General features: G+C 63.9%; 59 protein-coding genes, 2 tRNA genes and 1 pseudogene (2 of these 62 running past the window's edge). 27 read left to right on the top strand and 35 right to left on the bottom strand.

The annotated features are described in order from the left end of the window. The 4 genes from tatA to ybaK all read left to right on the top strand — a co-directional run. Positions 1-710, top strand: partial view of a tyrosine aminotransferase gene (gene tatA / locus SS05631_RS19130; protein WP_037421002.1) — the 3' portion only. Its footprint begins 460 nt before the window's first position; only the last 710 of its 1170 coding nucleotides appear in the window; its start codon lies beyond the left edge, outside the window; it ends in the stop codon at positions 708-710. A gap of 13 nt (positions 711-723) precedes the next feature. Next, positions 724-1353: a YitT family protein gene (locus tag SS05631_RS19125; protein WP_037421004.1), complete on the top strand. Its 630-nt coding sequence runs from the start codon at positions 724-726 to the stop codon at positions 1351-1353. A gap of 78 nt (positions 1354-1431) precedes the next feature. After that, positions 1432-1782, top strand: coding sequence for an ArsC family reductase (locus SS05631_RS19120; RefSeq protein WP_037421007.1), 351 nt, complete (start codon positions 1432-1434; stop codon positions 1780-1782). A 5-nt stretch (positions 1783-1787) separates the two neighbouring features. Continuing rightward, complete coding sequence (gene ybaK, locus SS05631_RS19115; RefSeq protein WP_037421010.1) at positions 1788-2261, top strand: Cys-tRNA(Pro) deacylase; 474 nt, start codon at positions 1788-1790, stop codon at positions 2259-2261. Between the two features lie 5 nt (positions 2262-2266). On the opposite strand, the gene SS05631_RS19110 is transcribed toward ybaK, so the two are convergent. After that, positions 2267-2707, bottom strand: a complete 441-nt coding sequence (locus tag SS05631_RS19110; RefSeq protein ID WP_037421012.1) for a helix-turn-helix domain-containing protein — start codon at positions 2705-2707, stop codon at positions 2267-2269. 84 nt (positions 2708-2791) lie between these two features. Here SS05631_RS19110 and SS05631_RS19105 point away from each other — a divergent pair, with 84 nt between their 5' ends. Together SS05631_RS19105 and SS05631_RS19100 are read left to right on the top strand one after the other, a co-directional pair. Then, positions 2792-3478 (top strand): glutathione S-transferase family protein, encoded by a 687-nt coding sequence (locus tag SS05631_RS19105; RefSeq protein WP_037421014.1) that lies wholly within the window; start codon positions 2792-2794, stop codon positions 3476-3478. Positions 3479-3560: 82 nt separating this feature from the next. Then, positions 3561-4817 carry an aminopeptidase gene (locus SS05631_RS19100; protein WP_037421016.1) on the top strand — a complete coding sequence of 419 codons (1257 nt, stop codon included), beginning with the start codon at positions 3561-3563 and terminating at the stop codon, positions 4815-4817. Positions 4818-4962: 145 nt separating this feature from the next. Here the strand turns inward: SS05631_RS19100 and SS05631_RS19095 are convergent, their stop codons facing one another. Continuing rightward, positions 4963-5838, bottom strand: coding sequence for an EamA family transporter (locus SS05631_RS19095; protein ID WP_162109128.1), 876 nt, complete (start codon positions 5836-5838; stop codon positions 4963-4965). 124 nt (positions 5839-5962) lie between these two features. On the opposite strand from SS05631_RS19095, the gene SS05631_RS19090 reads away from it, so the two are divergent. Then, positions 5963-6460, top strand: a complete 498-nt coding sequence (locus SS05631_RS19090; RefSeq protein ID WP_037421021.1) for a MarR family transcriptional regulator — start codon at positions 5963-5965, stop codon at positions 6458-6460. Positions 6461-6465: 5 nt separating this feature from the next. On the opposite strand, the gene SS05631_RS19085 is transcribed toward SS05631_RS19090, so the two are convergent. Genes SS05631_RS19085 through SS05631_RS19075 form a run of 3 tightly spaced genes read right to left on the bottom strand, consistent with a single transcriptional unit; the run spans position 6466 to position 9497 of the window. Continuing rightward, positions 6466-7056 carry an NAD(P)H-dependent oxidoreductase gene (locus tag SS05631_RS19085; protein ID WP_037421024.1) on the bottom strand — a complete coding sequence of 197 codons (591 nt, stop codon included), beginning with the start codon at positions 7054-7056 and terminating at the stop codon, positions 6466-6468. 10 nt (positions 7057-7066) lie between these two features. Beyond that, positions 7067-8650, bottom strand: coding sequence for an exodeoxyribonuclease VII large subunit (gene xseA, locus SS05631_RS19080; RefSeq protein ID WP_037421027.1), 1584 nt, complete (start codon positions 8648-8650; stop codon positions 7067-7069). 52 nt (positions 8651-8702) lie between these two features. Next, complete coding sequence (locus SS05631_RS19075; RefSeq protein WP_037421031.1) at positions 8703-9497, bottom strand: helix-turn-helix domain-containing protein; 795 nt, start codon at positions 9495-9497, stop codon at positions 8703-8705. Between the two features lie 125 nt (positions 9498-9622). On the opposite strand from SS05631_RS19075, the gene SS05631_RS19070 reads away from it, so the two are divergent. Continuing rightward, positions 9623-10033: a hypothetical protein gene (locus SS05631_RS19070; protein WP_037421034.1), complete on the top strand. Its 411-nt coding sequence runs from the start codon at positions 9623-9625 to the stop codon at positions 10031-10033. A 56-nt stretch (positions 10034-10089) separates the two neighbouring features. Here SS05631_RS19070 and SS05631_RS19065 read toward each other — a convergent pair whose 3' ends face one another. After that, the gene (locus tag SS05631_RS19065) at positions 10090-11076 is read right to left on the bottom strand and encodes a Gfo/Idh/MocA family oxidoreductase (RefSeq protein ID WP_037421037.1); all 987 of its coding nucleotides are present in this window, start codon (positions 11074-11076) and stop codon (positions 10090-10092) included. Between the two features lie 192 nt (positions 11077-11268). Between SS05631_RS19065 and SS05631_RS19060 the strand changes: the two genes are divergently transcribed. Further along, on the top strand, positions 11269-12183 hold the full coding sequence (locus SS05631_RS19060) for an aldo/keto reductase (RefSeq protein ID WP_050988281.1): 915 nt from the start codon (positions 11269-11271) through the stop codon (positions 12181-12183). Positions 12184-12243: 60 nt separating this feature from the next. Here SS05631_RS19060 and SS05631_RS19055 read toward each other — a convergent pair whose 3' ends face one another. Together SS05631_RS19055 and SS05631_RS19050 are read right to left on the bottom strand one after the other, a co-directional pair. Next, the gene (locus SS05631_RS19055; RefSeq protein ID WP_037421040.1) at positions 12244-12867 is read right to left on the bottom strand and encodes a hypothetical protein; all 624 of its coding nucleotides are present in this window, start codon (positions 12865-12867) and stop codon (positions 12244-12246) included. Between the two features lie 20 nt (positions 12868-12887). Beyond that, positions 12888-13658 carry an SDR family oxidoreductase gene (locus SS05631_RS19050; RefSeq protein WP_037421042.1) on the bottom strand — a complete coding sequence of 257 codons (771 nt, stop codon included), beginning with the start codon at positions 13656-13658 and terminating at the stop codon, positions 12888-12890. A 220-nt stretch (positions 13659-13878) separates the two neighbouring features. Between SS05631_RS19050 and SS05631_RS19045 the strand changes: the two genes are divergently transcribed. The 3 genes from SS05631_RS19045 to SS05631_RS19035 all read left to right on the top strand — a co-directional run bounded on the left by SS05631_RS19045 (position 13879) and on the right by SS05631_RS19035 (position 15415). After that, positions 13879-14370 carry a ferritin-like domain-containing protein gene (locus tag SS05631_RS19045; RefSeq protein ID WP_037377882.1) on the top strand — a complete coding sequence of 164 codons (492 nt, stop codon included), beginning with the start codon at positions 13879-13881 and terminating at the stop codon, positions 14368-14370. Positions 14371-14644: 274 nt separating this feature from the next. Next, positions 14645-15004, top strand: coding sequence for a nuclear transport factor 2 family protein (locus tag SS05631_RS19040; protein WP_037377880.1), 360 nt, complete (start codon positions 14645-14647; stop codon positions 15002-15004). A 27-nt stretch (positions 15005-15031) separates the two neighbouring features. Continuing rightward, the gene (locus tag SS05631_RS19035; protein WP_037421046.1) at positions 15032-15415 is read left to right on the top strand and encodes a VOC family protein; all 384 of its coding nucleotides are present in this window, start codon (positions 15032-15034) and stop codon (positions 15413-15415) included. A gap of 147 nt (positions 15416-15562) precedes the next feature. Here the strand turns inward: SS05631_RS19035 and pheT are convergent, their stop codons facing one another. The 9 genes from pheT to infC form a co-directional block, all read right to left on the bottom strand. After that, positions 15563-17989 (bottom strand): phenylalanine--tRNA ligase subunit beta, encoded by a 2427-nt coding sequence (gene pheT / locus SS05631_RS19030; RefSeq protein WP_037421049.1) that lies wholly within the window; start codon positions 17987-17989, stop codon positions 15563-15565. Between the two features lie 33 nt (positions 17990-18022). After that, positions 18023-19105, bottom strand: coding sequence for a phenylalanine--tRNA ligase subunit alpha (pheS, locus tag SS05631_RS19025; RefSeq protein WP_037421051.1), 1083 nt, complete (start codon positions 19103-19105; stop codon positions 18023-18025). Between the two features lie 154 nt (positions 19106-19259). Further along, the gene (rplT, locus tag SS05631_RS19020; protein WP_012710091.1) at positions 19260-19664 is read right to left on the bottom strand and encodes a 50S ribosomal protein L20; all 405 of its coding nucleotides are present in this window, start codon (positions 19662-19664) and stop codon (positions 19260-19262) included. A 38-nt stretch (positions 19665-19702) separates the two neighbouring features. Then, positions 19703-19906: a 50S ribosomal protein L35 gene (gene rpmI / locus SS05631_RS19015; RefSeq protein WP_012710090.1), complete on the bottom strand. Its 204-nt coding sequence runs from the start codon at positions 19904-19906 to the stop codon at positions 19703-19705. A 160-nt stretch (positions 19907-20066) separates the two neighbouring features. Further along, on the bottom strand, positions 20067-21437 hold the full coding sequence (locus SS05631_RS19010) for a HAMP domain-containing sensor histidine kinase (RefSeq protein WP_095678036.1): 1371 nt from the start codon (positions 21435-21437) through the stop codon (positions 20067-20069). Beyond that, a complete protein-coding gene (locus SS05631_RS19005; protein ID WP_037421100.1) occupies positions 21434-22099 on the bottom strand; it encodes a response regulator transcription factor in 666 nt (221 codons plus the stop codon). Before SS05631_RS19005 ends, SS05631_RS19010 begins: the two co-directional genes overlap by 4 nt. Positions 22100-22106: 7 nt before the next feature. Beyond that, positions 22107-22577: a hypothetical protein gene (locus SS05631_RS19000; RefSeq protein ID WP_037421103.1), complete on the bottom strand. Its 471-nt coding sequence runs from the start codon at positions 22575-22577 to the stop codon at positions 22107-22109. 186 nt (positions 22578-22763) lie between these two features. Further along, positions 22764-23519: a hypothetical protein gene (locus SS05631_RS18995; RefSeq protein WP_095678035.1), complete on the bottom strand. Its 756-nt coding sequence runs from the start codon at positions 23517-23519 to the stop codon at positions 22764-22766. 272 nt (positions 23520-23791) lie between these two features. Beyond that, positions 23792-24328, bottom strand: a complete 537-nt coding sequence (gene infC, locus SS05631_RS18990; RefSeq protein WP_083854172.1) for a translation initiation factor IF-3 — start codon at positions 24326-24328, stop codon at positions 23792-23794. Between the two features lie 218 nt (positions 24329-24546). On the opposite strand from infC, the gene SS05631_RS18985 reads away from it, so the two are divergent. Further along, on the top strand, positions 24547-25353 hold the full coding sequence (locus tag SS05631_RS18985; RefSeq protein WP_037422304.1) for an alpha/beta hydrolase: 807 nt from the start codon (positions 24547-24549) through the stop codon (positions 25351-25353). A 253-nt stretch (positions 25354-25606) separates the two neighbouring features. Next, positions 25607-26227 (top strand): transglutaminase-like cysteine peptidase, encoded by a 621-nt coding sequence (locus SS05631_RS18980; protein ID WP_037422307.1) that lies wholly within the window; start codon positions 25607-25609, stop codon positions 26225-26227. A gap of 87 nt (positions 26228-26314) precedes the next feature. Here SS05631_RS18980 and mbfA read toward each other — a convergent pair whose 3' ends face one another. From mbfA to fabA, 4 genes are all read right to left on the bottom strand, one after another. Beyond that, the gene (mbfA, locus tag SS05631_RS18975) at positions 26315-27298 is read right to left on the bottom strand and encodes an iron exporter MbfA (protein ID WP_037422309.1); all 984 of its coding nucleotides are present in this window, start codon (positions 27296-27298) and stop codon (positions 26315-26317) included. A gap of 158 nt (positions 27299-27456) precedes the next feature. Then, complete coding sequence (gene fabI, locus SS05631_RS18970; RefSeq protein ID WP_037422312.1) at positions 27457-28263, bottom strand: enoyl-ACP reductase FabI; 807 nt, start codon at positions 28261-28263, stop codon at positions 27457-27459. A gap of 4 nt (positions 28264-28267) precedes the next feature. Beyond that, positions 28268-29488 (bottom strand): beta-ketoacyl-ACP synthase I, encoded by a 1221-nt coding sequence (fabB, locus tag SS05631_RS18965; RefSeq protein ID WP_037422315.1) that lies wholly within the window; start codon positions 29486-29488, stop codon positions 28268-28270. Between the two features lie 50 nt (positions 29489-29538). Next, the gene (gene fabA / locus SS05631_RS18960) at positions 29539-30054 is read right to left on the bottom strand and encodes a 3-hydroxyacyl-[acyl-carrier-protein] dehydratase FabA (protein WP_037422317.1); all 516 of its coding nucleotides are present in this window, start codon (positions 30052-30054) and stop codon (positions 29539-29541) included. Positions 30055-30430: 376 nt separating this feature from the next. On the opposite strand from fabA, the gene irrA reads away from it, so the two are divergent. Further along, positions 30431-30853, top strand: a complete 423-nt coding sequence (irrA, locus tag SS05631_RS18955; protein WP_037422320.1) for an iron response transcriptional regulator IrrA — start codon at positions 30431-30433, stop codon at positions 30851-30853. Between the two features lie 2 nt (positions 30854-30855). Here the strand turns inward: irrA and SS05631_RS18950 are convergent, their stop codons facing one another. Both SS05631_RS18950 and SS05631_RS18945 read right to left on the bottom strand, forming a co-directional pair. Continuing rightward, positions 30856-31491: a trimeric intracellular cation channel family protein gene (locus tag SS05631_RS18950; protein ID WP_037422322.1), complete on the bottom strand. Its 636-nt coding sequence runs from the start codon at positions 31489-31491 to the stop codon at positions 30856-30858. Between the two features lie 114 nt (positions 31492-31605). Then, the gene (locus SS05631_RS18945; protein WP_037422325.1) at positions 31606-32394 is read right to left on the bottom strand and encodes a YdcF family protein; all 789 of its coding nucleotides are present in this window, start codon (positions 32392-32394) and stop codon (positions 31606-31608) included. A gap of 164 nt (positions 32395-32558) precedes the next feature. On the opposite strand from SS05631_RS18945, the gene SS05631_RS18940 reads away from it, so the two are divergent. Next, the gene (locus SS05631_RS18940; protein WP_157213190.1) at positions 32559-33680 is read left to right on the top strand and encodes a PAN domain-containing protein; all 1122 of its coding nucleotides are present in this window, start codon (positions 32559-32561) and stop codon (positions 33678-33680) included. Positions 33681-33698: 18 nt separating this feature from the next. On the opposite strand, the gene SS05631_RS18935 is transcribed toward SS05631_RS18940, so the two are convergent. Next, positions 33699-33774: transfer RNA gene (locus tag SS05631_RS18935), tRNA-Ala, on the bottom strand. A 198-nt stretch (positions 33775-33972) separates the two neighbouring features. Then, positions 33973-34362: a TIGR02300 family protein gene (locus SS05631_RS18930; RefSeq protein ID WP_037422328.1), complete on the bottom strand. Its 390-nt coding sequence runs from the start codon at positions 34360-34362 to the stop codon at positions 33973-33975. Positions 34363-34644: 282 nt separating this feature from the next. On the opposite strand from SS05631_RS18930, the gene aroA reads away from it, so the two are divergent. From aroA to rpsA, 3 genes are all read left to right on the top strand, one after another. Beyond that, positions 34645-35991 (top strand): 3-phosphoshikimate 1-carboxyvinyltransferase, encoded by a 1347-nt coding sequence (gene aroA, locus SS05631_RS18925; RefSeq protein ID WP_037422330.1) that lies wholly within the window; start codon positions 34645-34647, stop codon positions 35989-35991. A gap of 816 nt (positions 35992-36807) precedes the next feature. Then, positions 36808-37443 (top strand): (d)CMP kinase, encoded by a 636-nt coding sequence (gene cmk / locus SS05631_RS18915; protein WP_037422332.1) that lies wholly within the window; start codon positions 36808-36810, stop codon positions 37441-37443. Positions 37444-37609: 166 nt separating this feature from the next. After that, positions 37610-39316 (top strand): 30S ribosomal protein S1, encoded by a 1707-nt coding sequence (rpsA, locus tag SS05631_RS18910; RefSeq protein WP_037422333.1) that lies wholly within the window; start codon positions 37610-37612, stop codon positions 39314-39316. Positions 39317-39400: 84 nt separating this feature from the next. Here rpsA and SS05631_RS18905 read toward each other — a convergent pair whose 3' ends face one another. Next, positions 39401-40963 (bottom strand): hypothetical protein, encoded by a 1563-nt coding sequence (locus SS05631_RS18905; RefSeq protein WP_037422334.1) that lies wholly within the window; start codon positions 40961-40963, stop codon positions 39401-39403. 310 nt (positions 40964-41273) lie between these two features. On the opposite strand from SS05631_RS18905, the gene SS05631_RS18900 reads away from it, so the two are divergent. Further along, positions 41274-41603 (top strand): DUF6665 family protein, encoded by a 330-nt coding sequence (locus tag SS05631_RS18900; protein WP_037422444.1) that lies wholly within the window; start codon positions 41274-41276, stop codon positions 41601-41603. A gap of 104 nt (positions 41604-41707) precedes the next feature. Here SS05631_RS18900 and SS05631_RS18895 read toward each other — a convergent pair whose 3' ends face one another. Next, positions 41708-42136, bottom strand: coding sequence for a hypothetical protein (locus tag SS05631_RS18895; RefSeq protein ID WP_037422335.1), 429 nt, complete (start codon positions 42134-42136; stop codon positions 41708-41710). 336 nt (positions 42137-42472) lie between these two features. On the opposite strand from SS05631_RS18895, the gene SS05631_RS18890 reads away from it, so the two are divergent. Next, positions 42473-42557: transfer RNA gene (locus SS05631_RS18890), tRNA-Leu, on the top strand. A gap of 85 nt (positions 42558-42642) precedes the next feature. On the opposite strand, the gene SS05631_RS18885 is transcribed toward SS05631_RS18890, so the two are convergent. The 3 genes from SS05631_RS18885 to SS05631_RS18875 form a co-directional block, all read right to left on the bottom strand. Further along, complete coding sequence (locus SS05631_RS18885; RefSeq protein WP_037422336.1) at positions 42643-44601, bottom strand: adenylate/guanylate cyclase domain-containing protein; 1959 nt, start codon at positions 44599-44601, stop codon at positions 42643-42645. A gap of 107 nt (positions 44602-44708) precedes the next feature. Further along, on the bottom strand, positions 44709-45740 hold the full coding sequence (locus tag SS05631_RS18880; protein WP_037422337.1) for a hydroxyacid dehydrogenase: 1032 nt from the start codon (positions 45738-45740) through the stop codon (positions 44709-44711). Between the two features lie 38 nt (positions 45741-45778). After that, a complete protein-coding gene (locus SS05631_RS18875) occupies positions 45779-46108 on the bottom strand; it encodes a hypothetical protein (protein ID WP_037422339.1) in 330 nt (109 codons plus the stop codon). 208 nt (positions 46109-46316) lie between these two features. Between SS05631_RS18875 and SS05631_RS18870 the strand changes: the two genes are divergently transcribed. Then, positions 46317-46943, top strand: coding sequence for a ribonuclease D (locus SS05631_RS18870; RefSeq protein ID WP_037422447.1), 627 nt, complete (start codon positions 46317-46319; stop codon positions 46941-46943). A gap of 293 nt (positions 46944-47236) precedes the next feature. On the opposite strand, the gene SS05631_RS18865 is transcribed toward SS05631_RS18870, so the two are convergent. Further along, a complete protein-coding gene (locus tag SS05631_RS18865; protein ID WP_083854173.1) occupies positions 47237-47581 on the bottom strand; it encodes a VTT domain-containing protein in 345 nt (114 codons plus the stop codon). An 85-nt stretch (positions 47582-47666) separates the two neighbouring features. Next, complete coding sequence (locus SS05631_RS18860; protein ID WP_037422345.1) at positions 47667-47948, bottom strand: SelT/SelW/SelH family protein; 282 nt, start codon at positions 47946-47948, stop codon at positions 47667-47669. Between the two features lie 178 nt (positions 47949-48126). Here SS05631_RS18860 and SS05631_RS18855 point away from each other — a divergent pair, with 178 nt between their 5' ends. The 4 genes from SS05631_RS18855 (at position 48127) to SS05631_RS18840 (ending at position 50232) form a co-directional block, all read left to right on the top strand. Then, positions 48127-48576 (top strand): DoxX family protein, encoded by a 450-nt coding sequence (locus tag SS05631_RS18855; RefSeq protein ID WP_037422348.1) that lies wholly within the window; start codon positions 48127-48129, stop codon positions 48574-48576. 98 nt (positions 48577-48674) lie between these two features. After that, complete coding sequence (locus SS05631_RS18850; protein WP_037422349.1) at positions 48675-49166, top strand: GFA family protein; 492 nt, start codon at positions 48675-48677, stop codon at positions 49164-49166. Next, on the top strand, positions 49163-49714 hold the full coding sequence (locus tag SS05631_RS18845) for a sugar O-acetyltransferase (protein ID WP_095678034.1): 552 nt from the start codon (positions 49163-49165) through the stop codon (positions 49712-49714). Before SS05631_RS18850 ends, SS05631_RS18845 begins: the two co-directional genes overlap by 4 nt. Positions 49715-49734: 20 nt before the next feature. Further along, positions 49735-50232 carry a GNAT family protein gene (locus SS05631_RS18840; RefSeq protein ID WP_037422355.1) on the top strand — a complete coding sequence of 166 codons (498 nt, stop codon included), beginning with the start codon at positions 49735-49737 and terminating at the stop codon, positions 50230-50232. Positions 50233-50441: 209 nt separating this feature from the next. On the opposite strand, the pseudogene SS05631_RS18835 reads toward SS05631_RS18840, so the two are convergent. The 3 genes and pseudogenes from SS05631_RS18835 to SS05631_RS18825 form a co-directional block, all read right to left on the bottom strand. Beyond that, a pseudogene (locus tag SS05631_RS18835) lies at positions 50442-50725 on the bottom strand (GIY-YIG nuclease family protein). Between the two features lie 356 nt (positions 50726-51081). Next, entirely contained in the window at positions 51082-52917 is a 1836-nt protein-coding gene (gene lepA, locus SS05631_RS18830; protein WP_037422371.1) for a translation elongation factor 4, read from the bottom strand. A gap of 72 nt (positions 52918-52989) precedes the next feature. After that, positions 52990-54231 (bottom strand): MFS transporter, encoded by a 1242-nt coding sequence (locus SS05631_RS18825; protein ID WP_037422374.1) that lies wholly within the window; start codon positions 54229-54231, stop codon positions 52990-52992. 145 nt (positions 54232-54376) lie between these two features. Here SS05631_RS18825 and SS05631_RS18820 point away from each other — a divergent pair, with 145 nt between their 5' ends. Beyond that, positions 54377-54505 carry the 5' end (the start) of an XRE family transcriptional regulator gene (locus SS05631_RS18820; RefSeq protein ID WP_172900182.1) on the top strand. It continues 450 nt past the right edge of the window, so 129 of the gene's 579 nt are visible here — the first part of the coding sequence; the start codon lies at positions 54377-54379; the stop codon falls past the right edge of the window.

The raw sequence follows: 54505 nt of genomic DNA, 5'->3' as shown, positions 1-54505 counted from the left end.
CCTTCGACAATCTCGTCAGCGCGCTCGAAGGTGCTGCCGCCGGCGACGCGGTGCTCTTGCATGCGAGCTGCCACAACCCGACAGGCGGCGTCGTGACCGAACCCCAATGGCTGGAGATCGCGGCGCTCGTTGCCGAGCGCGGCCTGCTGCCGCTCGTCGACCTCGCCTATCAGGGTTTTGGGCGCGGCCTTGAACAGGACGTGGCCGGGCTCAGGCACCTCTTGACCGTCGTTCCGGAAGCGCTCGTCGCGGTTTCCTGCTCGAAGTCCTTCGGGCTCTATCGCGAGCGCACCGGCGCGATCTTCGGCGTCACCCCCTCGGCCTCGGCCGCCGATACGGTGCGTTCCAATCTCGCCGGCCTTGCCCGCACCAGCTATTCCATGCCGCCGGACCATGGCGCGGCGGTCGTCCGCACGATCCTTGCCGATCCCGAACTTGCCCGCGACTGGGCCGAGGAATTGGAAGGCATGCGGCTGCGCATGACCGGCATCCGCAGAATGCTCGCCGAAGGCCTCAGGAGCCGCTGGCAGAGCTTGGGCGCGATCGCCGGCCAGGAAGGGATGTTCTCGATGCTGCCGCTCACCGAAGCGGAGGTGATGCGGCTCAGGACCGAGCACGGCATCTACATGCCGGGCTCGGGGCGCATCAATATTGCCGGGCTGAAGACGGCGGAGGTCGCCGGTGTCATCCAGAAATTCACCAGCCTCTGATCGGATCGCCGGAATGACAGCCGACAGCGAAGCGGTCGACGCCCCGGTCGAACGCCACAAACTATACGAGGACGTGCTCGCCATTCTGACCGGCACGCTCATCGTCTCCCTTGGGGTGGTGATCTACAGCAAGGCGGTGCTCTTGACCGGCAGCACTGCCGGGCTGGCGCTGCTCCTGCAATATGCGACCGGCACCAGCTTTTGGCTGGTGTTCTCGCTCGTCAACCTGCCCTTCTACATCCTGGCGGTGAAACGTCTCGGCTGGCTTTTCATGCTGCGGACTTTCCTCGCGGTCAGCCTCGTCTCGCTCTTCTCCAGGCTTACGACGCAATGGGTCGAGTTCGCCCGGCTCGACCCTATCTATGCGGCGGTCGTCGGCGGCGGGCTGATGGGGATGGGGCTGCTGGTGCTCTTCCGCCATCGAACCGGCCTCGGCGGCATCAACATCCTGGCGATCTACCTGCAGGAAAAGAGCGGCATCCGGGCCGGCTACTTCCAACTGGCGGTCGACCTCGCGATCCTGGCCGCCGCTTATTTCGTGCTGCCGCCCGCCAATCTGATGCTGTCGGTCCTCGGTGCAACCGTCGTCAATATGATGCTGGCGATCAATCACAGGCCCGGGCGCTATGTCGGCGTGACCTGAGATCGCCGCTTCCGGACTTTTCTCCGCCGCCGCGCGCGGCTATGTGTGATCCCGAATGCGGCGGAAGAGGTTTGAGCAATGACGGTCACGATCTACGGCATCAAGAACTGCGACACGATGAAGAAGGCGCGCGGCTGGCTCGACGGCCGCGGCACGACCTACCGGTTCCACGACTACAAGGCCGAGGGCATCGACCGCGCTCACCTCGAGCGCTGGTGCGCGGAGCTCGGCTGGGAAACGGTTCTCAATCGCCAGGGCATGACCTTTCGCAATTTGCCGGAGGCGGAGAGGCAGGATCTCACCGCCGAAAAGGCGATCGCGCTAATGCTCAAGCAGCCGTCGATGATCAAGCGGCCGGTGCTGGAAGCCGACGGCAAGCTCGTCGTCGGCTTCAAGGCCGAGCTCTACGAAGCGGAATTCGGCGCATAAGAGCGATGTCCAAAACGACCCGCGCCACTCAGACGCTCACTATGGCCGGCGTCTCCTTCACGGTGCACAGCTACGAGTACGATCCGGGCGCCGAGCGCGTCGGGCTGCAGGCGGCGGAGGCGCTCGGCGAGGAGCCGTCGCGCGTGTTGAAGACGCTGATGGCGGAGGTGGACGGCAAGCCGGTCTGCTGCATCGTGCCCTCCGACCGGGAAGTCAGCATGAAAAAGCTCGCCGCCGCCTTCGGCGGCAAGTCGGCGAACATGATGAAACCGGCCGACGCCGAGCGGTTCACCGGCTACCATGTCGGCGGCATCAGCCCCTTCGGCCAGAAGAAGCTCGTGCCGACGGCAATCGAGGAAGCGGCATTCGGCGAGGCGCTGGTCTATATCAACGGCGGCCAGCGCGGGCTGCAGGTGCGGCTTGCGCCCAAGGACGCGCAGGCGGTGCTCAAGGCGATCGGCGCGCCGTTAGTCGCCTGACGAGGTCAGGAGAGTCTTGAAAGCAGCGCGGCAAGCGCCTGGGCCTCTTGCTCACTAAGCTTCGTGCCGACATGCGTCTCGATCGACTGCGAATAGGTCTCCCACATGCGAGCCCGCATCGTCCTCCCCGCTTCGGTGACGGTGACCCAGCAACCGCGCGCATCCTCGTCATAGGATTCGCGGCGCACCAATCCTTCCTTTTCCAGCCGATCGATCAGACGGGAAAGATTGTATTGGGCAAGCAGCGTCCGGGCCTCGATCTCGAATGGGCGTAGTCTGCCTGCTTCGACCTTCACCAGTTCCCAGAGCACATCGTACCAGGAAAGCGGAGGGAGCCCTGCCGCCTTAAACTCCTTTTCGATGGCCGCAAGAACGCGCTGCTGCGCCCGCATGAGCCCTATCCATGCGTCGGTGGTCGCTGATGTCGGCCCGGCTATCCCTTTCATACATGCAATTACATCTATCTTGACGCAGTTGGCAAGTCGAGATATATGCAACTGCATATACTTCTCTCACCAGCGGAGGCTCCCATGACCGCGTCACTGACCCTGATCAGCCATCATCTCTGCCCCTATGTGCAGCGCGCCGCGATTGCGCTTGCCGAAAAAGGCGTGCCGTTCGAGCGCGTCTATATCGACCTCGCGAACAAGCCAGATTGGTTCCTGAAGATCTCGCCGCTCGGCAAAGTGCCTCTGCTGCGCATTCCGCAAGACAGGGGCGGGGCGGTCCTCTTCGAAAGCACGGTCATCTGCGAATATCTCGAAGAAACTCAGCCGGGCGCGAAACTCCACCTGGCAGATCCGCTGGCGAGGGCACGGCACCGCGGCTGGATGGAGTTCGGCTCCTCCATCCTTTCCGATCTCTGGGTCTACGAGACCACGCAGGACGCCGACACGCTCGGCGCAAAGGGCAATGCCCTCAAGGCCAAGTTCGCGACGGTCGAAGCGGAGCTCGGCGACGGCCCCTATTTCGCGGGCGCCGATTTCAGCCTTGTCGATGCCGTCTTCGCGCCGATTTTCCGCTATTTCGACCTGTTCGACTTAATTGCGGAGCACGGCATCTTCGATGGTCTGCCGCGCGTCGGCGCCTGGCGCAAGGCACTGGCCGAGCGGCCGAGCGTCAGGGCGGCAGTGACCGCCGATTACGCCGAGCGGCTGATGGCGTTCCTCGAGAAGCACGACGCGGCATTGCTGAAAACGGCAAGGATCGCCGCCTGATTGGTGGAACACGGAGCCTTCTGTTTTTGCGGGAAGCGGTCTAAAACGGGCGTATCCGCATAACATCCGAGAAGGAGCTGCCATGAACGCCCCCCTCCAGTCGGCCAGAAATCCCGTCGACCCTGCCAAGCTCGACAAGCTTGCCGAGGTCGCCATCAAGGTCGGCCTGCAATTGCAGCGCGGCCAGGACCTGGTGATGACCGCGCCGATCGCCGCGCTGCCGCTGGTGCGTCTCATCACCAGGCATGCCTATATGGCCGGCGCCGGGCTGGTAACGACCTTCTATGCCGACGAGGAGGCGACGCTTGCCCGCTACGCCCATGCGCCGGACGAGAGCTTCGACCGGGCCAGCGACTGGCTCTACGAGGGCATGGCGAAGGCCTTTGCCGGCGGCGCGGCGCGTCTGGCGATCGCCGGCGACAATCCGATGCTGCTTGCGTCCGAGGACCCGCAAAAGGTCGCCCGCGCCAACAAGGCGAACTCGATCGCCTACAAGCCGGCGCTCGAAAAGATCTCCAATTTCGACATCAACTGGAACATCGTCTCCTATCCGAATCCCTCCTGGGCGAAGCAGGTGTTTCCGGACGATCCGGAGGCGATCGCCGTCGAGAAGCTGGCAAGCGCCATCTTCGCCGCCTCCCGCGTCGACGCCGACGACCCGATCGCCGCCTGGGCGGAGCACAACGCCAATCTCCGCCGGCGTTCGGCCTGGCTGAACGAGGAGCGCTTCTCCGCGCTGCATTTCACCGGCCCAGGCACCGACCTGACGGTCGGCCTCGCCGACGGCCACGAATGGCACGGCGGCGCTTCCAGCGCGAAGAACGGCATCACCTGCAACCCGAACATTCCGACCGAGGAGGTCTTCACGACGCCGCATGCCTTGCGCGTCGAGGGGCATGTGTCGAGCACAAAGCCTCTGTCGCATCAGGGCACGCTGATCGACAACATCCAGGTCCGCTTCGAGGGCGGCCGCATCGTCGAGGCCAAGGCATCCCGGGGCGAGGAAGTGCTGAAGAAGGTGCTCGACACCGATGACGGCGCCCGCCGGCTCGGCGAAGTGGCGCTGGTGCCGCATTCCTCGCCGATCTCGGCCTCCGGCATCCTCTTCTACAACACGCTCTTCGACGAGAACGCCTCCTGCCACATCGCGCTCGGCCAGTGCTACTCGAAGTGCTTCCTCGACGGCGCCAGCCTCAGCGAGGAACAGATCCGCGCCCAAGGCGGCAATTCGAGCCTGATCCATATCGACTGGATGATCGGCTCCGGCAAGGTCGACATCGAAGGCGTGCGCGCCGATGGCGGCCGCGTGCCCGTCATGCGCCAGGGCGAGTGGGCTTGAGTCTATGTAAGTCTTGCGCTGGCACCCGGCTACACCCCCCTCTGCCCTGCCGTGCAGAGGGGGGTGTAGCCGGGTGCCTCGGCTCACATGTCCAGCCATCGAAGGATGGATTTGAGCGCAGCGATGCCCCTGCATAATTCGATTGCTATGTCCTAAGGGACCCGGCACGCCGCACCATCTGCGCCTGCTGACTCATCCATACACTGGCGAACACGACGGCGATCCCGATCGCTTGCACCGCCGTCACCTGCTGCCCAAGCACGCCCCAGCCAAGCAGGATCGCCACCACGGGGCTCAGGAAGCCGAGCGGCGAGACCTGGGACGGCTCCAGTCGTGACAATCCGCGGAACCATAGAAGATAGGTGAAGGCGGCGCCGATCAGGCCGAGATAGGCGAATCCCATCAAATGGGAGGCGGTGAGCGGTGGCAGCGAGGGTTCGAAGAATAATGCCACGGGCACGAGGAGAAGCCCGCCGGCCGCCAATTGCCAGGCGGTGAAGGTCAGCGGCGAGACCGGCGGCGCCCAATGCCGGCTCAGCACCGTCCCGAAGGCCATGGAGACCGCGCCGGCAAGACCGGCCGCGACGCCCAGCGGATCGAGTGCAGCCCCGGGCGTCAGCACCAGCAGCGCCACCCCGGCAATGCCGGCGATGCCGGCAATGACGCTCAGCGCCTTGACCGGCGAACCAAGCACGACACGCGACAGCATGACGACGATCAGCGGCTGGATGGCGCCGACGGTCGCGGCGACGCCGCCCGGAAGGCGGTAGGCCGAGACGAACAGCATCGCCCAGAAGAACGAGAAGTTCAGCGCGCCGAGCAGAAAGCTGCGCGGCCACCAGATGCCCTTCGGTATCTGCCGAACGACGAGCAGCAACAGCAGGCCGGCCGGCAGCGCTCTCAGCATAGCCACCGTCAGCGGGTAGCCGGCCGGCAGAAATTCGGTGGTAACCAGATAGGTGCTTCCCCAGATCGCCGGGGCTATGGCGGTAAAGGCAAGGTCGAGGTTCTGCTTCATTATCTTTGCCTCAAGTAACTTGATATCAAGATAACCGTAGCGGAATTTATCTTGACGTCAAGACACCCACTTAGTAGTGCCATGGTGAAGGCGCGGAGCGGCTCCGCCTGTCATGCCGTGGGTGCATATGAAACACAGCGACAAGGACCACGTGGATCGGATCCTGGCGCAGTGGCGCCGGGAGCGGCCGGAACTGGACGTCGCCGCCATGGGTCTCCTCGGACGCTTGGGGAGGCTCAGGGCCCATATCGCCCGGGAGCAGGAGGCAGTCTTTGCCGAATACGATCTCACCTCGGCAAGCTTCGACGTGCTGGCGACGCTCCGCCGTTCCGGTCCGCCGTTTCAACTTTCGCCCGGCGAACTGCTTGCGGCAACAATGGTGACCTCCGGCACCATGACCAACCGCATCGACCAACTCGAAAGAGCAGGCCTCGTCGCGCGCCTGGACAATCCCGAAGACCGACGCGGCGTGATCATCGCGTTGACGCCGAACGGCTTGAAGCGCATCGATGCAGCGGCGGCGGCGCACGTCGCCAACCAGCAGCGCCTGATCGCGGGCCTTGAGCCCAAGGAACGGGAGGCGCTCGACGCGCTGCTCCGGAAATTCCTCGCGACCTTCGAATGAGCTGATCAGATCCGGCTCATCAGGGCGCGGACGCGCTCGATATGGCGCTTGCGCTTCGCCTCAGTCGCCCGATCCATATCGTGAAGGCTGACCATGCGGAACCTGACATCCTTGCTGCAGAAGGCGGCGATGCCGCGCTTCAGCAGGCGGCGAACCGGGTTGCCCATATAGAGATGGACGACCCACCAGGGCGAGCCGGTGGTCGTCAGAGCGCAAAAGAGCTTAATGTTGGTGAGCCGCGGGATGATGCGTCCGCCCGCTAGATCATGATCGAAGGCGACACCTGGAGCGAAGACCCGGTCGAAGAAGCCTTTCAGGATCGCCGGAAAATTGAACCACCATTGTGGAAAGACGAGCATCAGCCCGTCGGCCGCCTGCAGCCGCCCGATCCAGCCGGCAACTTCGGAGGCATCATAACGCTGGGAGAAATAGCTGACGCGCTCGGCAGCGCTCAGGCACGGCTCGAAACCTTCGCGATAGAGATCGAGCAGATCGACGGTGTTGCCGCGGCTTTCCAGGGTCTCCTTGGCGGCGCGCGCGACGCTCGCCGCAAAGCTGTCCTCGAGCGGGTGGGCGAGCACCATCAGAATTCGCATCGCCACCCTCTCAGAACAGGCTGCCCTGCTTTGTCGGCTCGGCCGTCCGGGCCGATCGTTTCTTCGGCGCCGGCGCCGCCGGCGAGCCGCCCTCGCCCGCTACGGCCGAGACCCGGCCGTCGGCGAATTCGAGCGACAGCGCCATGCCCTCCGTCACTGCCGCCGCCTGCTTCACCGGTTCGCCCGCCGCATCACGCACCAATGCAAAACCGCGCTGCAGGACGTTGCGATAGGACAACGATTGCAGCACCCGGTCCTGCGCCGCGAGCGCGCCCTTCAGCCGGCGCATTTCCGCGGCCATGGCTCCATCGGCGCGCGCGCTCAAGCCCGAGACACGGTCCGACGCGCGGTGGAGCTGGCTGACGATCCGCGACGGCAGCGCGCGAAGCGACGCATCGGCGGCGGAAACGCGCGCCTGCCGACGGTCGAGCTGGCGCTCCACGCAGCGCTCGGCCTTGTTCATTGCCTCCAGAAGATGCCGGCGTTGCTCGCGGATCTTCGTCGTCAGGAGTTCGGGTCGCAAATGGGCCGCGATGCGCTCGAAGCTGCGGCGCTTGTTGGCGGTGTTCATCTGCAGACCGCGGCCAAGCCCGGCGGCCGCCTCGTCGAAGCGTCTCCTTGGCAGGGCGAGCAACTGATCGAGCGACGGCAGCGCCCGGGCGAGCGCCCGCAGCGCGTGGCGGCGGTGATCCATCTGCCGTGTGGCGGCCGCCTGCAGGCGAGCCGAAAGATTGGCGGTCTGCGCCTCGAGATCTGCCTTCACCGGAACCGCCATCTCGGCCGCACCGGTCGGAGTCGGCGCCCGCTGGTCGGCCGCGTAGTCGATCAGCGTCCAATCGGTTTCGTGACCGACGGCTGAGATCAGCGGAATGGCGGAGGCCGCCGCCGCGCGCACCACCGCCTCGTCGTTGAAGCACCAGAGATCCTCGAGGCTGCCGCCGCCGCGCGCGACGATCAGCACGTCCGGTCGCGGAATGGCGCCGCCAATCTCGAGCGCGTTGAAGCCGCGGATCGCCGCCTCGATCTCGTCGCACGCCCCGTCACCCTGGACACGCACCGGCCAGACGACGACATGGACCGGGAAGCGATCGGCAATCCGGTGCAGGATGTCGCGGATGACGGCGCCTGTCGGCGAGGTGACGACGCCGATCACCTTTGGCATGAAGGGCAGCGGCCGCTTCCGTGCCGCATCGAACAGTCCCTCTGCCGCGAGCTTGCGCTTGCGCTCCTCGATCATCGCCATGAGCGCGCCGGCACCGGCGGGTTCGAGCGAGTCGATGACGATCTGGTATTTCGACGAGCCGGGGAAGGTCGTGACCCGGCCGGTCGCGATCACTTCCATCCCCTCCTCCGGCCGGAATTTCAGCCGCGCGAAGGTGCCCTTCCAGATCACCGCCTCCATCCGGGCACGATCGTCCTTCAGCGCGAAATAGGCGTGGCCGGAGGAATGCGGCCCGCGATAGCCGGAAATCTCCCCGCGCACCCGCACATGCTCGAAGGCCTGCTCGAGCGTGCGCTTGATCGAGCCGGACAGCTCCGACACCGAATATTCGGCGACATTGGACGGAGAATCGGATTCGAAGAACGACGTCATGAGCCCTTTGTAGCCGACCGGGCGACGAAGATCAGCACTCCGTGGCGCCTTTCTACTGTTTTTCGGGCGAGGTGACCTTCTCGAAAAAGCGTCGCGTCGCGTCGTCCGCCGGAAAGAAGGATTCGATCAGCACGCCCTCCACCAGCGCATCCTGGGTCGAACCGAAGGTCGACAGCGTCGTGATGAAGCGCAGTTCCGTATCGCCGACTCTCAGTTCGATCGGCAGCACGGGCAAACGATCCGTCGCGGGATAGCTGTCGAGCGCCTTGACGACCGCCGGATCGGCAGTGAGCCGGTCGAGCCGGCGCTGCAGCGGACTGCGCGGCCCCTGCAGCCAGGCCTCCGTCCGAACCCGCTGGACAAGGTCCGCGGCTGCCGCCTCCCAATTCACGACGAGGGTACGGACGCTCTCGGCGCCCAGGAAGGCGTCGAGGAAATTCTCCCCCGGCCCGAACGGCGCATCGGCGACCGCGGCAAGCGCTGCAAAGGCCGGATTGGCCATTAGCACGCTGTACTGATGATCGAGGACGAGGCCCGGATAAGGGTCGTGCCGGTCCAGCATCAAACGGATCGCGCCGGCGATTGCGGCCGGCATGGCATCGAGACCGGAGGCCGGACGCGTCGCCATGCGCGGCCGATAGCCGGCCGCGGAAAAGAGCGAGCCTTGGTCGCGCGCCGGAATATCGAGCACCGACGCAAGCCGGAGGATCATGCCCTCGGTCGGCCGCGAACGCCCGGTTTCGAGAAAGGAAAGATGCCGGGTGGAAATACCCGCCGCGGTCGCGAGATCCAGCTGGCTCATGCGGCGGTGACCACGCCATTCCTTTAACTGACTGCCGAATCCCATGGCGCCCTCCTCGCTGCGCGGCAAGAATGGGCCGAACACAGCGGGAAATCCATTACCTCAGAGGTAATTGGTTTGATGACCGCATCAGGCCAGCATTGCTCCATCGACAACCGAAGGAGACCGACATGCTCGCCCTTTCCCACCGCTCGCTTCTCAACAAGGCATTCCTTGCCGACGGCATCGTCTCGCTCGTCGCCGGCACGGTTTTGATCGTCGACGCCGCACCGTTGGCATCGCTCGTCAGCCCCGTCATTGCCCCGGGGGTCATCGGGCTTCTCGGTACCGGGCTGTTGCTCTGGGGCGCCTTCCATCTTGTCTCGGCAAGAAAAGGGGGCCCGAGCGCGCCGGCGGCCCGCATCAGCATCGCCGGCGACATCCTCTGGCAGGTTGCCAGTCTCGCCATTCTCGCGCTTGCCTATGCGTCGCTGACGGCAATCGGCGTTGGATTGATCGTGGCGGCGATGGTCGGCGTCGCCGACTTTCTCTTCCTGAAACTCAAAGGTGCCGCCCAGGTGGGCATACGACCGGCCACTTAGCGTCCAGGCAACGAATGCGACGGCCCGCCATTTGGCGGACCGTCTTTCAATTTACCTCAGACCGTTTCCCAACCGTCTTTCTCGCTGGCGCGGTAGATCGCGTCGATGAACTTTTGATTGAGGCGCGAGCTCTCGAGCGTCACCACCTCTTCCGCCTCGCCCTTCGCCGCACGCGCGAAGGCTTCCGCCTCGAGCTTGTACTGGCGCGCATCCTGGAAGCGGAAAAGCTGCGATTGGGCGTGGTTCTGGTTGGTGAGTTCCACTTCCTCGCGGCCGTAGCGATCCGCATTGAAGGGGGATTTCACCTCGACGAACCCCTGGTCGCCGTGGAACACCATGACCTGGCGGGCGGCGAGCTGGGTGGAGATGTAGAAGCTCAGCTCGAAATCGCCGAAATCGGCACGCACGCTCGAATAGATGTCGGTGCCGAATTCAGGATCGCGGTCGGTATTGGCCTGGACGCGCAGCGGCTCCTTGCCGGTCGTGAAGCGCGTGGTGATCGCCGGATAGACGCCGATATCCGGCAGGCCGCCGCCGCCGAGCGCCGGGACATTGCGCATGTTGCCGGGATCGCGGTTGTAATAGGTGAAAGCACCCTGAACGTGCCGGAGCTTGCCGATCGCTCCCTCGGCGATGAGCGAGCGCACCTTCCGCCAGACGGGGCTGTAGGTGACCATATAGGCTTCCGAAACCAGCACCTTGTTGCGGTCACGCGCCGCGATCACCGCGTCAATCTCCTCGGCCTTGAGCGCCAGCGGCTTTTCGCAAAGCACATGCTTGCCGGCGTCGGCCGCCTTAATCGCCCACTCGACGTGCTGCGAGGTCGGGAGCGGAATGTAGACCGCGTCGATCACGTCGCAGGCAAGCATCTCCTCATAGGAGCCGAAGGCATGCGGCACCGAAAAGCGGTCGGCCATCGCCCGTGCTTTCGCCTGGTCGCGGCTGGCGATTGCCGTGACCACGCAATTCTCGGCATCCTGAATGGCGGGCACGACGAGTTCGCGGCCGATCCTGGCCGTCGACAGAATTCCGAAGCGCAACATGGGGCAGTCTCCTTTTTCGAGCGGAACATGAGTAAGGCTGTTGACGAGCCCGCATCCTGTTCGATTGCTGCAGGTCGGAGCGGGACGCGGGCGGAAAACGGCTCGCACCTGGCGAGGACCGATCGCGGTACGATTCCAAATCGCGCGATCAAGCGAACCGACACTATCGCCGAGGTACGTGCCTAGCAAGCCATTGCCCCGCTGGTCTTCGGCGGCAATGTGTTCGGCTGGACGGCGGACGAGAAAACCTCCTTCGCCCTCCTCGATACCTTTTTCGATTCGGGCTTCAATGCCGTCGATACGGCGGATGTCTATTCCTCCTGGGTGCCCGGAAACCGGGGCGGCGAGTCCGAGACGATCATCGGCAAGTGGCTGAAGCAATCCAGACGCCCGCGCGACCGGGCCGTCATCGTCACCAAGGTCGGCTCCGACCTCGGACCCGGACGCAAGGGACTCTCGCGCCGCTGGATCCTGCAGGCGGTCGAAGAGTCGCTGAAGCGCCTGCAGACCGACCATATCGACCGTTACTTGTCGCACTGGCCCGATCCGGAAGTGCCCAATGAGGAGACGCTCGCCGCCTATGACGCGCTCCTCACCCAGGGCAAGGTGCGGGCGATCGGCGCCTCGAACCTCGATGCAGGGCAACTCGGCGACGCTCTCGCGGTCGCGAAGGCGAAGGACCTGCCGCGCTATGACGTTCTGCAGCCGGAATACAATCTCTACGATCGGGCCGCCTATGACGGACCGCTGCGCGACCTCTGCATCGCCGAGGAGATCGGCGTAATCACCTATTTCAGCCTCGCCCGGGGCTTTCTTTCCGGCAAGTACCGCTCGCACAAGGATCTTGAAGGGACTGCGCGCGGTGGCGGGGTCGAAAAATATCTGGACGGGCGCGGCATGCGCATTCTCGGCGTGCTCGACGAGATCGCCGAGGAGACCGGCGCGAAACAGGCGGAGATCGCCCTTGCCTGGATCATCGCCCGCGACGGCGTCACCGCGCCGATCGCCAGCGCCACGAATCCCGATCAGCTGGTAAGCCTCGTGAGATCGGCGCATCTCAAGCTCTCGGAGGAGGCGATCCAGCGGCTGAACGATGTGAGCCAGTAATGTCCAACAACGCCCCTCCCCAACCCATCCAAGGTGGCACGGTTTGGGGAGGAGACATCGTTACGACGCCCTCACGAGCGTAGGAAACCCGGCGTAGAAATGCTGGTGGCTGCCCTCGTGGTTGGCCATGCCCGGCTTCGTCAAGAGGCCGCGCGGCTCGGCGAAGCTCCGGATTCGCCGCTGCGGCCGCTCATGCCATTGGATGTTGAAGGCCCAAAGCTTCGGGAAGAAGCAGAGCGAGGCATAGGGCAGGTGGTCATGGATCCACCAGGCCAGACTCTGCCAACCGCCCTCGCCGCGCTCCCGGTCCCATACCCAGGGAATGACGATGCAGGCGGTCGCCCCCATGCAACCGTCTGCGTCGCGCATATCCCAGATATGGTCGGCCGCCGTCGCCGCATTGGTCGAGCAGTTGAGCTTGTTCCTGTTGCCGAAGTCGTTGACAACGCGGTTGCGATAGGCGGAGCGAATGTGAAGCCGCCCGAACGTCGCCTGCAGAGGCTCGAGAAGTTCCTCGCAGAGCCTGCGACCCGCTGCGATGGCGAGCTCCGGGTCGTCCGGGATGTTCGGGAGGCGATAGAATTCGGCGATCTCAGAATGCAGGAAATCGCGCAGGAAGAAGTTTTTGGACAGGCGCACCCGGCCGAGATCCTCCAGCGACTTCATCGACCCAGGCTTCCTCATTCTTCCTTCCTTCCGCCCGTTCATGTCCTGCTGATCGAAACGCCGCCATCCACCAGCAACGCGGTACCGGTTACGAAGCTAGCACCGTCGGAGGCGAGGTAAAGCGCGGCCTCGGCAATTTCCGCCGGCTGCGCCATGCGCTTCAGCGCATGCAGACCTTCAACGAAGCCGCGCGTCTCGGGCGGAGCACCCGGCAGGTTCGCGGCATTGGACGGCGTGTCGGTGCCGCCCGGCAGCAGCGCATTGACCCGCACCCCACGCGCTCCAAACTCGACCGCCAAGGACTGCACCAGGCCGATCAGCCCCGCCTTGCTGGCCGCGTAGGCGGCCATCCCCGGGAAACCTGCCGTGTGACCGACGAAGCTCGAGGTGAAGACGAGCGAACCGCCGCCACGCGCAATCATGGCCGGAGCCTGGTGCTTGGCGGCGAGAAAGGCGCTGGTCAGGTTGGTGTCGAGCGTTTCGCGCCATCCCTCGATCGAGAGCGACACGGCCTCACCGACAGTGCCAAGTGCGCCGGCATTGTTGAAGGCGACGTCCAACCCGCCGAAGCGGGTCAGCGCCAGATCGACAACCGCCTCGTTCAAACCTTCGTCGCGCAGGTCGCCGGAAAGCATTGCCGCTTCACCGCCCGCTTGCGCGATCTCGCAAAGGAGCTGCTCGAGGGCCTCGGCGCGCCTTGCGGCGATCACGACCTTTGCGCCTTCCCGCGCAAAGAGAGAGGCGGCCGCACGGCCTATTCCCGAACTCGCACCCGTCACGATCGCCACCTTTCCTGCAAGTCTCAGCATTTGATCTTCCTCACCATTGTTATCGACGCATGGAAGATTCCAGCTGGCGGCGGTCGCGGCCACCCGATTTCAGCGCAGAGGAAGCGGACGCGCTCATTGGAGATCGACGGGAGACAAGGGCGTCCACGCATTTTCCCCGAAGAAAGGAACAAATGCCTCTGTCTGATGTTGATTGGGCGTCACAGCCAAGCTCCCCACCGGACAAGGAAGGAATTCGACAATGCCCAAGGAAAAGACAATGGACGATCTGTTCTACGACGCGCTCAAGGACATCTACTATGCCGAGCGCAAGATCCTGAAGGCTCTGCCGAAGATGGCGCGTGCCGCGCAAGCACAGGAGCTCAAGGCAGCCTTCGAAAAGCACCGCGAACAGACGGAAACCCATGTCGAGCGGCTGCAGCAGGTCTTTGAGTTGATCGGCAAGCGCGCGACAGGCAAAACCTGCGAAGCGATCGAAGGTATCATTGCAGAGGGCGAGGAAATCATGGACGAGTTCAAGGGCACGCAGGCACTTGATGCCGGCCTGATCTCCGCCGCGCAATCCGTCGAGCACTACGAGATCGCTCGCTACGGCACCCTGAAGACATGGGCACAGACCATCGGCCTCAAGGATGCGGTCCCGCTTCTCGACGCAACGCTGAAGGAAGAAGTCGTCACCGACCAGGATCTGACGAAGCTTGCGACGGCGAAAGCGAACAGGAAGGCCGCCTGACTTTCGTCCGGCGACCGGCGAAGAAGCCGGTCGCCGGGCAATGAAGTCAATGAACGCTTTGAGGGCCGGGAATCCCCGCTCCCTTGCCGCATTTCCCCTCTGCCACCCAACCGCTGACACACGGTCTCTAGGAGACGGGCTATCGCAATTCCGTTGCGGCACACTAACTATGATATGTCCGCCTCGATGATGGCTGGAGCGGCATCGGAGGCGGGAGTATCGCTCACGCAGAATGCGTCGTGTCTTGGCCGCTTCGGGAATGGAGGAATCAGGCATGTCCGATGAGCAGGCCATCAGCGCGGTCATCCATCTCTATGTCGACGGCATGGCTTTCGCCAATGAGGCGGCGCTGCGCAAAGCCTTTCACCCGAGCGCCTCGATCGTCGGCAACTACGAAGACTCGGTCGAATGGCTCACACGCGATGCCTTCATCGCCGCCGTCTCCAAGGAAGGCTCTGCCCCGCCGGAAACGCAGCCCGTGATGGAGGTGGAGCTGATCCATATCACCGGCGATGCGGCGAGCGTGAAGGTCATCGATGAATTCGGCGGCTCGCGCTATACGGACTACCTGTCGCTGCTGAAGGTCGACGGCCGCTGGCTGATCGTCAACAAAGTCTGGCATCGCCACGCTTAACCCGGCAATCCCTTCGGAACAGGTATCATGCCGCAACGGACATCGGGCAAGGTCGTCGCCATCCACCATGTGCAACTCGCCATGCCGGAAGGCGGCGAAGCCGAGGCGCGCCGCTTCTATGCCGGCCTGCTCGCAATTCCCGAGGTGGCCAAACCGCCCAACCTCGCGGCGCGCGGCGGCTGCTGGTTCGAGGAGGCCGGCCTCAGGATTCATATCGGCATCGAGAAGGATTTCCTGCCCGCACGCAAGGCGCATCCCGCCTTCATCGTCGACGAGCTTTTCGTGCTGATCGCGCGGCTGCAGGCGGCCGGCTTTGACGTCGTAGAAGACGAGCCGCTCGCTGGTTTCGTCCGCCGCTATGTCAGCGATCCCTTCGGCAATAGGATCGAGCTGATGCAGCCGATCGGTTAATGCTCGCGGAACGGTAGGTGGCGAGATCACCCTCCCCACAAGGGGCGCCGATGCGGGGAGAGGGACTGTGGAGCGCCGGGAGTCTCCTTCGCCCCGCCTGCGGGAGAATGTGGCCGGCAGGCCGGATGAGGGGGCTAACTCAGAGCGTCAGGCACGCAGCACGCCGCCCGTGCTCTTGGCGACGTTGGCGACGATGCGCGAGGTCAGCGCCTCGAAATCCTCGTCGGTGAGCGTCCGCTCGACCGGCTGGATCGTCACCTCGATGGCGACCGACTTCTTGCCCTCGTCGAGCGAGGCCCCCTCGAAGACGTCGAAGACGTTGACCGCTGTCACCAGCTTTCGGTCGGCGCCGGATGCCGCCCGCGCGATTGCAGCGGCCTCCACCGCCTTGTCGACGACGAAGGCGAAGTCGCGCTTGACCGCCTGGAAGGGCGAGAGCTCGAGCGCCGGCTTGGTGCGCGTCGCCTTCTTCTTCGGCTCCGGCATGGCGTCGACATAGATCTCGAAGCCGGCGATCGGACCGGAAACGTCGAGCGTGTCGAGCGTCTTCGGGTGGAACTCGCCGAAGGCGCCGAGCACGATCTTCGGCCCAAGCTTGATCGTGCCGGAACGGCCCGGATGATACCAGGCCGGGCCGCCGGCCTCGAGTTGGACATTGGCCATCGGCACGCCGCAGGCTTCGAGCACGGCGATCGCATCGGCCTTGGCGTCGAAGACGTCGACCGGCTTGCCGCCGCCCTTGGCGGCATTCGACCATAGCCGGCCGGCGCCGTTGAGCGACGCGGTGCCACGGCGGACGCCGCCGGCGACGCGGCGCTGCGCCTCGGGCGTGTCGCCCTCATAGATGCCCGAGACCTCGAAGATTGCCACGTCGCCATAGCCCTTGTCGGCATTGCGCTGCGCCGCGGTCAGAAGACCCGGCAGCAGCGACGGCCGCATGTCGGACATATCGGCGGCGATCGGATTGGCGAGCTTCAGCGCCGGCCGGCCGCCGCCGAAGAGCTTCGCCTGCTCTTCCGAGATGAACGACCAGGTGACGGCTTCGAGCATGCCGCGGCTTGCAAGCGCACGTCTCGCCTGGCGGGTGCGGATCTGCAGCGTCGTGAGGATCTTGCCGTTGACGGCGTTGTGGCTCGGCAAGGCCGCGGCGACGATGTTGTCGACGCCATGGATGCGCATCACTTCCTCGACGAGGTCCGCCTTGCCGTCGACGTCCGGCCGCCAGGAGGGCACGGTGACGCGGAAGCGCTCGCCGGAGCCCTCGACGCCGAAGCCGAGTTTTTGCAGGATCGACACGCTCTCCTCGGGAGAGACCTCGAGGCCGGTGAGCCGCTTCACTTCCGAGACCGGGAATTCGACGACCTTAGGCGCGTGGCCCTCATAGCCGACGACATCCAGCCTGGCGGCCGTGCCGCCGCAGAGCTCCAGCACCAGTTCGGTCGCCCGTTCGATGCCCGGCACCATGTATTCCGGATCGACGCCGCGCTCGAAGCGGTAGCGCGCATCGGTGATGATGCCGAGGGTGCGGCCGCTCTTGGCGATGTTCATCGGATCCCAGAGCGCCGATTCGATCAGCACTTCGGTGGTCGCCTCATCGCAGCCGGAATGCTCGCCGCCCATGATGCCGCCGATCGATTCGATCCCGTCCTCGTCGGCGATCACCACGTTGGCCGGCGACAGCGTGTATTCGCGCGTATCGAGGGCCAGCACCTTCTCGCCTTCCGTGGCGCGGCGGACCGTCAGGCTGCCGGTGACCTTGGCCGCGTCGAAAACGTGCAGCGGCCGGCCCTGATCGAAGGTCAAGTAATTGGTGATGTCGACGAGCGCGTTGATCGGCCGAAGCCCGATCGCCGCCAGCCGCTGGCGCATCCAGGCCGGGCTCGGGCCGTTCTTGACGCCGCGCACAAGGCGCAGCGCGAAACCGGGGCAGAGATGCCTGTCTTCGCCAAGATCGAGTGTTACCTTGACCGGCGTTGAGCCTTCGACCGGGAAGGACGGCGCCGGCCGCGTCTTGAGAGTTCCAAGGCCGGAGGCGGCGAGATCGCGGGCAATGCCGTGAACGCTGGTGCAATCCGGCCGGTTCGGCGTCAGATTGATCTCGATGACCGGATCGTCGAGGCCCGCATAGGCCGCGTAGCTCGTGCCGACCGGCGCATCCTCGGGCAGGTCGATGATGCCGGTGTGGTCGTCGGAAATCTCCAGCTCCTTTTCCGAGCACATCATGCCGCGGCTTTCGACGCCGCGGATATTGCCGACGGAAAGCGTCGTGTCGATGCCGGGCACGTAGGTGCCGGGGGCGGCAAAGGCGCCGACGAGGCCGGTGCGCGCGTTCGGCGCGCCGCAGACGACCTGCACCGGCTCGCCGGAGCCGGTATCGACCTTCAATACCTTAAGCTTGTCGGCATTCGGGTGCTGCTCGGCGGAGACGACCTTGGCGATGACGAAGGGCTTGAAGGCCGCCTTGTCGTCGACGTCCTCGACCTCCAGCCCGATCATCGTCAGGCGGGCGCAGATGTCCTCGAGCGAGGCGTCGGTTTCGAGATGGTCCTTCAGCCAGGAAAGCGTGAACTTCATGATTTCACCTGTGTCCTAAGTTTTCACGCCAAATTAAGCAGAGAGACCGCCGAACAGCGTCGGCATGTCGAGCGGCCGGAAGCCGTAATGGGTCATCCAGCGGACATCGGCGTTGAAGAAGTCGCGCAGGTCCGGCATGCCGTATTTCAGCATGGCGATACGATCGAGGCCCATACCCCAGGCAAAACCCTGGTACTCGTCCGGATCGAGGCCGCCGGCGCGCAGCACGTTCGGGTGCACCATGCCGCAGCCGAGGATCTCCATCCAGTCCTTGCCTTCGCCGAACTTGACGATCGGGCCGGAGCGATCGCACTGGATATCGACCTCGAAGGACGGCTCGGTGAAGGGGAAGAAGGACGGCCGGAAGCGCATCGTCACCTGATCGACCTCGAAGAACGCCTTGCAGAATTCCTCCAGCACCCAGCGCATGTTTGCGACGTTCGCCGCCTTGTCGATCACCAGGCCTTCGACCTGATGGAACATCGGCGAATGGGTGGCGTCGGAATCCTGGCGATAGGTCTTGCCCGGAATGATGATGCGGATCGGCGGCTTCTGAGCCTCCATCGTGCGAATTTGCACCGGCGATGTGTGCGTCCGCAGCACCTTGCGTTCTCCCTTCTCGTCCGGCTGGAAGAAGAACGTGTCGTGCATCTCGCGGGCCGGATGGCCCTCGGGGAAATTGAGCGCGGTGAAATTGTAATAGTCCGTCTCGATGTCGGGCCCCTCGGCGATCGAGAAGCCCATGTCGCCGAAAATCGCGGTGATCTCGTCGACGATCTGGCTGATCGGATGGATGCGGCCGCGCTCGGCCGGCGAGGAGCGAACCGGCAGGCTGATATCGACCGTCTCGCGCGCCAGCCGCTCGGCGATCGCCGCATCCTTCAGCGCTGACTTACGGGCCGAAATCGCCTCTGTGACGATGTTTTTCAGCGCGTTGATGCGGGCGCCGCGGGTCTGCCGCTCCTCCGGGCTCATCGTGCCGAGCGTCTTCAGAAGCTCCGAGATCGAACCCTTCTTGCCGAGGGCACCGACGCGCAACGCCTCGATCGCCCCCTCGTCGGCGGCGGCATCGATTTCCGCCAGCAATGTCCGTTCCAATGTTTCCAGTTCGCTCATTCTGTCTGCCTCGATGCGGAAATGGTTTGTTTTATCGGTTCAACACTGCAGCGATGTGATCGCCGGCGATCGAGCCGAACAAGAAAAACCCGCGCCAGCCCTGCCAGCGCGGGTTTCCCAACAATTTCAGAAACGGTCTTGGGAAAACGCTGGCTTAACGGACAGCGCTCTCAAACTCGTTTGCCGTGCCGGCTTCCTTGAGATAGGCGAGCGCCTTCTTGGAAGCCTCGACGAGCGCGCCGAATGCTGCCGGCTCATGAATCGCCATGTCGGACAGAACCTTGCGGTCTACTTCGATGCCAGCCTTGTTCAGGCCGTCGATGAAGCGGCCGTAGGTCAAACCGAATTCACGGACAGCAGCGTTGATGCGCTGGATCCAGAGGGCGCGGAAGTTGCGCTTGTTAACCTTGCGGTCGCGATAGGCGTACTGCTTGGAACGGTCGACCGCTGCCTTGGCGGCGCGGATCGTGTTCTTACGGCGGCCGTAGAAACCCTTGGCGGCCTTCAGCGTCTTCTTGTGCTTGGCGTGGGCGGTAACGCCGCGTTTTACACGTGCCATGTCATGATCTCCTTAACGTGTCCAATATGCCTGAAGTCTCAGAGACCGTTCGGCAGGTAGTTCTTGACGACCTTCTTGCCATCAGGCTCGGCGAGAACCATGGTCCCGCGCGCGTCGCGAATGAACTTGTTGGTACGCTTGATCATGCCGTGGCGCTTGCCGGCAGCGGCAGCGCGCACCTTGCCGGTCGCGGTTACCTTGAACCGCTTCTTGGCAGACGACTTCGTCTTCATCTTGGGCATTTTGCTACTCCATTGTTCTTGGTATCTGAAACCGGCTGACGAGGCTGGTTTCCAGCGTTAAGAACGGCCACGGCATGCCCTGCCGGACCGTTCGGACCGGGGGCTTGTAGCCGAAGTCCTGCAAAAGCGCAAGCCGCGCGTCGATCCTGCGCCCACGACGTCAGACGGGATCGCGCCACGGACGCCGCACGACCCTGACAGGAAAGGTCAGCCGCGCTCTCAGCCCTCCTAGATCAGATTGATCGATGGTCAAGGAGGCGCCGTAGGCGTCGGCGATATCCGCACTGATCGCCAGACCCAGCCCGGTGCCTTCCGGCTCTCGTTCGTCGCTGCTGTCGATTCGCGCGCCGCGTTTGAGGATCGCCTCGCGGTCCTGCTCGGCAATGCCGGGCCCGTCGTCCTCAATCACGATGGTAATCGCGTCGTTCGCCCGGCGTGCCGAGAAGCGGATGAAGGAACGGGCCCATTTGGCGGCGTTATCGAGGAGATTGCCGAGGCACTCGGCGAGGTCGGCCGGATCGACGTCGAGAGAAAGCGAGCTGTCGATCGAGACCTCCCAGGCGACATTCCGCTCGGCGGTGACCGGACGAAGGACGCTGACGAGCTTGCCGCCAAGGCCCATGACCGACGTCGTCGCCATCCGCTCGACGCCCATGCGCGCGGCCTGCAGCTGCCGGTCGGCCCGCTGACGGGCGAGTTCCACCTGTCTGAGCGCGAGGGCGCGATCCTCGGGCGGAAGCCGGTCGGCAAGCTGCGCGAGCACCGTCAGCGGCGTCTTAAGGCCATGGGCGAGATCGCTGGCCCGGGCACGCGCGCGCTCGACCGCCACTTCGCGTTCCTTGAGGAGGAGATTGATCTCGCTGACCAGCGGCTGCACTTCGCTCGGGCCGGAGGTCCCGAAATCCCGTTCGCGGCCGGCGCGCACTGCGGCCGCCCGCTCGCTGAGGCGGCGGAGCGGTACGAGCCCTATGGCATTCTGGAAAAAGGCGGCGGCGGCAAGCACCCCGGCGGTGGCAAGCAGCATCAGCCGCAGCGGCGCCTGGAAATCCCCCAGCGCCTCGTCCAGTTCCCGCTGCGGAAACGCCGCCGACGCGACGAAGCGGACCGGCCGGGCATCCTCGCCGAGCGACAGCGTTTGGCTGTGCACCAGCATCAGACGACCGTCGGGACCCTCGCTGGTGGTAAACCCCTCATAGTGCGGGCTGGGCGGCGCGTCGGCATCGATCGATACGTCCCAAAGCGAGCGCGACCGCAAGATGTCGCTGCCGTCGATGGGCGAGATCTGCCAATAGCGGCCGCCGTTCGGCAGGTCGAAACGCGGATCGGCCGGCTCTCCGGTGAGCATCAGCTTGCCGTCCCGCACGGCGAGTTCGGCGGCGAGCGTGTCGACGGTCGTCATCATCTCGCTGCGGTAGCGCCCGACCACGTGGTCGGTGAACAGCCGCGTCAGGGAAAGCCATGCAACGAGCAGCACGAGGCCGATCGCGATCACCGCTCCGACCGCCAGTCGCAGCCGCAGCGAGCGCATCATGAGGGATCGTCACGCAGCAGATAGCCGAAGCCGCGACGCGTCTCGATGGCGCCGCTTTCGGTCTTGCGGCGCAGGCGGGCGATCATCGCCTCGACCGCGTTCTTGGCCGAATCGTCGTCGCGTCCCTGGACATGGCTTGCCAGTTCGAGCGAGGTCAGCACTTCGCCCTTGCGCTCGATGAAGTAGGCGACCATGCGGAATTCGAGCGGGCTGAGTTCGAGCGCCTCTCCGTCGAACGTCACCCGGCGGGTCGCCTCGTCGAGCGTAAAACGGCCCGCCGATTTGGTGATCTGGAATCGCGGGCCGGCGCGCCGCAGAAGCGCCCTCAGCCGCGCCAGCAATTCCTCGGCCCGAAACGGCTTGGGAATATAGTCGTCGGCGCCGGCCTCGAAGCCGTCGACGCGCTCCATCCAGGATCCGCGGGCGGTCAGGACCACGACGGGCGTTTCCACACCGTCGTGGCGCCACCGCTTGAGGATCGACAATCCGTCGAGACCGGGCAGACCGAGGTCGAGGATGATGGCGGCATAGCCGCCGTCTTCACCGCGCTCCCAGATGTCGGGACCGTGCGCCAGCGTATCGACCGCGTAGCCTTCGGCCTCGAGCTTGCCGCGGACATGGCCCGCGATATTGGGATCGTCTTCTGCCAGAAGTATGCGCATGTCTGCCTCAGAAATTCACGAATCTGCCGGTGCGCGCATCGATCCCGAGATCGCGGATGACGCCTGTGCCATCGCGCGTCCTCAGCCGGTAGACGTCGCTGCCCATGTATCGTACCAGCTCGACTGCGATGACCATGCCGTAGAGATCGCGATCGACCAGGGCGAGCAGCTTGCTGAGCGGCAGGATCTCTCCCCTGGCGACCGCGTCCCGCGCATCCTCCTGGCTTCTGGTTTCCCCGGTCCTGTCGTTCTCCGGGGCCGCCGTGCTGCGGTCGCCTCGGGTGCCGGTATCGCCGCTGCCGCCGGTATCCGAGGTGTCGCGGCTGTCCTTTCCGTCCTCGGCCAAAGCGGCACCGCTCGCGGACAACGGCAGGACACAGGAGGCGACCGACCAGCAAACGAATGCGGCCAGACTCCGGCGCATGAGCGAAGCGGGACGGGGCGGCGCAGCGCGCTCCAGGCAGATATGGTCTCTCATTATCCCCTCAACACAGGTCGCCGCAGCATCCGCCAGAAAAGTGACGGAAACAGGGGTGGAACTTCGATTTTCTTGCTGAAACGGGCGTGCCCCTCGCAGCAGGATGATGCAAGAGGCACGAATATGATAAGTCTGCGGCGATGGCGACAGCCACCGCCGCAGTTCAGGGCTCAGCCCGGAATCGGATCAGTTCGCCGTCGGCGTTCCGCCACCGTCTTGTCCACCGCCGGTACCAGTATCCTGTCCGCCACCGGAACCACCTTCGCCGCCGGTGCCGCCACCTTCGCCGCCGCTGCCGCCGCCTTCGCCGCCGGTGCCGCCGCCTTCGCCGCCGGTGCCGCCGCCTTCGCCGCCGCTGCCGCCGCCTTCGCCGCCGCTGCCGCCGCCTTCGCCGCCGCTGCCGCCGCCTTCGCCGCCGCTGCCGCCGCCTTCGCCGCCGGTGCCGCCGCCTTCGCCGCCGCTGCCGCCGCCTTCGCCGCCGCTGCCGCCGCCTTCGCCGCCGCTGCCGCCACCTTCGCCGCCGGTGCCGCCGCCTTCGCCGCCGGTGCCGCCGCCTTCGCCGCCGGTGCCGCCGCCTTCGCCGCCGGTGCCGCCGCCTTCGCCGCCGGTGCCGCCGCCTTCACCGCCGGTGCCGCCGCCTTCGCCGCCAGTGCCGCCGCCTTCGCCGCCGGTGCCGCCGCCTTCACCGCCAGTGCCGCCGCCAGTGTCTTGTCCACCGCCGGTACCGGTATCCTGTCCACCGCCTGTGCCGGTGTCCTGTCCGCCGCCGGATCCACCTTCGCCACCTGTAGTGGGGCTGCTCGTGTCGAAGCCGCCATTAGGTCCGGCTTCGAAGCTGCTGGCCGCGCCGGTATCCGCAAGAGCCATCGTCACGGGTCCTCCAACGACGCCGATCAAGCTCACTGTGGAAACGAGCAGCACTTTTTTGAATGCGCTGTGCATATCTATACCCTTCCTTGTTTTGGAACGGGCAGAGACTGGCATCCGGCAACTGACAGGCGGCTGAGCGCGGTTGTCAGCATTCTGTCAGGCCCGCCAACGATGCGCCACTGCATGTCTCCTTAAATCGACCTCGATTTAAGGAGACATGCAGCAATTCAAAGTGCTACAGCGACCTTTGCGCGTCTGATAAGACGCGCGGCGCTGTAGAACGCAAAAAGCCGCCTCACGGCGGCTTTTACTTGGGATTTCGCGTGCGGCCCACGCCTTCGTGCTTACTTCGGCGCGAGCACCATCATCATCTGGCGGCCCTCGAGCTTCGGCTCGGCTTCGACCTTGGCGATCGCCTGCGTATCGTCCTTGACCTGCAGCAGAAGCTTCATGCCGAGCTCCTGGTGGGCCATTTCGCGGCCGCGGAACTTCAGCGTCACCTTGACCTTGTCGCCCTCTTCGAAGAAGCGGTTCATCGCCTTCATCTTCACCTCGTAATCATGGGTGTCGATGTTCGGGCGCATCTTGATTTCCTTGATCTCGACGATCTTCTGCTTCTTGCGCGCCTCGGCCGCCTTCTTCTGGTTGGCGTATTTCAACTTGCCAAGATCGAGAATCTTGCACACCGGCGGTTCGGAGTTCGGTGCGATCTCCACCAGATCAAGACCGGCCTCTTCCGCCATGCGGAGCGCCTGGTCGATCGGCACGTTGCCCATGTTCTGGCCTTCGGCGTCGATGAGCTGAACCCGGGGAACCCGGATTTCCTTGTTTGCGCGCGGGCCTTCCTTGACTGGGGCGTCCGCTTTGAACGGTCTGCGAATGGTCGTACTCTCCTCGAGCTGTTTTCGGTAATAGTGGTCGATCAAACGATCAGCGTCATCTCAAACTAGCGCTTGAAACAGTCACTGACGGCAATGTGTGAATTGCGGCTCCAGAGTCAATAGCATGGGTCGCAAGGAAAATCACCTCTTCCAGGCTCTGGCGAATCTGTTTTTAGCGGGATATCTGAACGAAACGGGTGCTTGCGAGGAATTAAGCGATGCCAGCCATGCCGGCCGAAACCGAAGTCACGCATGTAAAGGTGGGCGCGGAAGCCTCGGCGCGCAACATCGCCGTGCGGATTTTCCGCGCCGAACTCCCCTCAAACCGCCCGGCGCTCGTCTGGCTCGGCGGCTACCGGTCCGACATGACCGGCACGAAGGCGCTCGAAGTCGAACGCCATGCGCAAGCGATCGGAACGGACTGCGTCCGCTTCGACTATTCCGGCCACGGCGCTTCCGGCGGCGACTTCAAGGAAGGCACGATCTCGCGCTGGCTCGAGGAAAGCCTTGCCGTCGTCGATCACGCGGTCGCCGGGCGCATGATCCTGATCGGCTCCTCCATGGGCGCATGGGTGGCACTGCGCCTCATCGAAGAGCTGAGAGCACGCGGTGAGGGGAAGCGCATCGCCGGCCTGGTGCTGATCGCCCCTGCCCCCGACTTCACCGCCGAGCTGATCGAGCCCAACCTGTCGCCGGCCGAACGGGCTTCACTCGCCGAACGCGGCTATTTCGAGGAGCCGTCGGAATATAGCCCGGAGCCGAATGTCTTCACCCGCGCCCTGATCGAGGACGGGCGGGAAAATCGAGTCCTTAAAGGGCCGATCGCGACCGGCTGCCCGGTGCATATTCTCCAGGGGATGCGCGATCCCGATGTGCCCTATACGCATGCGCTGAAGCTCATGGAGCACATGCCGGCGGACGATGTCGTCATGACCCTCATTCGCGACGGCGACCACCGGTTGTCGCGCGAGGAAGACGTCTTCAAACTGAAACAGGCGATCAGCGCCATGCTCGCCAAGGCCTAACTTCCGGGCCGGCACTCGTCAACAAACCGCCCCGTTTTCGGAACCATCCCGGACAGCCCGGGATGCAAGGCTTCCGCTGACTTATAGTGGATGATCTTAACCATATAGGTCAATCAGACGAATCGGTAGATTGACTCAAACCGCCCCGCCATATTAACACTTTATTAACGATTAGAGCAGCGCTAGGGGAAGCCTACAAAAGCTGTCATCAACTTGAGATTGCGCGTGCACGCACGCGGTGCAGGGGATTTGTATGGCATTTTGGACCGGGGTAAAGGCAGGCGTCGCGGGATTCTGCGCATTTTTCATTTCGGCAAGCATGGCGGTTCCCGCTCAGTCGGGATCCACTCCCTGGATGCAGACCGGCTCTGCAACCTCGCAGCCAATCGGGCATTTCGAATTCTGTCAGAAGAACAGAAGCGAATGCGGCGTCCGGTCTCGGGCGGGCGCGCCGCCGCGCGTCACGGCGAGCGGCTGGGCGGTCATCCGGCAGGTGAACGCAGCCGTCAACCGCGAGATCTCGCCGGTCACCGACCAGGAGCTTCTCGGCCGCGACGAGGTCTGGTCCTATCCGAAGGGCCGGGGCGACTGCGAGGATTTCGCGCTTGAAAAGCGCCGGCGCCTGATGCAGCGCGGCTTCGCGGCCGGCAATCTGCTGTTGACGGTAGTGCGCAAGCCCGACGGCGAGGGTCATGCCGTTCTGACGGTGCGCACCGCCCAGGGCGATTTTATCCTCGACAATCTCGACAACGGCGTGAAGCTCTGGACCAACACGCACTACCGCTTCCTGAAGCGCCAGGCTTCGAGCAATAGCGGCCGCTGGGTGACGATCGACAACAGCGCCGAGGTGCTGGTCGGTTCGGTCGGCAACTGAACCGCCGGACAATTCGATCAAGAAAGGGCCGGTCAGCGGCCCTTTTTTCATGGCGTCTCTTCCCAATTCCGCTGCGCCGTCGTCGCATCACGCATTGCCGATGACGATGCCCGCCGCGAGCACCAGGCCGCCGCCGAGCACGACCTGAAAGGCCGCCCTGAGGAACGGCGTTTCCATAAACCGGTTCTGGATGAAGGCAATGGCCCAGAGCTCGAAGAAGACGATCGCCACCGCGGTCACCGTCGCCGTCCAGAAATGCGGGATCAGATAGGGAAGCGCATGGCCAAGGCCGCCGAGCGCGGTCATCACGCCGGAGGCGAGACCGCGCTTGATCGGTGAGCCGCGGCCGGAAAGCTTGCCGTCGTCGTGGGCGGCTTCGGTAAAACCCATGGAGATGCCGGCACCGACCGAGGCCGACAGCCCGACCAAGAAGGTCTGCCAGGTATCCTGGGTTGCAAAAGCGGCAGCGAAGATCGGCGCCAGGGTCGAGACCGAACCGTCCATCAAACCTGCGAGACCCGGCTGCACATAGGTAAGGATGAACTGTCGGTGCGACGTTCGGTCTTCCTCGGCCCGCACTTGCGCCGGCGCATGACTTTCGCCGAGCCGGCGGGCGAGAGACTCATGTGCCTTCTCGGCAATCGCCAGATCCCCCAACAGCTTGCGCGTCGCCGCGTCCCGCGTGCGTGCTGCCGCCTCGAGATAGAAGCGGTGGGCAGCCTCCTCCATGGCTTCCGCCTCTGCGCGCGCTTTCTCGATCGGCATCTCGGCAATGAGCCAATCGGGCTTCCGCTCCGGGAAATCGCGCACATGCTCGCGCCGGATGAGCGGAATCCGGCTGCCGAAGCGTGCCACGTGCAGGTCGATCAGCGCCTGTCGGTGGTGGCTCTCTTCCTCGGCCATGCCTTCGAACACGCGGGCGGAATGCGGGTATTTTTCGCGCAGCGCATCCGCATAGGCGAGGTAAATGCGTCCGTCGTCTTCTTCGGAAGAAATGGCGAGTGCCAGAATATCCTGTTCGCCCAGCGACAGAAACGGACGCTTCGAGCGGGAGAAGAGACGGGAAAACATCGATAGCAGCCTTCTTTAGAATTATTCTAAAGAAATAGGCGGCGTATCCTCAGGCGTCAAGGCCGTGGGCCGGTAGGCAGCCGACGCAGCGCCGCCGCCATTCTCCGACCCGCCGGCAAGGTTTCTCCCAATTCAGGCTTGGCGCGGTGAGCCTCGCTTCATTCCGCGTCGGCGACGCGGAGCGTCTCGAGCGTCGGCATCGAGGTGATGTTATAGCCGGAATCCACGTAATGGATTTCACCGGTGACGCCCCGGGAAAGATCGGAAAGCAAGTAGAGCGCCGAGCTGCCGACGTCCTCGATGGTGACCGTGCGGCGCAGCGGCGAATTCTTCTGCTGCCAGGAGAGCATGGCGCGGGCGTCGGAAATGCCGGCGCCGGCGAGCGTGCGGATCGGGCCGGCGGAGATGGCGTTGACGCGGATGCTGCGGGTTCCGTAGTCGGCCGCAAGGTAGCGCACCGAGGCTTCGAGCGCCGCCTTGGCGACCCCCATGACATTGTAGTTCGGCATCACCCGCACCGAGCCGCCATAGGTCAGCGTCAGCATCGTGCCGCCATCGCTCATGAGGTCGGCGGCGCGCCTGGCGATCTCGGTGAAGGAGAAGCAGGAGATCACCATGGTGCGGCTGAAATTCTCCCGCGACGTATCCGCGTAGAGACCTTTCAACTCGCTCTTGTCGGAGAAGCCGATGGCATGGACGACGAAGTCGAGCTTGCCCCAGCGCTCCTTGATCGCGTCTATGACGGCGTCGACCGAGGCGATGTCCTCGACGTCGCAGGGGAGAAGGAAGTCGGAATTCAGCTCCGCGGCAAGCGGCTTGACGCGCTTGCCGAGCGCCTCGCCCTGATAGGTGAAGGCGAGTTCGGCGCCCTGGCTTGCGAGGGCCTTGGCAATTCCCCAGGCAATAGAATGGTTGTTGGCCACCCCCATGATGAGGCCGCGCTTTCCGTTCATCAGTCCGTTCATCTGGTTATCCGTTATAGCGCTGGAAGACGAGCGTGGCATTGGTGCCGCCGAAACCGAAGGAGTTCGAGAGAACCGTGTCGATCTTGGCGTTGTCGATGCGCTTGCGGACGATCGGCACGCCCTCGAATTCGGGATCGAGCGTGTCGATATGGGCGCTTTCGCCGATGAAGCCGGCCTGCATCATCAACAGGCCGTAGATCGATTCCTGCACGCCGGCAGCCCCGAGCGAATGGCCGGTCAACGATTTTGTCGACTGGATGTGCGGCATCTTCTCGCCGAACACCTCGCGGATGGCGCCGATCTCCTTCTGGTCGCCGACCGGCGTCGAGGTTCCGTGCGTGTTGATATAGTCGACCTCGCCCTTCACGGTCGCGAGCGCCTGGCGCATGCAGCGCACCGCGCCCTCGCCGGAGGGGGCCACCATGTCGTAGCCGTCCGAGGTCGCGCCATAGCCGACGATCTCGGCATAGATCTTGGCGCCGCGGGCCTTGGCGCGCTCCAGCTCCTCGAGCACGAGGACGCCGGCGCCGCCGGCGATCACGAAACCGTCGCGGTCGACGTCATAGGCGCGCGAGGCCGAGGCCGGCGTGTCGTTGTACTTGGAGGACATGGCGCCCATGGCGTCGAAGAGGTTCGACATGGTCCAGTCGAGATCTTCGTGGCCGCCGGCGAACATCACGTCCTGCTTGCCCCACTGGATCATTTCCGCGGCGTTGCCGATGCAATGCGCCGAGGTCGAGCAGGCCGACGAGATCGAGTAGTTGACGCCGTGGATCTGGAACCAGGTGGCAAGCGTCGCGGAAGCGGTCGAGGACATCGCCTTCGGCACCGCGAAGGGGCCGATGCGCTTGGGGCTGACATTCTTGCGGGTGATCTCTGCGGCCTCGACGATGGTGCGCGTCGAGGCGCCGCCGGAACCCATGATGATGCCGGTGCGCTCATTGGTGATGTCGGCGGCATCGAGGCCCGCATCGGCAATCGCCTGCTTCATCGCCACATGGTTCCAGGCACCCGCCTGCGACAGGAATCGCATGGCACGCCGGTCGACGAGTTCGGCCGGGTCGAGCGTCGGCTGGCCCCAGACCTGGCACTTGAAGCCGTGCTCGGCGAAATCCGGGGAAAAGGTGATGCCCGACTTCGCTTCGCGCAGCGACGCGGTGACTTCGTCGGCATTGTTACCGATCGAGGAAACGATGCCGAGGCCCGTTACAACAACCCGTCTCATGGTAGATGACCTTTTCTTTATCTCGCTGGATGCGGGAGACGTCCCGCGGCTTAGTCGGCCTTGTCCTTGGACAGACCGACACGCAGATCGGTCGCCTGATAGATAGTCTCGCCATCGGCCTTCAGCCAACCGTCGGCGGTGCCGAGGACGAGGCGCCCGCGCATGACCCGCTTGAAGTCGATTCCGTATTGAAGCAGCTTGGTATGGGGACGAACCATGCCCTTGAACTTCACTTCGCCGGTCGACAGCGCCATGCCGCGGCCCGGTTCGCCGAGCCAGCCCAGGAAGAAGCCGGTCAATTGCCACATGCCGTCGAGGCCCAAGCAGCCGGGCATGATCGGGTTGCCCCGGAAATGGCATGGGAAATACCAGTCGTCCGGACTGACGTCGTATTCGGCGCGGATAAATCCCTTGTCGAAGTCGCCGCCCGTTTCGGAAATCTCCGTGATGCGATGGACCATCAGCATCGGCGGCAGCGGCAGCTGCGCATTGCCGGGGCCAAACAGTTCGCCTCGGCCGCAGGCAAGGATTTCCTCATAGCTGAAGCTGGATTGCCTGGTGGTCATGAATGGTTGCTTCCCCGAGTTCTCAAAAGTTCTCCGACCTGCTTTAGAGCAAGTTCGGCCTGAATTGAAGCGCGGCCCGTTATGGTCGCTGCCGGTTGCAGTCTGTCACCGTCGTCCAAGCAGAGCGACATGCGGGTGGAAAAACCCGTCTCGCATTGTCCTAAGCGCCGCTCCCTAGGCGATGGCGTTCCGCCGTCGCTTACAGTATGTATGTGGCCTCTGCCAGAGTTAAATGCCAGCCTTCCCCCCCTTTAGGCCGTTTTTCAGGCCTTTGCAGGTCCTTCCAGGGGCGGAATCTATTGAAAGCCTCGGCGGCAGAAGTTATATCGCAAGCTGATACTCCATAATCTTGGCAGGAATATCGGAACGGCTGCGCATGACGAAAGCAACGGAAATCTCTTCGCAGGAGAGGCTGCGCAATTCGGGCCTGCGCCCGACGCGCCAGCGCATCGCGCTCGCGGATCTGATTTTCGCCAAGGGCGACCGTCACCTGACCGTCGAGGAACTGCATGAGGAGGCGGTCGAGGCGGGCGTGCCCGTATCGCTCGCAACCGTCTACAACACCCTGCACCAGTTCACCGAAGCCGGCATGATCCGTGTTCTCGCCGTCGAGAGCGCCAAGACCTATTTCGACACGAATGTTTCGGATCACCACCATTTCTTTATCGAGGGCCAGAACGAGGTCCTCGACATTCCGGTGAGCAACATCCAGATCGGCAACCTCCCGGAGCCGCCGGAAGGCATGGAGATCTCCCATGTCGACGTGGTCGTCCGTCTGCGCCGCAAGACCCACCGCTGAGTCTACATGACCTCGTCTGGATCACGGCCTGGCCCGGCCTTGCCGGCCGGCAGCGTCCAGCCATAGCGAAGTGCCCCCCCGCGGACCGCAAAGGCAGCCGCAACGCCGAGCGCTGAACTCGCGGCAAGTGGCAGGCCGATCAGCGTCGCCACCACGAAGGCGCCGGCGCCGACGAGTGCGGCGGTGACATAGATTTCCGGCCTCAACAGCACTGACGGCTCACCGGCCAAGAGATCACGCAGGATGCCGCCGAAGGTCGCCGTCAGCATGCCGGTGACAATCGCAACCGTCGGCGAGCCGGTCGCCGCCAATCCCTTCGCCGCGCCCATGACGCAATAGGCGGAAAGCCCGACCGCATCGAGCCAGACGAGCAGCCGGTAACGCGACTCGAAACGGTGCGATGTCAGGAACACCAGGAACCCGACCGCGACGCAGACCAAGACATAGGCGGGGTTCATCACCCAGAAAACCGGCGTCGCGCCGAGGATCACGTCACGCATCGTGCCGCCGCCGATGCCGGTGACGGAGGCGAGGAACAGGTAACCGACGATGTCGAGTTGCTTGCGCGAGGCAGAAAGCGCGCCGGTCGCGGCGAACACGGCGATGCCGGCATAGTCGAGAATTTCGAGGATCGGCATGGATGCTCCGCTTGGACGACGCCCGAATTGGCAATTCAAGATCATTAACGCGGCGTCGCCGACAAGTCAGGAGGCACGCGCGCTCTCGCTGCCGTATTGCCGTCCACGCCTGTATCACTCTGGCAGCAGCGTCTGCGTGCGGCCGAGCAGATAATAGGCGAGAAGCCCCGTCCATTCCTTGGCGGCCGTCGTCGCCAGCTGCGCATTGAGCGAGGGCTGAGTGAAATCAAAGCCGAGCCGCACCTTGCCGCTCGTCCGGTAGTCCGCCGGCCAGGGAACGACCTCGATGCCGTTGGCGCGGAAGAGGCCGATCGAGCGTGGCATATGATAGGCCGAAGTGACCAAAGCACAGCGTTCGAGCCCGTTCGTCGCGAGGAGATCCCTCGTATAGCGGGCGTTCTCGAAAGTCGTGCGCGAGGCTTCCTCGCGGATCACCCGATCGGCCGCGATCCCGAAGGCGCCGAAAAAGCCTTGCGAGGCCCGCGCATCGCCTTCATAGGCGCCTGTGATCGAGCCGTCGCCGCCCGAAACCAGAACGCGCGCCGCCGGATAGGCCTTGGCGAGCCGGACCGCCTCGATGAAGCGATCGGCCGCCTGGTTGAACTCGATACCGCCGCGGCTTGCGATCACCACATTCTCAAAGGCGCCGCCGAGCACGATGATGCAGGAGATCTCCGCCCGCGGGGCCAAGGGCCGGGGAAACCGGTCTTCGAGGATCTGCAGGAAATAGGGGCCGGCGGTGGTGAACAGGCTGAGGAACAGCACCAAGAGACCGAGCGAAGCGAAGATGCCGCCGCTCCGGCGGAAGCGGGAGAAGATCAGCAGCACGCCGAAGAGGATGCTGAAGAAAGCAACGGAGAGCGGCTGGGCAATGAGCCAGAAGATTTTGGAGGCGAGGAACATGATGATCGTTCTTGTTCCGGTCGGTTAAGATTTCGCAAAGTCCTTAGGCGGCTTCACCGTCCAGACATGCCACTCTCGACTAAGTCTCTCATCAATTTGTCCGTTTTGACTCCGGATGCAAAGCGGACTTCACTCAACCTTGGGATAGCGTTGAGGGGCGTGTCGTGTTCAAACGCTTGGCTTTAGTACTTGGCTTCCTGTGGATGATGCCGCTCAATGCCGGCGCCGCACAGCTTCAAATGGAGAAGCTCTCGGAGAGCATTCATCTGATCCTTGTCGACGGCGAATTTATCGAAGGCGACGACACCCGTTTCAAGAATATGGCGATCACGGCCGAACGAGCCGTCGTTGCGTTCAACAGCCCCGGTGGCCTTGTACAAGTCGGTATTGAGATCGGCCGAACGATTGCGATCAAAGGCTTCTATACGGCCGTTGCGGATCAACATGTGTGTGCATCGTCGTGTGGGTTGGCTTGGCTGGCTGGCCACAAACGGCTGCTCTCTCCAACATCCAAGATCGGATTTCATGCAGCCTTCGTCAACGAGGCGGGTCGGCAAGATGTAAGCAGTGCGGGCAATGCCCTGGTCGGCTCATACCTCCAGCAGCTCAACCTTAATCCGAATATCATCGTCTATGTCACCGCGACCGGCCCCTCCTCCATGCAGTGGCTGACGGCGGATGATGCGGAGCGGATCGGCCTGGATGTGGAGGTCTTGCATCTAGGTGACACCGCCGCAGGTGCACCAGTGCCCTTTGGCGGAGCCGCAGAAGAACAAGCCAATCTCTCCGTGCCGAAATCCACTGTCCCGCAGCGAAGCTGGCTCTATTTCGACTACACCGATCTTCCGGGCTACGACCTGCCCGGCATGCCGCTGAAGCTCGAGACCGCCGCGCGTTGCCAGTCGGCCTGCCAAGCCACCGACCGCTGCTCTGCCTTCACCTTCAATCAAATTCACCGCGCTTGCTTCCTGAAAGGAATGGCCACCGAAGCGCTGCAGTTTTCGGGCGCCGTTTCCGGCTACTATGGTCAGACGAGCGACATCAGCAGGGTCGGCCACGATTTTGGCCCTTCGGTCGCATTTAGGACGAGCAGAAACGTCGAAATCGTGGGCAAACCGTTCGCCAGGATCAAGAACTTCACTCTGGCCGCCTGTCAAGATCAGTGCGTCCTCACTCCATCTTGCCAAGGCTTTTCGTTCTATCGAAACGGAATGTGCCTGATGTTCGAGGCGCGCAACCCCACGAAGACAAATCTTACGTCAGTAGCCGGGGTTCGTGCGGACTGAGGGCTGCTTGGGAAATTTTGGTGGAGCTAAGCGGGATCGAACCGCTGACCTCTTGCATGCCATGCAAGCGCTCTCCCAGCTGAGCTATAGCCCCATCAAGGGTCCGGCAGTGCCGGTTCCGGGAAGTTCGTCGGGCGTCGTGCCCGGCGAGTGGCGGCTTATTACTTCTGCTTTTGGCAGATGGCAAGCCGAAAATTAAAGGCCGGAGAAATTTTATCTTCCTTTCCGGCCGGCCGCCCGGCCGCTGCATGATCGCGCGGCCGGAGCAGCTTTTATCCGACTTTTGAACGCCTTAGACGTCCTCGTCCTCGTCGGAGACGCCGATAAGGTCGCTCATGTCGTCGTCATCGTCTTCGTCGTCGGCCTCGAGGAAGGTGTCGTCGTCGTCGCCGTCGATCTCGACGTCGTCATCGCCGAGATCCGGCAGGTCGTCGCCGCCCGATGCCTCGTCGTCGGCATCCTCGAGCGAAACGAGTTCGACTTCGGTGTTCTCTGCATCGACTTCCGTGACGTCTTCCTCTTCCTCCTTCTCGAGCACCTTGGCGACGGAGGTTTCCTCGAAGAACGACAGCGGATAGGACTTGCCGGTATAGGGGGAGACGATCGGGTCACGGTTCAGATCGTAGAATTTGCGCCCCGTTTCCGGGTCGATGCGCTTTGTTCCAAGTTCCGGTTTTGCCACAGTCAAAGCCTCTTGAATGGCCGGCGAGCCGGCTCTTGCCGGTAAAGCCGGCGGTTAGAAAGGTATCAAGCTGATGATGATTAGCCGGTCCCCATAATCGTCTTGGTGTCGTCTGTCAAAGGCAAACTTCCGGGGCCGGCTGCGCCGGATTTTCTTCTTGGGGGAGGATGACCCCTATTGCTCTTTATGTTAGGGAGCGCGCAACACCGGCGGTTCCTCGTTCAACCCCAAGCAGCGCTTGTCCTGGACCGCCGACGAGCCGGATTGTCAGAGGTAAATATCATGTCCCATGGCCTGAGCCCGCGGCCCGCCACCGCCAAGAAGTCTGCCGATCTCAAGGGCACCGTGCGCATTCCCGGCGACAAGTCGATCTCGCACCGCTCCTTCATGTTCGGCGGCCTTGCCTCGGGCGAGACGCGCATTACCGGACTGCTCGAGGGCGAGGACGTGATCAATACCGGCAAGGCCATGCAGGCGATGGGTGCGAAGATCCGCAAGGATGGCGACACCTGGATCATCAACGGCGTCGGCAACGGCGCCCTGCTGGCGCCGGAAGCGCCGCTCGATTTTGGCAACGCCGGCACCGGCTGCCGACTAACCATGGGTCTTGTCGGCGTCTATGATTTCGATTCCACCTTCGTCGGCGACGCTTCGCTGACCAAGCGGCCAATGGGCCGCGTGCTCGACCCGCTGCGTCAGATGGGCGTGCAGGTGAAGTCGGCCGAGGGCGACCGGCTGCCGGTGACGCTGCGCGGGCCGCAGACGCCGAACCCGATCACCTATCGCGTGCCGATGGCCTCCGCCCAGGTGAAATCCGCCGTTCTGCTCGCCGGCCTCAACACGCCGGGCATCACCACCGTCATCGAACCGGTGATGACCCGCGATCATACGGAAAAGATGCTGCAGGGCTTCGGCGCCAACCTGACGGTCGAGACCGGTTCAGACGGCGTGCGCACCATCCGCCTCGAGGGCCGCGGCAAGCTCACCGGCCAGGTCATCGACGTGCCGGGCGATCCCTCCTCCACCGCCTTCCCGCTGGTGGCGGCGCTGCTCGTCCCGGGCTCGGACGTCACCATCCTCAACGTGCTGATGAACCCGACCCGCACCGGCCTGATCCTGACGCTCCAGGAAATGGGCGCCAATATCGAGGTCATGAACCGGCGCCTTGCCGGCGGAGAGGACGTCGCCGATCTGCGCGTCCGCCATTCGGAGCTCACGGGCGTCACGGTGCCGGAAGAGCGCGCCCCGTCGATGATCGACGAATATCCGGTGCTCGCCGTCGCCGCCGCCTTTGCCGACGGCGCCACCGTGATGAACGGCCTCGACGAACTGCGCGTCAAGGAATCCGACCGCCTTTCGGCCGTCGCCGACGGCCTGAAGCTCAACGGCGTCGACTGCGACGAGGGCGAAGCCTCGCTCGTCGTGCGCGGCCGCCCGGACGGCAAGAGTCTCGGTAGTGCCGCCGGCGCTCAGGTGAAAACCCATCTCGACCACCGCATCGCCATGAGCTTCCTTGTCATGGGATTGGCCTCCGAGCATCCGGTGACCATCGATGACGCAACGATGATTGCCACCAGCTTCCCGGAATTCATGGATTTGATGACGGGGTTGGGTGCGAAGATCGAGTGATCGATATAACAGGACATCGGTCGGGCTCGCGTGGAGCCAAATCTCTGCAAAGCGAAATCGGCAGCGACCGGACGGCTGACGTGGTGTCCTGAGCACCCGTGTGGTGTCATGAGCACCCCTGTAGCCGACCTTCCCCGCAGCCTCGCTTATGAGCCGTGGCCCGAAAGCGACGGCTCATACGTTACTGCGTGCCACCCGATGGGGCTTGCTGAGTACCCTGTCCTCCTGTGGGAGCGGGTTGCGTGGTTTGCCCGCCTTCAGGCGCCTGTTGCGTTCCCTGCCCACCAGCCGGTGTTTCGATGGTCGGGGCGTTGACATTGACATCCGGGTCACCTCCGCCGCCGGCACCATCGAACAGGTCGCCGCCAAAGAGGAACAAGGCGCCGACGACAAGCAGAACCAACACTATAGCCACGGCCCAGCCGCCGCCACTACCAGTATTCACAACTGTTGGACCTCTATCAGCCATTTAACTTCTCCTTATTCTTCACGCTGTGGCAAAACTCACAGGAGTGATTTAGGTTCCACCAAGAACAAGGACGGCAAAGCGGTGCGATATGAGCCCGTGGACGGGTTTGAAATCACGTTTAAATAGTTTGACGCGAAACAATCGTGGTTTTCTTCAGTCGGACGAAAGAATTCCCCTATTGTTTGCCCGGCATGCAGTTGGATGTCGCTCTGAATAGTACCACCGCTGACCAGCGCCCTACCCGGCCCATACGCAACAGGCCGGCGAACCGTAAATTATCGAATGATCGTGGATTCTCCGTCGATTTTGATCTAACAGGCCCCGCAGAAACGACCGCAGGACCAAATATGATCACCATCGCCATCGACGGACCCGCTGCCTCCGGCAAGGGCACGCTTTCGCGCCGCATCGCCGAGGAATACGGCTTCCACCATCTCGACACGGGGCTCACCTATCGTGCCACGGCCAAGGCGCTCCTCGATGCTGGGCTGTCGCTCGATGATGAGGCGGTGGCCGAGAGGATGGCGCGCGAGGTCGAGCTTGCCGGACTCGATCGTTCGGTACTGTCCGCGCATCAGATCGGCGAGGCGGCCTCGAAGATCGCCGTCATGCCGGCGGTGCGGCGAGCGCTGGTCGAGGCGCAGCGTGGCTTTTCGCTGAGGGAGCCCGGGACCGTGCTCGACGGGCGCGACATCGGCACCGTCGTCTGCCCGGATGCGGCGGTAAAGCTCTATGTCACCGCCTCGCCGGAAGTGCGGGCCAAGCGGCGCTATGACGAGATCATTGCCGGCGGCGGCACGGCCGATTACGGGGCGATCTTCGAGGACGTCAAAAAGCGCGACGAGCGCGACATGGGCCGGGCCGACAGCCCGCTGAAGCCCGCCGAGGATGCGCACTTGCTCGACACGTCCGAAATGGGTATAGAGGCCGCATTCCAGGCGGCGAAGACGCTGATCGACGCTGCCCTGAAAGAGAAGATTTGAAGAAAGCCCTGTTTCCGGTTCCGGCCGAAACCGTCTTTCTCGAAAAGCCTGAAATTCCGTCCATGCGCCGGATTGCCCTTTAAGAAGGGCGGACTGGGTTCAGGCCCTTTTAACGCTAGCCCCCGGCGCACATGCGTCTCCGCCAGGAGATGCAGCAGGAGATTACATGTCTGCAACCACCCCCACCCGTGATGATTTCGCCGCACTTCTCGAAGAGTCCTTCGCCAAGACGGACCTCGCCGAAGGCTATGTCGCCAAGGGCGTCATCACGGCCATCGAAAAGGACGTCGCCATCGTCGATGTCGGTCTGAAGGTCGAAGGCCGCGTTCCGTTGAAGGAATTCGGCGCCAAGGCCAAGGACGGCTCGCTCAAGGTCGGTGACGAAGTCGAGGTCTATGTCGAGCGTATCGAAAACGCGCTCGGCGAAGCCGTTCTGTCGCGCGAGAAGGCTCGCCGCGAAGAGAGCTGGCAGCGCCTGGAAGTGAAGTTCGAAGCCGGCGAACGCGTCGAAGGCATCATCTTCAACCAGGTCAAGGGCGGCTTCACCGTCGATCTCGACGGCGCCGTAGCCTTCCTGCCGCGTTCGCAGGTCGACATCCGTCCGATCCGCGACGTCACGCCGCTGATGCACAATCCGCAGCCCTTCGAAATCCTCAAGATGGACAAGCGCCGCGGCAACATCGTCGTTTCGCGCCGCACGGTTCTCGAAGAGTCGCGCGCCGAGCAGCGTTCTGAAATCGTTCAGAACCTCGAGGAAGGCCAGGTTGTCGAGGGCGTCGTCAAGAACATCACCGATTACGGTGCGTTCGTCGACCTCGGCGGCATCGACGGCCTGCTGCACGTCACCGACATGGCATGGCGCCGCGTCAACCATCCGTCGGAGATCCTGAGCATCGGCCAGCAGGTCAAGGTTCAGATCATCCGCATCAACCAGGAAACCCACCGCATCTCGCTCGGCATGAAACAGCTCGAGTCCGATCCGTGGGATGGTATCGGTGCGAAGTACCCGGTCGGCAAGAAGATCACCGGTACGGTCACGAACATCACCGACTACGGTGCGTTCGTCGAGCTGGAGCCGGGCATCGAAGGCCTGATCCACATCTCCGAAATGTCCTGGACCAAGAAGAACGTTCACCCCGGCAAGATCCTGTCCACCAGCCAGGAAGTCGACGTGGTCGTTCTCGAAGTCGATCCGACCAAGCGCCGTATCTCGCTCGGCCTCAAGCAGACGCTCGAGAACCCGTGGCAGGCCTTCGCGCATAGCCATCCGGCTGGTACCGAAGTCGAAGGCGAAGTCAAGAACAAGACCGAATTCGGCCTGTTCATCGGCCTCGACGGCGACGTCGACGGCATGGTCCACCTTTCAGACCTCGACTGGAACCGTCCGGGCGAGCAGGTCATCGAGGAATACAACAAGGGCGATGTCGTCCGTGCTGTCGTTCTCGATGTCGACGTCGAGAAGGAGCGGATCTCGCTCGGCATCAAGCAGCTCGGCAAGGACGCCGTCGGTGAAGCGGCTGCTTCCGGCGAACTGCGCAAGAACGCCGTCGTTTCGGCCGAAGTCATCGGCGTCAACGATGGCGGCATCGAAGTGAAGCTCGTCAACCACGAAGACATCACCTCGTTCATCCGCCGCGCCGATCTGTCGCGTGACCGCGACGAACAGCGTCCGGAGCGCTTCTCGGTCGGTCAGGTTGTCGACGCCCGCGTCACCAACTTCTCCAAGAAGGACCGCAAGATCCAGCTGTCGATCAAGGCTCTGGAAATCGCGGAAGAGAAGGAAGCCGTCGCTCAGTTCGGTTCATCCGACTCGGGCGCCTCGCTCGGCGACATCCTGGGTGCTGCTCTGAAGAACCGTCAGAGCAACGAGTAATCGTTGTAAGGCTGGAAATGATAAGCCCGCGGAGAGCGATCTCCGCGGGCTTTTTTGGGGCTGCGATTGCTCTTGGTTCGGCGTTCAACCGAGATCGCCGAGTTTCCTGTAGAGGTCATAGGCGTCGCTTGCCTTGGCATCGACCGCATCGTCGCCGTCGCCTTCGGGATCTTGCCCTCGCCTCGCCTCTTCCCGGTCGTCTTTGCCGGTGCCGTCGTCCTCGCCCTCATCGGCTGGATGGCGGTCGGTCCGGTCGGCTTCGTCTTCCGCCTCCTCCTTTGCCGGCAGATAGGGCACCATTGCGAAGGGGATGATCTCCGGCAGACCGCTCTCGACGAGGAGAGCGACGGCCTGTTGCATGGCGACGTCTTCGCCCGCCGGCGCTTGCCCTTGAACGGCAGCCGAACCTCGCAGGGCGGCGTCCGGCTTTTCCGCAGCGACCGGTTCGGAGATGGGCTGCCCGTCCTCGGCGGCACTGTCGGGGGGCGGAGCCTCCGGCAGCCGCTCGGGCAAATCAGGCGCCGGCCGCGTCCGCACAGCTTCTCGTTCGCCTTCCCCCGATGCCGGCGCCCGCCGGTCCTCCGCCACGCCTTCCGGCAGATCGAGACTCACTTGCAGGAGCGCATCGACGGCATCGGCGAGTGCGGACTCCGGCACGATTTCCGGAGGCGCCGCGGCCTGGACCGGTGCCCGTGCGTCGCTTCCTTTGGCGCGCGTCGGCCCATAGGTTCCGTCCGCCTCGAATCCTTCCGACCCCCTGGTCGGCGCTTGCGCGCCGGTCGGTTCCGCTTCGCCAAAAATCTGCTCCGCCCCGCCGTCCGGCAACTCGGCGGCCCGATGCTGGGCGGCCACGTCATCGCCTTCAGAACGAGCCGGCAAGACGTCATCCGTCGAAGCCGCGGCATTTTCCGAAGCCTCAGCCAAAGCCGGCTCTATCGCCTCGGCCGGCTCGAGGCCGTCCTCCGTGGCCACGGCAGAAGGCGCAGGCGCAGCACTATCGCCATTGCTCGTCGATCGCGGCGTTGGGGCCGGGGCCGGCGGTTCCTCTGCCCGGGCCGGTGCACCGGGCTCTCGCGGCATTTCTTCCAGAACCGGCTCGGCGGATGCACCGTCATCGGCACCATAGGTTTTCCGCAGCATCGCCTGCAGCAGCGCCAGGTCGTTGGGCGAGGGAGTCGAGGCGGCGGCAAGGTGCGGGGCTGCCGACAGCGGCAGCGGCAGATTCCTGATTCCCGTGTGGCCAGCGGGCAAGGGCGTCGTGGGGTTCGCAAATCCTGTCGATGGCCCGCTTTGCGTCAGGGCAGCTAGGCGTCGCGCAAGGCTGCCGCCGCCAAGCTGCCTCTCTATCGCCTGACGCTCCGGCAGCGGCAAGGATTCCACTACCTCGACGAGACGCCGGACAAAGCCGCGGCCGCCTTCCTGCGGCAGCGGCGGAAACTTCAGAACACGGGCGAGGTCCTCAACGAGTCGCACCAGCGCCTCGCGGGGAAGAATCTCCTTGCCCGAGAGGTGACGTCCAAGGATGTCGAGCAACTTCTGGATCGCCTCGGCGCGCTGGCCGGCAGGTGGCAGGACCCGCCGGACGGCCTGGACGAGATCGTCGCCGAGCGTGGTTGCGTTCCTGATCGTGCCAATAGGTATCGGCATCCTCATCTCCAATTGCGTGCGTCGGCGCCATCGCGGAGCCGCGCTCGCCATCGAACGTCCTTGCTGCTAGAGGGCGCCTCATGCGCATATCGGCCGATGGGCCGGCTCCGCGGCGGGCTAGCCGCTGGCATGGGACTTGGCATGATGACCGAATATAGAGCAAAGAAGTTTAGGAAGTGTTAACCATGGCTGCGGCAGGGGGCGCTTTTTCCGATGGCCTCGCCAACCGGATCATGCGTCCAAGGCTTCGCTCTTGCCGGAGGGCTCCCGCCGGTCCATCCTATGAGGGCCAGTCCCGATGGAGCTGCCGATGACATTCCGTCCGCCGCAAGCGCTCAGCCGTTTCGATGCCGGAAGCGGCGTGAACGTCCTCGAATACGAATTGATGGCCGAGCGCGCCGACGCCCTGGGGCGCCATGGCCTCAAGGTCGAGAAAGCGCTCGCCGCCCTTACCGGCTTCGACCGGGATCGGGGCCGGCCGGAGGAACGCCAGCGGCTGCTCGACGAGGCGGCTGACGCCGTCTGGGCCTTCCTGATCCAGCGGGAAATCTGCGGATTGCGCGACAGCCGCGACGCGGTGCGCCGCTACGGCATTCCGGGGGAAGTCATGGCGCGGCTCGGGATCGTCAGGAAAAGATAGGCCGCACGTCCCAGGGGCGGGACGCGGCAGTCTGCTCGCGTCGCAGCTTCAGGCATCAGGCAGGCCCGGCGAAAGCCGCCGCCGAGCCTCATTTGAACGAGCCGTTACCAGCCGTATCTGTAGTACCGATGGCCGTAGTAACCGGGACGATAATAGCGGTACGGAGCGCCGTAATACCGGTATGGATAATAGCCGGGGTAGTAGCCTGGGCCGTAATAGCGGGTGCCGTAATAATAGCGGTTCCCATAGTAATGGTGACGCGGATAGTATCCGCCCGTCCCGAAATAGAAGGTGATTCCGGCTCGCCGATAGCCGTGATGGTAGCCCGGCCAGCCGCCGTAATAGCCGCCGCGCCAGCGCGGGTAATAGCCCCGACCATAGTATCCGCGGTGGGTGACAGTTTGGACGCCTGCGGGCGCCTTGATCTCTATGTCGAGCGCCGGACGCGGCATGGCCTGGACGGGCGCTGCGGGGGGGATCATGGAGGCGGCCGCCAAAGCGCAGCTCATAACGAAATTCCGAAATCCCGTCATTTTCTCCTCACTTTCCGTAAGACGTGCTTTCTGGTTCCTGCCCCTTCTCCGAAGACATTTGTTTGGTTGGTTCTATTTCATGACTCTCGGCGCGCACACGCGTACTCAGGCCCGGATCTCCGCGCGGTCCAGTCGTCCGCAGAAGCATGCGCCTCTCCGGCGCTCATGTCACTGGAATTCTTGCCTGTCGTGGCGCGTTGGAACGCTCGTCGGGATCGGCGGAAAGCGGGTTACGTCGAAGCGGCGCCGCTTGCCGGAGCTTTTTCGCGTCCTGAGGTGAAAACTTCAAAATGCCTGTTGACACTTCGCCCCCGGCCTTTTACATGCCGGTCCGTCGCCCAGATGGCGGAATTGGTAGACGCGCAGGTTTCAGGTACCTGTGCCGCGAGGCGTGGAGGTTCGAGTCCTCTTCTGGGCACCATTTCCCTTTAGAAATGCAGAAAAAGCCCGGATTCCCGGGCTTTTTGCATTTTTGCGATCAAGGCAAAAGCGGGCATGCTGACGCCCTACGCCGCCGTGCCCGCCTCTTCGCCGGGTGGCTGTCCGGCGTTCGCGGCGGTCGGCAGCACCTCGTAGATTTCCAGAGCAGTGGCTCGCCCCTTCGCCTGGGCAAGGCCGAGCGGGCGGAAGGCGATCACCTCGCTGCACTGCGCCACCACGGCGCCGCTCGCGAGAATCGTGGTGCCGTAGTCCTTGTTCATGCCCTCGAGCCGCGAGGCGACGTTCACCGTGTCGCCCATGGCGGTATATTGCAGGCGCTCCTTGGCGCCGACGCTGCCGACGACGGCCGGACCGGTATGGAGGCCGAAGCGGGTACGGAACTCCGGCAGCCCCCTCTCCCGCTGGCTGGCGTTGAAGGCGGCGAGCCGCTCTTCGACCGCCAACGCGCAGCGGCAGGCGTGTTCGGCATGGTGCGGATCGGCGACCGGCGCGTTCCACATGGCAAAGACCGAATCGCCGAGAAACTGGATGATTGTGCCTTCATGGGCGGCGACCACCTCGCTGAAGATGTCGAAATATTCCGACAGCATCGCCACCACCGCCTCCGGCGAGTGGTGTTCGCTGATCGTCGTGAAATCGTAGATGTCGGTGAACAGCGCCGTCACCTCCTGGCGCCAGCCGGCGCGACCGGCGAACTGCCCGGATTCGATGCCCTTGCGCACCAGTTCGCGCGGCACGTAAAGCGCAAAGGTGGAGATCGCATCGCGGGCCCTGTTCATCGCGCTGTTGAGGGTCGAGATTTCCGCCACGTGCGAGGAGACCTTGATCGGCGTTGCGAAATCGAGATCCTGCAGCCGATTGGCACTGGCGGTGAGCTGGTTGAGCGACTTGGTGATCAGATGCGCGAGGACTAGCGAGAACAGGACGGCAAGCACCACCACCGAACCGGAGATGGCGAGGCCCTGGACGAGAGTCTCGTTGGCGGCGGCCATCAACTCGTCGAGCGGCGCCGCGACCACGATCCGGTGGCCCGCTAGAAGCTGCGCCGATTGGATCGGCGTCACCGCGACGAGATAGGTGCGATCGCCGACATCGACCAGGACCGCCTTGCCCGGGGCCGGCGGATTGCGCCGGATGCTTTCGACGAGCGGATCGGCCTCAGGCACCGCGACCGGCGCGGTGCTGTCCTTCGTAGCCAGAATGCGCTTCATCGCCATCGGATCCGAATGGATGATCGGCCTTCCGACAGCATCGAGAACCAGCGACACGGAGTCGGCCGTCAGCCGTTCGCGAGACAGGAAATCGGTGATCGTGTCCACGACGACGTCGGCGCCGATGACGATCTGCGGATTGCCGCGATGAGCCTGCGAAATGGTCATGCCGAGCTTGCCCGTCGTTGCCATCTCGTAGGGGCCGACCGACATCGGCGCCTTGCCATTGACGGCCGCGCGGTACCAGGGGCGCGTCCGCGGATCGTAGGCGGTCGAGGGCACGCTGCGTTCGGCAAACTGCAGGCCGCTTTCGTCGAGGAAGAGGATCCGATAAAGCCCCCTTCCCTGGTCGTCGCGCTCCATCGAACGCACCGCGAGCGTCGCGCCGCGCGGCGCATCGAGTGCCATCCGCCAGGCAGACGAGCGAAGATCGACCACGTGGAAGAAGGCGCCGCTCGGATAGCCGACATAGACGCCGTCGATATGCGGCGAGCGGATGATGCCTTCGCGCAGCAGCGCCACCTTGTCGTTCATGCGCTGCGGCGGCGGTACCAGAAAGGCGTTGGCGACAGATGCCACGAGGCTGACCAGCGCCGACGTGTCCCCGGAAAGCATACCGAGCCGATCCACGAGGCGATCGACGAAGGCGCCCATGTTGGCCTCGGCATCCTCGATTGCGGCGTTGCGGGCGCGGCGGTAGTCGAGCCCTACGAGGGTGGCGGACACGACGACGAGCACGGCGACCATGACGAGGCTCAGCAGCGACCGGAGCGTCCAGGTATCGAGACGCTTGTTCTCCTTAGAGCCGCGCATGTCCGTGCCCCTATGCGGATTGGCTAGGTCCTGAACCTAAAATTGATCTTGGCGCTATCGCGCGGGCTTGCATAGGGCCGTTTGTTGCCGTTGTCAGCAGGGCGGCGTCAATTGACGCTGACCGGCCGGGACCGCATCCGCGCCACCGTCTCCCGTTCCGCCCGCTTGCAGCGCATCGGCGGCAGGTTGCGGTCCATCAAGTCCATGTCCTCGAGCACCATCTCGCCCATCTTCTTGAACGCCTGGTCGAGCGCGCCGGCGCGATGCGCCGAGCGCAGGAAGCCGGGAAGCCGGCGGACCGGATGGTCGAGCGGAAGCGGTTCTTCCGGGAAGACGTCGCTCGCCGCGACGATCCGGCCGCTTGCGACCGCGGCGATCAGCGCATCGAAGTCGACGACGCCGGCGCGGCTGAGCAGAATGAAGGCCGCTCCGGGCCGCATCTTGGCGAAGGCTTCGGCAGCGAGAAAACCTTCATTCTCGCTGGTGACGGCGGCGACAACGAAGACGAAATCGCTGATCGAGAGCACCGTCTCGAGCGAGGCCGGCTCAACCCCGGCGTCGGTGAGAATGGAGGCGGGCAGCCAGGGATCATGGACGCGGATCCTGGCGCGAAAACCGGAAAGCACCCGGTTCAACGCCCTTCCGAGATCGCCGAAGCCGACGATGCCGATCTCGGAGCCGGAGAGGAGCCGCGCCGAAGCGTTGCCTTCGCCGCCCCAGAGCTCGCGTCCCTCGCGGAAGGCGAGATCGGCATCGACGATGCCCCGGGCGAGATTGAGCGCCATGGCGAGCCCCAGTTCCGCCACCGGCTCGGCGAACACCTGCCCGCTCGTCACCACGTGAATGCCGCGCTGGAAAAGCACCTCATAGGGCATGTTGTTGAGGAGGTTGCTTTCGACATTGAGGATGGCGCGCAGCTGCGGCATGCGTTCGAGCGTCCGCTCGTCCAGCGGCGGCTGGCCGATGATGTAGCGAACCTCGCCAAGCGTGGCGTCATCGAGCCCGGCAATGTTTTCCGGATCGGCCTCGACGATGCGATAGCGTCGATCGAGTTCACCTCGCGCTTGCCGGCTGAAGATCAGCTCAAGCGTGCGCGGCGCCGGCGCGCTGATGACAAGCGGTCGCTTCGTCTCGGGCATTGTCTTTCCTCCCTCTCCAGCCGAGAAAGCCGCCGCATTCAATAGTTCAGGCCGCGCTTCTGCCGTTCGAGCGACGGCGGCAGTCGGCCGCTTTGAAAGACCGGCCCGTCGCCCTTGCGGCATCGGTAGATCGTATCGAAACGAGGGCGGCCATGAGAGGGTTCGAACGGCCCGTAGCGGTCGATGAAGACCTGCTCGCAGACGGTGCTCTCGCCGTCCTGCAACGGGTTCACTGGCCGCACGCCGGGAAGGTCATGAAAGCTCTGGGCGAAATTGAGACGCGTCCCGTCCGCCAGGGCGGCACTGGTGAAGAGGCTCAGCACCAGGGCGGCCAGGAAAAGCGATAGTGCGGAACGGAAGGAACTCATGCCGGCGGACTCTCGGAGCACGGCGGCGGAACGCCGACGCAGGGACACGGTATCGCGGCCGACAAACTTGCGCTATAGGCCAGCTACACTCTACAGCGCCGCCCGCCGCATCAGACGCGGCGAAGGGCTGCTACTTTGAATCACTGCATGGTTCCTTAAATCGAATCCGCTTTAAGGAACCATGCAGCTCACGATCTGGGGATTCTCGATGGCGAATACAATACGGTTCCACGAAGGTGATATTTCCGCAACCGACGCGGGCCGCTACACCGGCGCGATCGCCATCGACACGGAAACGCTCGGCCTCGTTCCCCGCCGCGACCGTCTCTGCGTCGTGCAGCTTTCGCCGGGCGACGGTACCGCCGACGTGATCCGCATCGCCGCCGGACAGAAAGAGGCGCCGAACCTCGTTGCCATGCTTGCCGATCCGACCCGCCAGAAGATTTTCCACTTCGGCCGCTTCGACATCGCCGTGCTGTTCCACACTTTCGGCGTTACCGCCACTCCGGTCTTCTGCACCAAGATCGCCTCGCGTCTGACCCGCACCTATACGGACCGGCACGGCCTCAAGGACAATCTCAAGGAACTGCTCGACATCGATATCTCCAAGCAGCAGCAGTCCTCCGACTGGGCCGCCGAAATCCTCTCGCCGGCGCAGCTCGAATACGCCGCCTCGGATGTGCTCCACCTGCATGCGCTCAAGGACAAGCTGACGGCGCGCCTCATGCGCGACGGCCGCATCGACCACGCCGAAGCCTGCTTCGCCTTCCTGCCGACCCGCGCCAAGCTCGACCTGCTCGGCTGGGAAGAGACGGATATTTTCGCCCATAGCTAAGGGCAGGCTTGTCGGTTCTCGGGGTGAGTCTCGGGCACTGCGGTCCTTGTGCCAAATCCCGATTTTCTCCACTCCAGCGTCATCCTCGGGCTTGACCGGAGGATCCATGCCCATGCCTCAAACAGTCGAAACTTGGTTACGCCAGTTCTGAAAAGCGCGTGCACCGGTGTTTGTGTTTAGATCCTCGGGTCAAGCCCGAGGATGACCCATTGGTGGGGTGCGCCAGTGAGACGAGGCATACAGCCCGCGCACAATTCGGGGCGGCGACGCGGGGGCCGATCCCAGTCACCTCTTCAAGGCATCATCCACAGCAGCGCGGCATAGCGGGCCGCCTTGCCGATCGTCACATAAGCGAGGAAGGCGGCGAGCGGCGTCCGGAGCAAGCCCGCCGCGAGCGTCAGCGGATCGCCGACGATCGGTAGCCAGGAGAAAAGCAGCACCGGCTGGCCGTATCGCGCGAAGAGCGTTTCGGCCTTTTGCCGCGCCCGCGGCGAGACCGGAAACCAGCGCCGGCCCTCGAAGCGGATCGCGAAGCGGCCGAGGGCGTAATTCACCAGCGCGCCGAGCACATTGCCCGCCGTCGCTGCGAGAAACAGCGCGGCCCGGGTCGTCTCGGCTGAAAGAGCCGCAGCAACCACCGCCGCTTCCGACAGGCCGAACAGCAAGGTCGCGGAGAGAAAGGCTGCGCCGAAGACGCCGGCAAGCGTGGCGAGATCCAGGAGTTCAGCTCCTGTCGACGTGGCCGAGATCGCGCTCCGGCTCGATGACGTAGCGGATTCGCTGCTTCAATTCCTTTGGCCCCGGAAAGCCGCCGTCGCGCTTGCGCTCCCAGACGAGCTCGCCATCGACGCGGATCTCGAAATTGCCGCCGGTGCCGGGGATCAGCGCCACCTCGCCGAGCGTGTCGGCAAAGGTCGACAGCAGCTCCTGCGCCATCCAGCCGGCGCGCAGTAGCCAGTTGCACTGGGTGCAATAAAGGATCGTGACGCGCGGCTTCTCACTCATCTGACAATATCCTGTTTCGGCCACCATAGCTTTGTGGTTGGCGCGGAACAACCGGCGCCTCACTGGCTCTTCACACAATTGTCAACTCAAGCAATCATGTTTTTATCGCGCGGTCCTTGTTTTTGAAGACATGTGCGGCAAGAGACTTCGCATTGCAACACTTTGCGAGAGGGATAGCATGACCACTGTAACCAAAAGCCGCCCGCGGACGATCCTGCCGGCGCTCGAAAAGATCTACCTGCCGCTCGATACTTTCGCCGAGACGCTGCTGCGCGTTCTCGCCGGCGCGCTGCTCGTCACCCATGGCTACGGCAAGATCCTCGATCCGTTCGGCGCCGCCGGCATGGTCGAAGGGCTCGGCTTCTATCCGGGCGTCTTCTGGTCGCCGCTGCTTTCGGCCACCGAATTCTTCGGCGGCATCTTCCTCGCCATCGGCTTCCTAACCCGGCCCGCCGCCTTTGCGGCCACCATCGTGCTGCTCGTCACCGTCTATTTCCACGGCATCGTCCAGGGTGAGGGCCTCGGCGGCGCCGAGAAGTCGATCCTTTGGGCCGCGATCACCTTCTTCTTCGCCATCCGCGGCGCCAACGGCCAGTCGGTCGACGCCAAGCTCGGCAAGCAATTCTGAACCTTGTACCGAGACGCGGCCGAAGTGTTCCGGCCGCATCTCAGCCTACTTGAACGGCAGCTTCGCCCGTGGTCATCTGACGGCGGGAGGAGCGAAGCATGAGTGAAGCGATCGAAGGCGGCTGCTTTTGCGGCCGCATCCGCTACCGTCTGAAACGTCGGCCGATGTTCGTCCATTGCTGCCATTGCCGCGATTGCCAGCGCCAGCTCGGCAGCGCCTTCGTCATCAACGGCCTCGTCGAGGCGGAAAACCTCGAGCTTCTTCAAGGCGAGCCGGTCATGGTTTCGCTATCGACCGACAGCGGCCGGCCGCATGACGTCTATCGCTGCACCGATTGCCAGTCGGCGCTCTGGAGCGACTACGGCCGGCGCAAGTGGCTTCGCTTCCTGCGTCTCGCGACGCTCGACCGGCCGTCCGAATTTCCGCCGGACGTGCACATCTACACGCGCTCGAAACTCGATTGGGTGCCGCTGCCGGCGGGCGCCAGGGTCTTCGAAGCCTATTACGATACGCAGGCGGAATGGCCGCAAGAGAGCCTCGATCGCCTCAATGAGGCACGCACCAAGGCAAAAGGGCAGGCGAGGCCATGACGAAAAGCGAGCGCGAGAAGATGGCGGCGGGCGAGTGGTACACCTGCCTCGACCCGGAACTCGACGCACTGCGCGCCTCCGCCCGCCGAGCGGTTCACGAGCACAACACGATGGCACCGGACGAGCGCGGCCGCATGGCGTCGGCGCTCGAGGCGATCTTCGCAGCCGTCGCGGCGGACGTTTTCATCGAGGCGCCGTTCCATTGCTCCTACGGCATCAACATCACGCTTGGCGCCGGCGCCTACCTCAATGCCGGCTGCACCATTCTCGACAGCGCCCCGGTCGCGATCGGCGACGGCTCGATGCTGGGTCCCGGCGTCCATATCTACTGCGCCGAGCATCACAAGGACGTGGCGCTGCGCCGCGCCGGCCTGGAAATCGCCCAGCCGGTGACGATCGGCAAGGACGTCTGGATCGGCGGCGGTGCGATTGTCCTGGCCGGCGTGACGATCGGCGACGGCGCGATCGTCGGGGCGGGCGCGGTGGTGACGCGGGACGTGGCGGCGGGCGCGAGGGTTGTGGGGAATCCGGCGCGGGTTTTGCGCTGACAAAGGAAGGACGAGTCACAATGGCCGAAATAGCGATCAAAGTTCGCCCGGCGCGCTTCGCGGATGTGCCGGCGCTTTGCGCCTTCCTGAACGAGATCATCAGGATCGGCGGCACCACGGCGCATAAAGCGCCATTCACGCATGAGAGCTTCGTCGACCATTTTCTGGCAGGCCCGGGCTTCGTCAGTTGCTTCGTCGCCGAGGATGGTTCAGGCCAGCCCTGCGCCTTTCAGGCCCTAGAGCGTTTTGACAGCCTCCCCGAAGGCTGGGCAGACATCGGCACCTTCGCCCGGCCGCACGCGAAGCTTCCCGGCGCCGGCACGGCGCTATTCGCCGCGACGAAAGCGCATGCCCGCGATTCCGGGCTTACCGCAATCAATGCCACGATCCGCGCCGACAATGTCGGCGGCCTCGCCTACTACAGCAAGATGGGCTTCGTCGACTACAAGATCGACAAGGCGGTGCCGCTGAAGGACGGACGGGCGGTCGATCGGATTTCGAAGCGATATTTGTTTTGAGGCGTGTGCATGGATCCTCGGATCAAGCCCGCGGATGACGAAGGACGAGGGACCGCAATTGACCCCGCCACGCTTAGTCATGCCGAGGCTGCTTTTTGGTTGGCACCAACTCAGGCGGTCGGCGGCTTGGGCGTCGCTACGCAGCTTCAGTGCGCCGACCTCCCCACCCGTCATCCTCGGGCTTGACCCGAGGATCCACGCACAAGCTCTCACCAAAGCTCAAAATAGAGGTCGCGCCAGCCCGGATTCATCTTCTCGATCAATTCGACCTTCCATTGTCGGTACCAGCCTTGAGAGATTTCTCGCGCTGGATAGCGGTGCCGATCTGCAGATGTTCTTCGTACCAGACGAGTCGGTTGCAGCCGTATTTCCATGCGAAGCCCGGTGTTAGCCCTTCTCGATGCTCGAAGATGCGGCGCTCAAGATCTGACGTGACGCCGATACAGAGCGTTCCGCGCTTTTGATTCGTAACGATGTAGACGTATCCGGCCATGCCGACGATGGTGCTTGTGCATGGATCCTCGGGTCAAGCCCGAGGATGACGCGGGAGTGGGTGTGGTCGACAATTCCGCTACGTCTGGACGCGGTAGCCGTCAATGCTCTTTGGTCGCAAATTCACTCGATCGACTATAGGCGAAATTCACCCGGCCGTGCTGAGAGTCGGAAGTCGCTCCTTTTCCTCTCGGTCATCCTCGGGCTTGACCCGAGTATCCATGCGCGAGCCCTCGACTTCCGAACCCCCGAAACGCGAAATCCGTGGCGGCAACAATCTTCCCGCGGTGGTTTGAAGGATCGCTCGCCAAGTCGCCGAGTTCGGTGAACGAAAATCGCAGCAAACTCATGGAACAATCACTCATCGCCCATCTTCAACGCCGCGATGAACGCCTCCTGCGGGATCTCCACCTTGCCGAACTGGCGCATGCGCTTCTTGCCTTCCTTCTGCTTTTCCAGAAGCTTGCGCTTGCGGGTGGCGTCGCCGCCGTAGCACTTGGCGGTCACGTCCTTGCGCAGCGCCCTGACCGTCTCGCGGGCGATGATGCGGCCGCCGATCGCCGCCTGGATCGGGATCTGGAACATGTGCTGCGGGATCAGGTCCTTTAACTTCTCGCACATGACGCGGCCGCGCTTTTCCGCCGCCGAGCGGTGGACCAGCATCGACAGCGCGTCGACCGGCTCGGCGTTGACGAGGATCGACATCTTGACGAGGTCGCTCTCGCGGTAGTCCGAGAGGTGATAGTCGAAGGAGGCATAGCCCTTGGAGATCGATTTCAGCCGGTCGTAGAAGTCGAAGACGACTTCGTTGAGCGGCAGGTCGTAGGTCAGCATCGCCCGGCTGCCGACATAGGTGAGTTCGATCTGGATGCCGCGCCGATCCTGGCAGAGTTTTAGGATGCCGCCGAGATATTCGTCGGGCGTCATGATCGTCGCGCGGATCCACGGCTCGCGGAATTCGGTGATCTTGACGACGTCCGGCATGTCGGCCGGGTTGTGCAGTTCCTTCTCGGTGCCGTCGGTCATGGTGAGCTGATAGACGACCGACGGGGCAGTGGCGATCAGGTCGAGGTCGAACTCGCGCGACAGGCGCTCCTGGATGATTTCTAGATGCAGCAGCCCGAGGAAGCCGCAGCGGAAGCCGAATCCCAGAGCCGCGGAGGATTCCATCTCGAAGGAGAACGACGCGTCGTTGAGGCGGAGCTTGCCCATGGCGCTGCGCAATTCCTCGAAGTCGGCCGCGTCGACTGGGAAGAGGCCGCAGAAGACCACCGGCTGCGCCGGCTTGAAGCCGGGCAGCGCCGTCTCCGTCGGGCGCCTGTCGTCGGTGATCGTATCGCCGACGCGGGTGTCAGCCACTTCCTTGATCGAGGCGGTGATGAAGCCGATCTCGCCGGGGCCGAGCGAATCCATCGCCACCATCTTCGGCGTCAGCACGCCGACGCGCTCGATCGTGTATTTGGCGCCGGTGCCCATCATCCGGATCGTCTGGCCCTTCACCAGCACGCCGTCGATGATGCGCACCAGAACCATGACGCCGAGATAGGTGTCGTACCAGCTGTCGACGAGCAAGGCCTTGAGCGGCGCCTTCTCCCCGCCCGTGCTCTTCGGCGCCGGCAGCTTGTGGACGATCGCTTCGAGCACATCCGGAATGCCGAGACCGGTCTTGGCCGAGATCAGCACCGCGTCGGAAGCGTCGATGCCGATCACCTCCTCGATCTGCTCCTTGATGCGGTCGGGCTCGGCGGCCGGCAGGTCGATCTTGTTGAGCACGGTGACGAGCTCGTGATTGTTGTCGATCGCCTGGTAGACATTGGCGAGCGTCTGGGCCTCGACGCCCTGGCTGGCGTCGACGACGAGCAGCGAGCCCTCGCAGGCCGAAAGCGAGCGTGAGACTTCGTAGGCAAAGTCGACATGGCCGGGCGTGTCGATCAGGTTCAGCACATAGGTGTCGCCGTCATTCGCCTTGTAGTGCAGGCGCACCGTCTGGGCCTTGATGGTGATGCCGCGCTCGCGCTCGATATCCATGCTGTCCAGCACCTGCTCGGACATCTCGCGCTCGGCAAGCCCGCCGGTCAGCTGGATCAGCCGGTCGGCCAGCGTCGATTTGCCGTGGTCGATATGGGCCACGATCGAGAAGTTGCGGATATGCGACAGGGGCGTCTTGGAAGATGGTGTGCTCATGGGGCGCATATAGCAGCGCGATCAGGCGGCGCAAAGCGGGAAATGAAGGCTTCGTTCACTATAAATCCGGGCGTGGCGCGGCTATTTCGCCCTCGCCTCCGCCTCGGCAAGCGCGCCCGCATTCGGCACCTGCGCGCTCTTCAGTTCGAAGCTCTCGCAGAGCTGCGGCGGCACGCGCTCGCGCAGCCGCAGGCGGATGAGCACGAAGGCCGCATAGAGGACGGCGACGGCGATCGTCGCATGGATGAACAGCTGTGCGCCGAAGACCGGCGTCAGCAGCGTCACGAGCATCGGCACCAGCGTCGCCGCCGCCGACCAGGCGACCAGCATGGTGCTGGCGAGCGGCACGTAATCGGCGGGATCGGTGCGGTCGTTGGCATGGGCATTGGCGATCGAATAGACCGTCTCGACGGCGCCGGCGAAGAGCGCGAAGACGAGCATCAGCAGCGGAAGGCTTTCAAAGGAGACGACGAGCGCTGCGAGCCCCGCCGCCACGATCAGGCCGCAGGTGGCGATGAGAACGATGCGGCGGTCGATCCGGTCGGAAAGCGAGCCCATCGGATACTGGATGAGGAGCAGGCCGAACTGCATGACGAACATCAGCGTCGCCACGTCCTCTTGGCTCATCGCATTGGCGGCGGCATAGATCGGCGTGAAGCCCTGCACCAGCATCGAGAGGCCGCCGGAGGCGAGCACGCCGATGAGGGCGACGGGGGAGCTGCGCCAAGCCATGGCGATGTCGATGCTGACCTTGGCGGGCGCGGGCGGCGTCGGCAGGCGTGTGAGGCCGATCGGCAATATGGCGAGCGCCGTGAAGAAGATCGTGACGATCGGTGCGATGTTGCCGTCGACCGGGATGCGGCCGAAAAGCCAGGCGCCGGCCCCAAGCCCGATCACATAGGCCATGTAGAAAAGCGCCATGGCCTTGCCGCGCCAGTGGTTGTCGCTCGCGTGGTTCAGCCAGCTCTGGGTGATGATGAAGTTGGTGTTGGCGGCTGCGCCGTAGAGCGCGCGAGCGAAGATCCAGAGAAGGGGATGGACGCCGAGGCTGATCAGCACGGCCGCTAGGATGACGAGCGCCATCGAACAGGAAAAGGCCCGCGCATGGCCGACGCGGTGGATCAGCGGACCAGCCATCACGCAGCCGATCAGGCCGCCGAAGGCGATTGCGGTGACCGCCGCGCCCGGTACCCACTCCGGTGCTGCGGAGCGCGTCAGCACGAAGGGAACATAGGCAAGCATCATGCCATTGCCGATGGCGACGGCGGTCATCGAGGTGACGATGCTGGCAATCGACAGGAGAGACGAACGATCGCTGCCCATGTGCTTGTCCTCTCGCAGCCGCTTCTCCGACGCAAACTAACGCGGCGCGGCCTGTCGCATTGTCGCCGGAGCGGCATGGAAGAAATTTATTTTGGGCCAACGGGGGCCGCTTGACTCCACTATATGAGAAATGCAATCTCAAATAATGGAACAGGCAATCAACTCCCTCGAACGGACGATCGGCGAGCGCGTGCGTGAGATGCGGACGCTCCAGACCCTGACGCTCGACGAATTGGCGATCCGCTCCGGCGTCAGCCGGGCGATGATCTCCCGG

This window comes from Sinorhizobium sp. CCBAU 05631 (assembly GCF_002288505.1).
GTDB classification, from domain to species: domain Bacteria; phylum Pseudomonadota; class Alphaproteobacteria; order Rhizobiales; family Rhizobiaceae; genus Sinorhizobium; species Sinorhizobium fredii_C.
Note: the sequence above shows the minus strand (reverse complement) of the source record. Positions and strands in the feature narration are given on the sequence as shown.

Coding starts and splice junctions, on each gene's coding strand:
- SS05631_RS18945 (WP_037422325.1), bottom strand. CDS start 32,394: ATGTTCCTCGCCTCCAAAATCTTCTGGCTCATTGCCCAGCCGCTCTCC.
- SS05631_RS18995 (WP_095678035.1), bottom strand. CDS start 23,519: ATGCACAGCGCATTCAAAAAAGTGCTGCTCGTTTCCACAGTGAGCTTG.
- SS05631_RS18985 (WP_037422304.1), top strand. CDS start 24,547: ATGCCAGCCATGCCGGCCGAAACCGAAGTCACGCATGTAAAGGTGGGC.
- SS05631_RS18855 (WP_037422348.1), top strand. CDS start 48,127: ATGACCACTGTAACCAAAAGCCGCCCGCGGACGATCCTGCCGGCGCTC.
- pheS (WP_037421051.1), bottom strand. CDS start 19,105: ATGAGCGAACTGGAAACATTGGAACGGACATTGCTGGCGGAAATCGAT.
- SS05631_RS18885 (WP_037422336.1), bottom strand. CDS start 44,601: ATGCGCGGCTCTAAGGAGAACAAGCGTCTCGATACCTGGACGCTCCGG.
- SS05631_RS19005 (WP_037421100.1), bottom strand. CDS start 22,099: ATGCGCATACTTCTGGCAGAAGACGATCCCAATATCGCGGGCCATGTC.
- xseA (WP_037421027.1), bottom strand. CDS start 8,650: ATGACGTCGTTCTTCGAATCCGATTCTCCGTCCAATGTCGCCGAATAT.
- SS05631_RS18895 (WP_037422335.1), bottom strand. CDS start 42,136: ATGACGGGATTTCGGAATTTCGTTATGAGCTGCGCTTTGGCGGCCGCC.
- aroA (WP_037422330.1), top strand. CDS start 34,645: ATGTCCCATGGCCTGAGCCCGCGGCCCGCCACCGCCAAGAAGTCTGCC.
- SS05631_RS18950 (WP_037422322.1), bottom strand. CDS start 31,491: ATGCCGATCCTCGAAATTCTCGACTATGCCGGCATCGCCGTGTTCGCC.
- SS05631_RS18840 (WP_037422355.1), top strand. CDS start 49,735: ATGGCCGAAATAGCGATCAAAGTTCGCCCGGCGCGCTTCGCGGATGTG.
- SS05631_RS18870 (WP_037422447.1), top strand. CDS start 46,317: ATGGCGAATACAATACGGTTCCACGAAGGTGATATTTCCGCAACCGAC.
- SS05631_RS18845 (WP_095678034.1), top strand. CDS start 49,163: ATGACGAAAAGCGAGCGCGAGAAGATGGCGGCGGGCGAGTGGTACACC.
- fabB (WP_037422315.1), bottom strand. CDS start 29,488: ATGAGACGGGTTGTTGTAACGGGCCTCGGCATCGTTTCCTCGATCGGT.
- cmk (WP_037422332.1), top strand. CDS start 36,808: ATGATCACCATCGCCATCGACGGACCCGCTGCCTCCGGCAAGGGCACG.
- SS05631_RS19000 (WP_037421103.1), bottom strand. CDS start 22,577: ATGAGAGACCATATCTGCCTGGAGCGCGCTGCGCCGCCCCGTCCCGCT.
- SS05631_RS19120 (WP_037421007.1), top strand. CDS start 1,432: ATGACGGTCACGATCTACGGCATCAAGAACTGCGACACGATGAAGAAG.
- SS05631_RS19045 (WP_037377882.1), top strand. CDS start 13,879: ATGCCCAAGGAAAAGACAATGGACGATCTGTTCTACGACGCGCTCAAG.
- pheT (WP_037421049.1), bottom strand. CDS start 17,989: ATGAAGTTCACGCTTTCCTGGCTGAAGGACCATCTCGAAACCGACGCC.
- SS05631_RS19085 (WP_037421024.1), bottom strand. CDS start 7,056: ATGCGAATTCTGATGGTGCTCGCCCACCCGCTCGAGGACAGCTTTGCG.
- SS05631_RS19100 (WP_037421016.1), top strand. CDS start 3,561: ATGAACGCCCCCCTCCAGTCGGCCAGAAATCCCGTCGACCCTGCCAAG.
- SS05631_RS18905 (WP_037422334.1), bottom strand. CDS start 40,963: ATGCCGATACCTATTGGCACGATCAGGAACGCAACCACGCTCGGCGAC.
- lepA (WP_037422371.1), bottom strand. CDS start 52,917: ATGCGCCCCATGAGCACACCATCTTCCAAGACGCCCCTGTCGCATATC.
- ybaK (WP_037421010.1), top strand. CDS start 1,788: ATGTCCAAAACGACCCGCGCCACTCAGACGCTCACTATGGCCGGCGTC.
- SS05631_RS19035 (WP_037421046.1), top strand. CDS start 15,032: ATGCCGCAACGGACATCGGGCAAGGTCGTCGCCATCCACCATGTGCAA.
- SS05631_RS19070 (WP_037421034.1), top strand. CDS start 9,623: ATGCTCGCCCTTTCCCACCGCTCGCTTCTCAACAAGGCATTCCTTGCC.
- mbfA (WP_037422309.1), bottom strand. CDS start 27,298: ATGTTTTCCCGTCTCTTCTCCCGCTCGAAGCGTCCGTTTCTGTCGCTG.
- SS05631_RS18900 (WP_037422444.1), top strand. CDS start 41,274: ATGACATTCCGTCCGCCGCAAGCGCTCAGCCGTTTCGATGCCGGAAGC.
- fabI (WP_037422312.1), bottom strand. CDS start 28,263: ATGAACGGACTGATGAACGGAAAGCGCGGCCTCATCATGGGGGTGGCC.
- fabA (WP_037422317.1), bottom strand. CDS start 30,054: ATGACCACCAGGCAATCCAGCTTCAGCTATGAGGAAATCCTTGCCTGC.
- SS05631_RS18825 (WP_037422374.1), bottom strand. CDS start 54,231: ATGGGCAGCGATCGTTCGTCTCTCCTGTCGATTGCCAGCATCGTCACC.
- SS05631_RS19040 (WP_037377880.1), top strand. CDS start 14,645: ATGTCCGATGAGCAGGCCATCAGCGCGGTCATCCATCTCTATGTCGAC.
- SS05631_RS19125 (WP_037421004.1), top strand. CDS start 724: ATGACAGCCGACAGCGAAGCGGTCGACGCCCCGGTCGAACGCCACAAA.
- SS05631_RS19050 (WP_037421042.1), bottom strand. CDS start 13,658: ATGCTGAGACTTGCAGGAAAGGTGGCGATCGTGACGGGTGCGAGTTCG.
- SS05631_RS18860 (WP_037422345.1), bottom strand. CDS start 47,948: ATGAGTGAGAAGCCGCGCGTCACGATCCTTTATTGCACCCAGTGCAAC.
- SS05631_RS19110 (WP_037421012.1), bottom strand. CDS start 2,707: ATGAAAGGGATAGCCGGGCCGACATCAGCGACCACCGACGCATGGATA.
- rpmI (WP_012710090.1), bottom strand. CDS start 19,906: ATGCCCAAGATGAAGACGAAGTCGTCTGCCAAGAAGCGGTTCAAGGTA.
- SS05631_RS19010 (WP_095678036.1), bottom strand. CDS start 21,437: ATGATGCGCTCGCTGCGGCTGCGACTGGCGGTCGGAGCGGTGATCGCG.
- irrA (WP_037422320.1), top strand. CDS start 30,431: ATGACGAAAGCAACGGAAATCTCTTCGCAGGAGAGGCTGCGCAATTCG.
- SS05631_RS19075 (WP_037421031.1), bottom strand. CDS start 9,497: ATGGGATTCGGCAGTCAGTTAAAGGAATGGCGTGGTCACCGCCGCATG.
- SS05631_RS18875 (WP_037422339.1), bottom strand. CDS start 46,108: ATGAGTTCCTTCCGTTCCGCACTATCGCTTTTCCTGGCCGCCCTGGTG.
- SS05631_RS19090 (WP_037421021.1), top strand. CDS start 5,963: ATGAAACACAGCGACAAGGACCACGTGGATCGGATCCTGGCGCAGTGG.
- SS05631_RS19055 (WP_037421040.1), bottom strand. CDS start 12,867: ATGAGGAAGCCTGGGTCGATGAAGTCGCTGGAGGATCTCGGCCGGGTG.
- SS05631_RS18880 (WP_037422337.1), bottom strand. CDS start 45,740: ATGCCCGAGACGAAGCGACCGCTTGTCATCAGCGCGCCGGCGCCGCGC.
- SS05631_RS19105 (WP_037421014.1), top strand. CDS start 2,792: ATGACCGCGTCACTGACCCTGATCAGCCATCATCTCTGCCCCTATGTG.
- SS05631_RS19065 (WP_037421037.1), bottom strand. CDS start 11,076: ATGTTGCGCTTCGGAATTCTGTCGACGGCCAGGATCGGCCGCGAACTC.
- SS05631_RS18980 (WP_037422307.1), top strand. CDS start 25,607: ATGGCATTTTGGACCGGGGTAAAGGCAGGCGTCGCGGGATTCTGCGCA.
- SS05631_RS18850 (WP_037422349.1), top strand. CDS start 48,675: ATGAGTGAAGCGATCGAAGGCGGCTGCTTTTGCGGCCGCATCCGCTAC.
- rplT (WP_012710091.1), bottom strand. CDS start 19,664: ATGGCACGTGTAAAACGCGGCGTTACCGCCCACGCCAAGCACAAGAAG.
- rpsA (WP_037422333.1), top strand. CDS start 37,610: ATGTCTGCAACCACCCCCACCCGTGATGATTTCGCCGCACTTCTCGAA.